This is a genomic window from Sphaerospermopsis kisseleviana CS-549 (assembly GCF_028329225.1).
Lineage (GTDB): Bacteria > Cyanobacteriota > Cyanobacteriia > Cyanobacteriales > Nostocaceae > Sphaerospermopsis > Sphaerospermopsis kisseleviana.
In genome coordinates, this window is record NZ_JAQMTI010000043.1 from 1 (window position 1) to 41,568 (window position 41,568).

Genomic DNA, 41,568 nt, shown 5'->3' on the forward strand with positions numbered 1-41,568 from the left:
TGGTGACTGGTGACTGGTGACTGGTGACTGGGAAAAATATTAATTCTTCTTCCTGAACTCCCAAACTACTGAACTACTGAACTACTGAACTCCTTATGTACCTCACGCGATCGCCAATACAGAAACAAAAACCTCCTGCTTTCTCTCTCAAGTTGCCTTTTGTCAGGGAAAATCAGGGTAGTTATCATGTTCAGTCATCTTTACCAGGATGTCCAAAAATGCCTGTATCTTTGCAAATGCGGGGATATCAGCGTCAAGCTATTACTAGCTGGTTTGCTAATAATGGCAGAGGGACTTTAAAAATGGCTACTGGTAGTGGGAAAACGATTACTGCTTTGGCGATCGCCTGTGAATTATACCAACAAATAGGTTTACAAGTCTTGTTGGTGGTGTGTCCTTACCGTCATTTGGTTAGTCAATGGGGTAGAGAATGTGAGAAATTTAACTTACAACCAATTTTGGCTTTCGAGAATTTACGCACTTGGCAAAGTCAACTTTCAACGCAATTATATAATCTGCGTTCCGGTTCTCAAAATTTCGTCACTGTCATCACCACTAACTCGACTTTAATTAGTGAGGGGTTGCAATCTCAACTTAAATATTTTACACCTAAAACTTTAATTATTGGTGATGAAGCGCATAATTTAGGCGCACCCAGGTTAGAAGAAAGTTTACCTCGGAATATCGGTTTACGTCTCGCTTTGTCTGCTACCCCAGAAAGATATTTTGATGATGGAGGTACGGAGTCTTTATTTGATTATTTTGGTTCTGTTTTACAACCGGAGTTTAGTTTGCAGAATGCCATAAATCAAGGTGCTTTAGTTCATTATCTATATTATCCTCTTCTAGTGGAATTAACGGAAATTGAAAGTATTAATTATTTGAAGTTGACTAAAAGAATAGGGCGATCGCTACAATATAGAGAACGAGAAGAAGGGGGTATCGACGATTTTGAAAATATTGAAGATATTAAATCCTTATTAATAAAACGTTCTAGGTTAGTAGGTGCAGCAGAAAATAAATTAGTAACTTTGAAAGAATTAATGTTAAATCGTCTGGATACCAGCCATACTTTATTTTATTGTAGCGATGGTTCACAGGAAAGCGGACACCGTTCATCTTTGCGTCAGTTGAAGGAAGTAGCGAGAATTTTAGGAGGAGAGTTAGGTTACAAAGTCAGCACCTACACCGCACATACTTCTTTACAAGAACGGGAAATTTTAAGAGAACAATTTGAAAGCGGAGAATTACAAGGTTTAGTTGCTATTCGTTGTTTAGATGAAGGTGTGGATATTCCCGCTATTCAAACTGCGGTGATTTTATCAAGTTCTGGGAATCCCCGTCAATTTATCCAGCGTCGTGGTAGGGTTTTACGTCCCCATCCTGGTAAGGATAGAGCGACGATTTTTGATATGATTGTTTTACCTCCTGATTTGGATCGAGAAGCAATAGAGGTGGAACGCAATTTGTTAAGAAAAGAGTTAAGAAGGTTTGTGGAATTTGCGGATTTAGCGGATAATGCAGGAGAAGCAAGGATGAAATTATTAGATTTGCAAAAGCGTTACGGATTATTGGATATTTAGGTGAATTGAGTTAATCCCAAATAAAGCCAAAAACCTGATAAATAAAGAGTTTCAGGGTAAGAAAAAAGGAACAAGGTGCATTTAGTCTGGGTAGAGTCATGACTAAATTGCCTCATACTTCTTTAACTTCTATTGCTATTTCCTTTTTGGTTATGAATCTTTCTACCCTGTTATCATGGCTTTTTTGGGGATTTTTTTGTCAATTTTTCAGAATTACGTCTTTTTTCCGTTGTCGGAAACGCTATAGAATTTATGATATTTTAATGATATTGATGTTTAGGCGAAAACTATTTGCCATTAATGAAAACAGACTCAATTTTTTATCAAATATTTCAAACTTTACCCACTGTTCTATTTGAATTATTAGGAGAATCTCCAGCAAAGGCCAGTGGTTATAAGTTTGATTCAGTGGAGATTAAGGAGTTAGCATTTCGTTTTGATGGTTTATTTCTCCCACCTGTTGATGAAGATAAACTGATTTATTTTGTAGAGGTGCAATTTCAGCAACGTGATAATTTTTACTGGGACTTGTTTGGGGAGATATTTCTGTATTTGAAGTTGTATCGTCCTCAACAAAATTGGTGTGCAGTGGCGATATTTCCCAATCGTAGCACTGATACAGCAGAACCGATTCAGTATCAAGAGTTATTTCATCGGGGTAGAATATCACGGATATACTTAGATGAGTTAGGGGAAAAAACTGGTGATTCTGTGGGTTTAGGAATGCTAGAATTGATAGTAGCACAACAAGAACAAATCAGGGATAAAGTAGTTCAACTGAAAGAACAAGTACGGGTATCTTTAGCAGAACCAATGATCCAGGAAAAGGTTTTAGAATTGGTAGATAAGATACTGGTGTACAAGTTTCCCTATTTAAGTAGTCAGGAGTTAGAAGCTATGTTTGGACTGGATGAATTGAAGCAAACACGGTATTTTCAAGATGTGAAGGAAGAGGGTAAAGCGGAAGGTAAGTTAGAAGGTAAGTTAGAAGGTAAGTTAGAAGGTAAGTTAGAGATGATACCTTTGTTGTTACGTTTGGGTTTAAGTGTGGAGGCGATCGCTTCTGAGTTGAATTTAGATATAGAGTTAATTAGATCAAGGATATCGGATAATAAGCAATCAATGGATGTTAAAGAAGTAAAAGATTCATGAGATATTTGATTTTTAGTTTAGGGTATTTAACATAAAATTATATGTGGATAAATACCCGATCTTTTCAAGAAGTCGTGTATCTGGATGTCAAGTTGTTTTATTCAGAAATTGCTTGAGTTGCTATTCAGATCATGGAGCTATAATTTCTAAAGTTGGGAAATATGTACGGTAACGATTGACATCTCTAGTTAAAAGTATCATATTTGCAATTGCAGCATGAGCGCCTATATAAAAGTCGGGTAAAGGTGATCTTTTAGTTCCTCCTTGTTGACGATATTTGGCAAAGCATTTTCCAGCTAAAAATGCTGCTTCCCAAGGTAATTCTAAACGATGAAAAACATTGAGAGGTAATACAGCTTCTAATTCTTCAATTTTTTGAAAACCAATGGAAATTTCTGCATAAATAATGGGGTTAATATTTAGTTGAGTTTGTTCAGCATATTCAGTTAATTTATTAGATGACCACTCAAAACAATTTGGATCTTCTGTGACAATATCGAGAATTATGTTGCTATCAACCAGTATTTCTTTCATTAATCTTGTCTCGTTAGTGCCATAATTTCATCGGTGGTCATTTGGACTGTAGCTTTACCTCGCATTATTTCTATCAGATTTTTACCGGGAGTGGGTTTAATTTTGGATTTTTTTATGTAAACTGCATCTCCGATGATTTCAAATTCTACTTCTGTGTTGGGTGTTAATCCCAATCTTTCTCGTATTTCTACGGGAATAGTTACTTGTCCTTTGGATGTGATTTTCATATTTTTATTGTCAGGTAAGAATTTTCTTACTTTTAGTATTACATATTTCCGAATCATCGGCAATAAATTATGCTTTGAGTATTTTCTGGAAATTTTTAAACTCATCCTAAATATATTGCTTTAATATTTCAACTGTAGCCATTCCTGTTTTTTCCCAACTAAATTGATCTGCTCTTTTTATCCCTTGTTCTGAAAGTTTTTTTCTAGTTTCTGCATCATTAATAATAGTTTGCATTGCTGCTGTAATTTCTTGTATGTTATAGGGATTAATTAAAATTGCCGCATCTCCTGTAACTTCTGGAAGGGAGGAAATATTAGAAGTGATAACTGGAGTACCACAGGCCATTGCTTCTAATACTGGTAAACCAAAACCTTCCCACAAACTGGGGAAAACTAAAGCAAGTGCTTGATTTATAATGGTTGGTAATTCGTTGTAAGGTACGTAGTTAAGGAATTTGACTAAATGATTTATTTCTAATTCTTGAACTTGTTTTTCTAATAATGGGGTGTAACGTTTATCTGTTGGTCCAACTAACCATAGTTCATAGTCATTTCTGTTAGAAAGTATGGAAAATGCAGTTATTAAACGTTGTAAATTTTTATAAGGATGTTGACGGCCGATGTATAAGAAATAGTTTTTAGTGGGGAGGTTGAGAAATTGGAAATGAGAGTGATCGCACGCTAGGGGAATTGGTGTTATTTTATTACTTGAGATTTGGTAAAATTTGGTGATATCGTTAGCTGTTGCTTCAGAGTTACAAATAATATGTTGTGCTTGGTTGAGGACTTGGGGGGTATAGTAACGGTGATATGGTGTTAGAGGTGAAAAGGGTTTGGGAAAGCGTAATGGGATCATGTCGTGTGACATGACGATAAAGCGACAGTTTTTGTATAGTGGTGCTTCAGGGATGGGGGAGAATAGCAGGGTAGATTTAAGGTTTGTGTATATTTTGGGTAGTTGGAATTGTGTCCAGATGAGACGGTTTAAATGTCCCTTAATACCGTCAGCGGGTGTAAGATTGTTGGGGATGGTGTAGCAGTTGAATTCAGGGTAATTTTGCGCTGTTAATAGGGTAGGTTGGAGATGTTTTAAATATGGTAACAGATTTAAAGCATAGTTGCTGATGCCGGTTGGTTGGGAGAAGATAATGGCTAAATTTAGGATTAATTGATGACAGGATGAATTATTTAGTGTGTTCATTAACCAATCCTTCTATTTATCAAGATTATTATTTATATCTCAATACTAACTTAACAATCTCCCAAGAATAAGAATTTGATGTAATCACAAATTCATATAAAAATTTTGTGAAAAGGTAAACTCGTAAAATCAATCTTTCCCACAGAGGACGATGCTTTTTATAGTAATATATTTGGCTGAGTCTATATTCTACAACCATTTTATTGGCAATCTTGTTTACAGAATGTCCTCGAATATGAATTAAAGATACTTGGGGTGTATATAAAATTTTATAACCTTTATTTTTGACTCTTTGACATAAATCAGACTCTTCAAAATACATGAAAAAATTTTCATCAAAACCACCCAGTGAATGAAATAAATCTGCACGAATAAAAAGTGCTGCACCTACAACAATATCGACTTCTTTAATTTGTTTAAAATCCTTTTCTAAACGATTTAATTTATTTGTCGATTGAGCATAATTGTGTAATTTTTTAGCTTCTATTTCACCTTTAATACTGATTTTTGGTGAAAACGAGATTTGAAAACTGCCATCTGGAAATAAAAGTTTAGGTCCTATAATTCCTACTTCTGGATTTTCTTCCATTAAATTAATCAGATGTGGCAATATGTTACTGGTAATTATGGTATCGGTATTTAATAAAAATAAAAATTCTCCTTTAGCTACTTTTGCACCAGCATTATTTCCTGCTCCAAATCCGCGATTTACTGGTAATCTAACTAGGTGAATATCAGGAAAATTTTTAGCTACAAAATCTGGACTAAAATCTTCAGAAGCATTGTCAACTACAATTACTTCTGAATTATCCTTGGTGAAAAATTTAGATATAGAATTTAAACAATCTGGCAAAACCTCAGCACCATTATAGTTAACTAAAATAATTGATACTTTTTTCGTCATTTTCTCTTGTTGTAATGTTTGTTAATTTTTAATGAATATGATTTGATGATTTTTTTCAAATCAAATATGATTTTTAATACCCAAATTTTTAATGCTATACCTTCAGAATTATAACCCATTAATAAACTTTTACCAAATAATTTTAATATATTCACACCAAAATCCAGTTTCTTATCATCAAAAGGATTAGACCAATTTTCATCATCTAGCTCTTGCTGAAAACGCTCATAAAAAGCTTGACTAAAGTTGCGATGAACTAAATAGCTATTACCAGTAATTTTAAAATTTTTACTTATCCATGCTGATAACTCAGGATAAATTTTACCTGCATCGCGCGTAACTCCGACATTATTTAAACCATGAATTCTATAGCTAACTAAAGGTTGGTGAATATGAACAATTTTGCCTTTCTGCGCTGCAACTAAAGCAATCCACCAATCATGATACCAGCTAATCTTTTCCTGTTCTGGAAATGGAAGTATTTCTTTAAGTAGAGAACTACAAAATAAGACAGAACATCCTGTTACTACATTACGAAGTAACAATAAATCTGTAGAGAATTTCTCAGGGTTTCTTCCTTCAAAATTCCAGGTAGAATCATGAATAATTTCATCATTACTATCTATCATTTGTAAATCTGAATGTACTAAAATTGCTTGTTCAGAACGCAATGTTTTTATTAAAATATTCAATTTTTCTGGATACCATATATCATCCTGATCTGCAAGTGCAATTGCTGTAATATTTCCATCTTCAAAACAATAATTTAAGCCTCTTTCAAAGTTGTAATAATGATGAAGGTTATGCTTGTGAAAATGACAAACAAAGCGCGAGTCTTTAGCAATTATTTCTTGAATAGCTATTTGGTATTCTGTTTGAGAACAATCATCAACAATATAACACACCCAGTTTTTATAATCTTGATTTTTAATTGATTGTATCTGTTTTTGTAAATATTCTAAATTTGGGTTGAAGGTTGCTAAAACAATAGCGATTTTTTCTGGGGACTGCATTTTAATAAGTTATTACTTTTTATGTTAAATATTGCGATTAGTGCATCATACAAACAAATACCGTAGATACTATGCCGTATTTTTCAAATAACTACCAAGTTTTTCCAAGTCTGCCAATAAAACCCTCAGCAGTACCAAGCAAACAAGCCCAAGCTTTTAATAGCTTCAAATCAGGCTCATAATTTATTATATGTTTAAAATGTTGTTTGACAACATTTAATCTATAAATTATTGTTTTATACAACATTTTTTTTGTAGCCAAGCGAGTTTCAAAAAAAGTATTATTCCTGCAACTATAATAGTAACGTAATGGTGAACAAGTGTATGTTAAAACCTCTTGTTTGCTTTTGGCTGACTTTAGTTTGCGAGTTGTACCCAAATTATGACTGAGAATTACTTCTTTTGCAATCACTATCTTATATCCTTTATTTCTAAAATTCATGCAATAAAAATAATCAACAGCATCTAAAAATAAATCTTCTCTTGGTAGTTCCACAGCTTTAGCTGCATTCATATATATTAAACTACCTGAAGTTATCAGAACATCACATTCATAAAAATCATCAGTCCCTTCAATATTTGATACTGGTTCAAATTTATATTCTTTAAATATTAAGCCGTGAATTTTACTTTGAGAATTTATATCTATCGGTAACGGAGCAATAATACCTATTGGAAATTCTTTATAAGATAACAAACTATATTTTATTAAAAGCTTTTCCAATAAAAATTCTTCTGGTTCGCTATCTTGATCAAATGTCCAAAGGAAATCATATCCTTTTTCTTTTGCCCAAATAACTCCGGCTTTTAAACCTCCTGCTACTCCTATATTCTCAGGGAAATGCTTGACTAATAAACCATGTTCAGGAAAGATAATTTGCTCAGGAGAATTATCAACTACAAATATCTCTTCAATTCGGTATGATTGGTTTTGTAACATATCCAAACATTTTTGTAGTGCCTTTATATCCTTATAGGCAGTTACATAAACACCAACTTTGTAGGTCATACATTTACCTTTTATTTATATAAACAACACTAATAAAATTAAATATCCACTTCATTACCTTTTGCTAAACCTAATAGTTGTTTTAATTTGAACCACTTATTTCTTATTTTCCAAAACTTACTTAAACGCATAGCTTCAATAGTTTTGTAAGCCTCATCTAACTCCTGTGATTGAAATAAATTCAATCTTGGTTTTATTTTTTGAGGTCTTCCAGCATAAACTTCATTACGCCAAGAACCAAATAGCCTATCTGATTGTGTATTCCTCTGTGCTATGTCAGAAAACTTATCATTAAAGTATCTAGACATATTTACTATAAACTTACCAGTTGTATTAATCATAGAAGATGAGTGTAGCCTATAAGAACTTAGGATTTCTGGAACTAACTTACAGGAATAACCATGATGGGCTAATTTCAACCATAAATCGTAATCTTCCCATCCAAACCAACCATACTCAACTAACTCAGTAGAATAACCTCCTATCTTAAGTAATATTTCCCTATTAAACATTGCCATAGCATCAATATAGGGGTCTTGAATTAAATTATCAACATTCCAATCTTTAGCAGAAACAACATCAAAATCCTGTTGAGTTATATTATCAAATCTTCTGATTTTTCCATATACACCAGCATAATTAAATGCGTTTATCTTTTGATAAAGAACAGATAAGCAATTGGGATAAATCCAATTATCTGCATCTAATATAAATACATAACTTGATCGTGCAACTTTCAAACCTACATTTCTTGCATCAGCTAGACCTGTATTTAAATATTTTTTAATTAAACAGATAGGTGTATTGGAATTGCTGAGATATTCTTCTACAATTTTTGCAGAATTGTCTGTTGAAGAGTCATCAACTACTAATACTTCAATATTGCCTGGTAAATTTTTTAAATTTGAATTAGAGACACTTTCTAAGCATTCATGTATATAGTCAGAATAATTATATAAAGTAATTATTACAGATACACAGGGACTTTCACAAAATTCATATTCAGAATTGTAGATAAGTTTCCAAGGTTGATGTCCCATATCTTCAAATACTTTGGCAGACTGTAATCGAGATATAGCCAATAATCTTTTTTCATCTAGCAATGAATCTCTTTCAGTTGGTTCATTTGTAACTTTTGATTGGAAAAATTCTGTGTTTATTCCGTTGCAACTGTTTTCCAAAAATGTAGCACTATTAGATGTGATAACATTAATACTTGCTGCATCTTTTGGCTTCCTTGCTTTAAGCTCAAATCCTGCACTAAACTTTTCTTGAAAAGATTGCTCTAAATTTAGCATTGACTCCCATAGCAGACCATTTCTTTTACTAGGATCAGCCCAAATTTCGCTCCAATTTTTAATTGTAGTTTTGGCTAACTTATTATAAATATCTGCACCATACTGTTGTTTTACTGAATAGAGTAATTCAGATGTCAACCATCCCAATGTGAAAGCAGGATTAAAATTTTCTGAAACTTGGCATATTTCTATGTCAAAATCAGAGAACCAATTAATTATGCCATATTTTGTGGCGTTATAGAAATGTATAGGTCCTTCATGTAAAGGCTGTAGAAAAGCTGTATGCAGGATTAATTTTCCACCAGGCTTTAAAACTCGAAAAATTTCTCTAGATGCTAATACTGGATTATGTAAATGTTCAAAAACATTAAAACAAACTACTGCATCAAATACTTCATCATTAAATGGTAAATTGTGTGCGTCTCCTACAACATCAGTATTTTTCCATATAGCATACTCTATTTCTATACATTTAGTAATTTCAGCTTTTGTTGCACCTGCTCCTATATTTAAGCTATAGCCATCTAACTTTTCTAACCAGTTAGTAATTTCTAATGGTAGCTGATTACTAACATGATTTACAGGCATTACTCTAACAGACTCAGGTTGTTCTAAAAAAATGGGTACTTCATTCAAGATAGAATATTTTGCCGAGCAATTGGTACACTCTAGATATTCTGGTTTAATTACTAAGTGAGGATTATTGCATTTTGTACATCTTAGTAATTCAACTATACTATTTAATTTTGTCTTGTTAAGCTGCATATTTGATTTAAAATTTTCCATCTCTAGAGTTTATTGAAATAGTTAAATGTCAGTTTTTCAATTAATTTCATTTAGTTGTATTTAATAATTATTAAATGGATTAAAACTCATAAATTTTTTAAAGGCAATCCAAGATTGCCTGATTTTCCAAAATTTACTGGATTCCATTGCTTTAATCATATTTTGATAGTAAATGTTTTGCTCTTCATGATTCTGTAAATTAATTTTTAAATCTTTTAATTCCGATTGAGTTTTTTGCACATATAGTGTAGTTTCAATTAATTCGTTTTGTTTTTCTTTTAAAGCATTTTGTAAGCTATTGATTTCTGATTGCAATTGATATTGCATACTTTCTGAGGATTCTTTTAATTCTTGTAATTTAAGTTGTGATTGTTGCAATTCTCCTTGAGTAATATCTAATTGAATTTTTAAAGTTTCCAAATCTATTACCAATTCAGAGTAATATTTAGTTAATTTAGAATATTTTTCTTTTAATAGAATGTATTTATTTTCTATGGATGAAGGTACTGCCTTAATAATAAATTGGAATGTATCTGCTTCTTCATCCTGCTCAACTTGTTCAATTACTTGATTATTAAATTTATTCTTGTCTATTAAAGGAATCCAGTTTGAACCAGAAAAAATGGGTAATTTAGTTCTTTCTAAAGTATGTACACAATATCCAGTTTCTTCAAACATATTTTCAGCTGTTTCGCGGGTGAAAAATCTTAGATGCGTATTGTCTAAAATACCTAATTCTGTGTAATCAAATTTACCCTGAAGTAGTGCTAAACGTATGGATCCATGAGCAATATTGGGAATTGAGGCTACGACATATCCCTGTGGCTTTAGAAAGCTATGAACTTCTTTCAAAACTCTCCAAGGATCACGCAGATGCTCTAACACATCTCCAAAAACAGCAATATCAAATTTTACATTTGGCAGTATTTCTGATAAAGAAACATAGTCCAAATCAGCTATAATAACACTTTCACAGTATTGATCAGCAACTTTAGCGGCTTGTGAATTAATTTCTACTCCTACTACTTGACATTCCCTCTTTGTAAGTAACCTGGCAAAATAACCAGTGGCACAACCAAAGTCAATAACATACTGTTTTTTTCCTATCAAAGTCAACATCTTTTTTAGGCTACTGTTAGGATCTAAATCTTCCTCATTTATATCATCAACCAAAGGATACTTTTTCTGTAAACTACTAATATTCATAAAATCAATTTCTCAATTATTATAGTAATATCTTGATCAGGTTTGAAATTCTCATAGTATCACTATCTGGTTAATTACATAAATTACAGTATTACGTTTTAATTAAACTGGGGTTAAATATTGTTCTACTGCTTGTGCGGATCTTCCTGTAAATTTAATAGTTCCTTTCCCTAGCCAAACTACTTTATCACAAGAGTGTTTTACAAACTCCAAATCATGGGACACAACTAAAACCGTCGTTTCCCCATTCCAAAAACTATCCATTCTTTGCTTACACTTATTCTTAAAACTCTCATCTCCTACAGATAACACCTCATCCAAAATTAAAACATCTGGCTGCACATCCGTAGCAATAGCAAACCCCAACCTTGCCACCATACCAGAAGATAAACCCTTAACCGGAACTAAAGCATAATCCTGCAACTCCGCAAACTCCAAAATTGACCGCGATCTTGCTTTCATTTCAGACCTAGAGAATCCTAACAATACACCATAAAGAAGTATATTGTCCATCACTGAAATTTCCGGATCAAAACCTGCTCCTAGTTCAATCAAAGGTGCCACTTGACCACGTACTCTAACTGTTCCGCTAGTGGGTTGCAAAATTCCAGATATTACCTTTAAAAGCGTAGATTTACCTGAGCCATTAGCACCTATTATACCTATTTTTTCACCTTTGTCAACTACTAAATCAATATTATCTAAAACTAATTTTTTAGCGGGCTGGCGATACTTGCCTTCTACTATGGATAGTATGGTTTTCTTTAAATCATAAGAAAACTCTTCTTGAGTACGCCTCCATAAACAAACCTGATCTAGTCTAATGACTTCCATTTACAATAAATCCATAAACTGATGTCGCTATAAATTAAAACAAGTCTATCCCACGATAGAAAATAATTATACCACTCAATAATACCTCCATTTACAAACTATCAGGTTCAATCCCTAATTCTCTCAATTTTTGAGCTAAAATAGATGCTTTCTCCTCTGCTGCATCAGCACGTTGGCGTTCAGCTTCAGCCTTTTGGCGTTCAGATTCAGCTTTTTGGCGTTCAGATTCAGCTTTTCGTTCTTCAATTTCTGCTCTTTGGAGGGCAATTTCAGCTTTTCTAATTTCTTCTAAATTAGCTTCTTCTAGTGTAGGTACTAACTTTCCTTCAACCGTAAAATATCTTAACTTCTCTTCCCACACCCCTAAGTATAAACCTATCTCCTGACTCCAATACCAGTCATTTTCTGATGGTGTAATAGCTTTATATTCACTGTCTGTTAGTCGCCATCCCATTAATTCTAAGGTATTTGGGGAAAACCAAAAATACTCAGGAGTGCGGAATTGATTTTGATACAACTGTTTTTTCAATCCCTTATCTACTTTCGCTGTAGAATCAGAAAGTAGTTCAATGATTACATTGGGATATTTACCATCCTCTTCCCATATTACCCAAGACAGGCGCGGACGTTTTTCCGTGTCTTTGACTAAAAAAAAGTCTGGACCTCTGAAGTCTCGGTTTTTTAATTGTTGACGACTATAGTAAATACTAAGATTTGCACCAATAAAAAAATCTTCTCTATCACGCCATAACCATTCTAAACAAGTTACTAATATTAATAATTGTGTATAATGTAATGAGCTTTCCATTTCTGGCTCGTCGCTTAGTAGTTGAGTGCAATCTGGCATTAATGCTTCTATTTCTTGTGCGGTTAAAGCCATAGATTTTCTTAGGATAAATTACTATCTTTAAGTTAATTATAAACTATCCGTATATAATGGTCTGCAATTACAGCATATTCCATCTACACGATGTACATTATGAACAGGCAAGACTTGTAATGAGCGGTTAGTGAGCTTGTACTGAGCGAAGTCGAAGTGCACAGTCGAACTATGTCGAAGTATGCCTGTGCTACAAGGGTTTTATCATTAATATCTGTACCTGATAATAATGGAAACTGCTGTATTAAATAATAGTTATATCAACAAAACAAGTCTATTTACAATAAATCCATAAACTGATGTCGCCACAGATGAAAACAAGTCCATCCTAAGGACAAAATAATTATGCCACTCAGTAACGCCCCCCATATTAAACCTAAATCTGGTGCAGAACCTGATAATGTAATCTGCCGCAGACTCTCAATTATAGGCGATAGGGGATTTAAACTCAGAAAAGGCTTGACTTGGGGTGGTACGATCGCTGCTGGATAAAAGATAGGGCTACTGATCCAAATCACAAACACAACTAACTCATAAAAGTAGGGTAAATCTCTAAAGAAGACGTACAAGGCACTTACCAAAAATCCAATACCAGTGGAAACTAACACTAATGCCAGAAACGGAAAGACTAATGCTAATACATTTACCAAACTCTTGGCATTAAATAAAGTCATCAATGCCAGTAGTGGAAATGCCCCTACGGAAAATTGAAATATGTTCGCCGCTACCATAGAAACAGGGAAAACACTAACTGGCAACCGAATCTTATTCAATAATGCTCCATTACCGACTACACTTGCTAAAGCTTGGGATGTGGAAGCTGAGAAAAAATTAATTACCACCAGTCCTGTAAACGCTGCTAATACGTAGTTAATGATGGAGTTACCATAGTAAGATGAAAAGGTAGCACCAAAAATAGCTGTGTATAAACCAGTCATGATCAATGGGTTCAGCAGTGACCAATAAACACCCAGGATTGAACCCCGATAACGCACTTTTAAAGTCCGCACTACCAAGACGTGCAATAGTTCCCAGTAGCGCTGTACCTGTAACCAAGTTAAATTGTTTTTGATGAAATTTTCTTTGATAGATAGGGTCATTCTCCAGAACCACCACAGGCTATAGCCAACTTACCAGAGCATTGTATACTATTTTCAGTATTAATTTAACCTAAAATATAACCATCCTCTTGAACGTTAAAATAGATCCCTAACTTCTCTCAAAAGAAAAAGTCGGGATCTATTGAATGACAAATTATTTACAAACTATCAGGATTAATACCTAAATCTCTTAACCTCTGAGTTAAAATAGCTGCTTTAGCTTCTGCGTCTTCAGCCCTTTGTTTTTCAGCTTCAGCCCTTTGTTTTTCAGCTTCGGCTCTTTGTTTTTCAGCTTCGGCTCTTTGTTTTTCAGCTTCGGCTCTTTGTTTTTCTGATTCAGCCCTTTGTTTTTCTGATTCTGCTTTTCTGTAAGCAATTTCAGCTTTTCTGATTTCTTCTAAATTTGCTTCTTCAGGTGTGGGTATTAATCGCCCCTCAACGCTAAAATACCTTAATCTACTTTCAAACACTCCTAAATACAACCCTAATTCCTGACTCCAATACCAGCCATTTTCCGAAGGAGTAATACTTTTATATTCACTGTCTGTTAATCGCCACCCTACCAATTCTAAGGTATTAGGCGAAAACCAAAAATATTCAGGAGTTCTAAATCGGTTTTGGTACAACTCTTTTTTTAATCCCCGATCTACTTTAGCAGTAGAATCGGAAAGTAATTCAATAATTAAATTGGGATATCTACCGTCTTCTTCCCATACTACCCAAGAAGCACGAGGGCGTTTTTCTGTGTCTTTGACTAGAAAAAAGTCAGGTCCTCTAAAGTCTCGATTTTTTAACTGTTGCCGGCTATAGTAGATGCTAAGATTTGCGCCGATAAAGAAATCTTCTCTATCTCTCCACAACCATTCCAAACAAGTTACTAATATTAATAGTTGTGTATAATGTAAAGAGCTTTCCATTTCTGGCTCGTCGCTAAGTAGTTCGGTGCAATCTGGCATTAATGCTTCTATTTCTTGTGCGGTTAAAGCCATAGATTTTACTTGGATAAGTTACAATCTTTGATCCATTATAAACTAATATGATTCTTGTTAAGAATTTTCTCATTATTTCCGTAATGCCAAGCAATACCAGCACTCCAACCAACACGCACACCTTTAAAAGCTTGTTGGATATATTGCCATAAAATCCCATTATTGAGACGATGGGTAAATTTAAGCCTAATAATCCGCAGTAAACAACGATAAATTAACAGTGAGGCTAAACTTATAATTAAAATCGGCAAAGGAATTTTTTTACAAGCGTGTTTTAAGGCAAAATAAGTCGTGTTTTTAGCCAAAGAATACCAACAAGTTAGATGTTTTTGATCATAACGGTTATGACTAGGTTGAGGATAATGATCTACAACCGTATCACAATAATGTATTTCATAACCAGCTTGAATTAAACGCAAACAAACATCTGTTTCATCTAAAAAATATTCAAAAAATTCATCATACCCATTAATTTTTTCCAGTAATTCTTTACGGTAAGATGAATTAGTTCCCATTAAACCATTAAACCAAAAACCCTGTTTTTGATTATAGTTAATCACATTTTCTGAACGAATAGGAATTGTATTACTAATAAGATTGGTAATACCTTGATGATATTGTAAAGGATAACCAGCTTTTGTCATATCTCTGACAGTACCACCAACCCCGGCACATTTATCACCATATAAAGCATAGGTTGATATTAATTTATCTAACCAGTCAGTCGGGGGAATAGCATCATCATCTATAAAAGCAATAATCTTTCCTGATGATTTTTGGATTCCTATATTTCTAGAAATACTAATATTTTTAGGTTGTGATGTTAAGATTTTGATGCTAAAAGTTAAATTATTTTTGAGTAAATTTATCATTTTTAATGTACTGTCATCATCGGAAGAATCTACCACAATAACTTCAAAAGAATTATAATTGATGTGATTTAAAGATGCCAGAGTTTTTTGGAGTGAAGCAGAACGATCTGCGGTACAAATAACTATAGATATCAATAAATTTGTGTTTGACATAGTTGCAATTATTTCCAAGGATTTCCAAGTATTTCCAATATTTTGAAGAGAGATGTTATTTTGCACCGACTGATTTATTTACCAAAATGCTCATCTGCAAATATATTTTTAATACCCGATAAAATACTTGCAGACTGTTAAACAGCACATTCATTAAATGCAAATTTACCTGAATGTAACCAGTACCACTAAAGAAATAAACTTTTTTAGCTAAATTGAAATACAAAATTTCTGGTTTATAGCAGCTAACTATTACCAAATCTACAGGTTTAACAAAACAATATCCTAAGCAAATGTAAATTCTCAATAATAAACTTTTGGGTGGATACCAAATAGTAACTTGAGGGAATTGACAGATATTTTGATATATAGAAGATTGCACCAAGATTTTGCTATTATTGTGAATAATTGCTGCTAAATCATATTCCTGATATGGCAATATATCAGGCATTTTACCTTTAATTTTCTGAAGGAAATCTGTCAAACCTTGTAAATAAATTTCTGCCCAAAAATAACGCCCAGTTAATGAGTAATAAATTAATTTTGGCAATAATAATTTCAGACGTTTTAATAATAGTTCTGGTTTGTGTTTTTGCCAACAGTAACAAAGATTACGTTCATCATAATAACTAATCCAAGGACGTTGTTTAAAATCAGGTGAAGAATGCCAAATAATAGACGCTGGATGAGCAGCAACCACCCAACCAGCTTGTTTTGCTCTTAAACACCATTCCACATCATCAAAATGCAGAAAGTAATTTTCAAATACTCCGATTTCTTCAATTATTTCCCGTCTGAATAATAATGAAGCTGCTGCACAAATATCTACTGTGAGATAAGGTTTACCTGCTAAAATTTCCGCTGTTGATTTAATAGGTGAGTTACCAAAATAAGTTTTTAAATGTGCTTTTGGTTCATGAATATAACCGCCTATTTCTTGAATAATCTCCGGTTGTTCTAATTTTCTAATTTGAGAACCTACTAACCCTATCTCTGGATACTTTTCTAAGGTTTCTACTAAAGGAAGTAAAGCTTGATGATGTAAACGTACATCATTATCTAGTAACCAAATATAATCATAATCAAGGTTACTAACAAACTTCATTCCATAAGAAAAACCACCAGAACCTCCGAGATTTTCCCCTGTTTGTAAAACTTTAATTTCGGGATAATGTTCTTCCAGATAAGCTTGTGTACCGTCATTAGAAGCATTATCAACAACAAAAATATCCAGACTTATCCCATGCAAATCTAGTTTTTGTGTGTCTTCAATAACCAAACAAACATCTTTAATTTTGTTCCAAGTAACAATGATAGCTGCGACTTTGGTAATGTTCATAATTTATTTCAGATTATTGCATAAATCATTTATTAAAATCAATAATTCCAATACCCATCCATTCTTCAGCAATATGACTAATTTCCCAAATTGAATATGACTGAGAGTATGATAATTTCATTTCATTCCAACATCTTCTAGTACCACCATCTAAGTGATCATATTCCGAGGCGTTAATATCATGAAAAGCACAAATTTTTGCATAACGACCTACATTAAAAAAGTCTCTTTTCATGCCATGATAGGAATGATCTGCATCAATATAAACAACATCAAATTCTTTACCGATAAAATCAGCAGATGTAGCAGGAATGGCTTTTTCTAATGGTAAAATAGATGAAAAATAATCCCAGTCTCTAAAGTTGTCTTCTATATCTACACAGGTATACTTAAAGCTTTTGTTGAACTTAGATAAAACCGCACAACAAAAAACAGAAAATCCTCCATACATTACCCCAATTTCTAAAAAAGAACTTGGTTGTTTTTGAATGCAATAAATTAAAAAATCTGCAAATTCAGTAGGGATTTGTAATGGTCCATAATCAGAAGCATTCAGATATTGTTGATAAGGAGAATAAAGATTCCATCCTTGATATGCACAACCATAATCTTTGATTTTTTCTAACAAAAAATTTCTATTTTTTAATTGTTCTTTGTCTGCTGCTAAAATTGATTGAATGACAACTCTACCCTTATTGAAATCATGTTCAATGGCTTTTTGATTCATGATATCTGGTAGATTTTCAGGTTTATTTCCCGCAGCTATATTTTGATATTGTGTCTTGATAATTTTATAGATTTTTTTGATCTTTTTGGATTCGACTTTTAGCTGTTCATAGGAACTAATTAACTTTTTTAAACCTATATTTCGATCACGAATAAATACACGAATAGATTTAGGTACTATTTGTGTAAATGCTGTATATATCACGATATTTTACCTCTGATTATTGTTAATTAAATGTAAGTTAAGGTCAGTGAAGTGTGGATGCAACCTAGTAATAATCTCTAATAGATATCTAATAGATATCTAATAAGATATCTAATAAATTTGACTAATTTTATTTTCAAAAACTGTGAGAGCAGCAGCAATAACTTGATCCATGTTGTAATATTGATATTGTGCTAATCTGCCAACAAATGTTACTGTTTCCAGCTTATCTGCTGCATTTTTATACTGTTGAAATAATTCCCGATTTTTAGGACGGGGAACAGGATAATATGGATCTCCTTCTGCTTGTGGATATTCATAATAAATAGTGGTTTTTGGATGTTTTTGTCCAGTAATATGTTTAGATTCTACTATCCTTGTAAAATCATAATCATTGGGATAGTTGACAACAGCAACAGGTTGGAAATATTCAATATCATGAGTTTCAAATTCAAAACGCAATGAGCGATAGGGAAGTTTACCAAATTTATAATCAAAAAATTGATCGATGGGTCCAGTATAAATTAAATGGTCAAACTTCAACCATTTTTCTACATCTTGAAAACTGGTATTAAGCATAATTTTAATGTTGGGATGTTCCAACATTTTTTCAAACATTTTTGTAAAACCATATAGTGGCATAAGTTGATACTTATCACCGAAATATCGGTTATCTTTATTAGTTCTCACAGGAATACGAGCGCACACTGAACCATCTAATTCATGAGGCCACAAATTCCACTGTTTATAAGTGTAATTTTTAAAGAATTTCTCATATAAATCAGTTCCTACTTTGCCAACTACAGCTTGTTCTGAGTTTTCGATTCTGTCATATTTTTCTTTAACTTGCTCATAAAATTCTGCAATTTCTTGACTATTGAGATTTAAGCCATACAGTTTGTTAATAGTATTAAGGTTGATAGGAATTGGGTATAAATCACCATCCACTTTAGCTAAAACTTCATGCTGATAAACTCGCCATTGGGTAAATTGTGAAAGGTAATCAATAATTTTTTTACTATTTGTATGGAAAATGTGCGCTCCATATTTATGAATCAATACTCCCGCATTGTCGTAAAAATCAAACGCATTACCTCCAATATGATTGCGGGTATCAATCACTAAAACTTTGCGATCTAAGCGCGTAGCTATACAATTCGCTAGGGTACAACCTGCAAACCCAGCACCAACAATCAAAAAATCAAACATTGTAGGGTACATAATCTTGTGATAGTTAATTTGATTATTTTGTTTCTATTTCTAAATACTTTTCCCAGAAAGCTTGACTGGTAAATTCAAGGAATGAGTCGATATATAAAGTTTTCAATTTTGGTAATTTGATGAACATTAACAAGGATACCCATAGTGCATTTATTAGCACTTTAAAAAACTTAGTTCTGGAAAATTTGACTACAAATCCTTCCTGCATTTGCAAATTATAATACAAAACCTTTTTAGTTCTAAAAGCATTTAAAGGTCTACTATTACTAGCGGGGACAATACAATATCCTTTATCGTTTAATGTGTCATCTGCAAAGAAAAACCAATTTGGTAAAAGATGACCATTAAGAGTTAAAAGTCTGAAAAATCTATGTAACTTGTTTTCACTCTTTTCTCTACTTTCTAGATATTTTTTGTACACAAATGGTAAATCTGGATTTTTAGTTGTTTTTTCTGTAGACTGACAAACCTCTTGATGATTTTCTTCTGGGTTTTTAGCAACTAGAACATCAGGACCTTGGAGAAAGTCAACAGTAGCTTTAATAATGCTTTCAGCAGTTTCATATCTATAACAGAATAATTCTTTTAATAATGGTTTCAAAAACCATTTAATTGCCTTGATACTGCTGAACTCTTTGTGAAAGTACAAACTATGATAAATCAGACTATTTCTGAAAAAATAGTATTCAATGGATGGATTTTTCTTATTTTCAAATGGTTCATGCCAAACACATATACCATTCAAAATTATAATTTTTTTACCGATTCTGCGGCAAAATTCCACATCATCTATTTTAATAAAGAAAGGATATGGTAAACCATAATCTTTGATAGCATCGACTGGAAAGCAGAAAAACCACCACCCAGCATAATCAATATATTCATCTACCTCATTAAATAAAGTTTCTTTTAATTTTCTCAAATCCATATTAGGTTTAACAGGAATAAAACCTTGATTTCTATTCCAATAAGCTCCTTTTTCATGCTGTATATATTTTTTATCTAATCTCAACATACTGCTACCAAGACAGACATCTTTCTGATTAGAAAATGTCAAAAAGTTCCAGACTCTCTCTAATATTTCTGGATCAAAGAGAATATCATCATCCATCAGGATAATATGTGAAAATTCATTCTCCTGATTATGTTGCTGTTTTAAAACTTCCAGCATTCCTCTAGCAAAACCACCGCTTCCTCCGGCATTTTTATTGGGTATAACATGAATTAAATCATTATCAAATTTCTCTAAAGTCTTGCCGTTGTCAATAATAAATACTTCTAATTTGTTTTCAAAAATACTTGGTTTTAATAAGTATTTTTCCAATAATTTTATGTTTTTATAAACATAGTTTTCCCTTTTGTAAGTACAAATGACAACTGCAATTTTTACGTCGGTAACAGGTTCTGTCAAAGTTGAAAAATACCCACCGCTAATTTGACACAAATTTTCTAATGCTTCTATTTTCAGGTAGATCATTCCTGTAGATGTGGATATATCGAAGTTTTCTAAAACTTTGATTTCTTCAATTTCGTTATTTTTGATAATCTTCTGTGATAATACAGTTTTAGTCTCACCTAATCTGTCAATATTGTAAACACTAATTTTAAAAGTTCCTTTTAATTTGACACTAGCACTTATATTTCTAACCTGGGTATATTCTTTCCAGCTATCCACATAAAAAGCATTAAAATAGGTGTCAAAACTAACAATACCACCTTGATTTAGCTCTAGTATCTGATTTTCATAGTTAAATACAACTTGGTTAAATAAAACTTGAGAATTACTTCTAAAAAATAATTCTTCAACAGTACAAATATCAGTTCTAGGAAAAATTATATTTTGCAGATGATTATTACATATATCTTTTATATCTTTTGGAGTACGGTGAAGGATAGCTGGTGATTCTAGTTGGTTAACCATAGTTTATTTTTACTCGACCTTTGTTTTATGTTGCTTAATAAAAAATCTTCAGTAACTGTTATGCCAAACCATAAGTTGAAATGCCAACAGAATAATCACTTAATTCCCAACTCTGGTTTCTGTATTCATATCTCTTGTTAATGGTGCATTTTTGGTTAATATTTTATACGATGTTAATGTATAGTTGAGTTGTTGTGGATTTTGAAAAATAGCTTTTTCCCTTGAGTAAATAAATTTATTTCACATTATTTCACCAGATTATGCTATTTTTTATACCTAAGTCTTCAATTATTTATGTCTGGCAATACTGGATAGTTATTTAACACTAAATTTTGTTGCTTCTTATGTTATTTTTGATTCTAGGTTTTATTTATTTCACTATCAAAAAATTTATACATTACACCTCCTAGTAATGATGTAATATTATTTGGTAGCGATGGTCAAAAATGAGTTCATATTGCAAAATTTAATTGCATAAATCTTGTTTTTCCTTGTGCTTCAAAATATCTAATATCTCCTAAAATCCTTATTGATATGATATCTGCTCTATATTACAAATACAAATCTACTTACTCACCCTGATAAATAACTCTGATCAGTAGACTTAAATTTATTCTGGAATAACTTTACCAGCAAGATAAGACTCTACTGCACGTTCCGCACTACCTATAAAATTGATTTTTCCTTTGTCTAACCAAATTATTCTTTGACAAGACTGTTTCATAAAACCTAAATCATGGGATACTACTAAAACCGTTGCATCTGCATCCCAAAATTTTTCAATTCTTTGCTGACATTTATGCTTAAATCTTTCATCACCTACTGATAAAACTTCATCCAAAATTAAAATATCCGGTTGCACATCTGTAGCAATAGCAAAACCTAATCTTGCTACCATACCGGAAGATAAACCTTTCACTGGAACTAAAGCATAATCTTGTAATTCTGCAAATTCTAAAATTGAATGCGCTCTTTTTTTCATTTCCATCCTAGAAAATCCCAGTAACACACCATAAAGTAAAATATTGTCCATAACTGAAATTTCTGGATCAAAACCTGCTCCTAATTCAATTAAAGGGGCAATTTTTCCTTTACCTCTCACTTTTCCCTCTGTGGGTTTAAGAATACCCGAAATTATTTTTAAAAGTGTGGATTTTCCAGAACCATTCGCACCAATAATTCCTAGTTTTTCTCCTTTATTAACTACTAAATCAATATTATTTAAAACTAATTTTTTGGCAGGTTGGCGATATTTACCTTCTACGATAGAAAGCAACGTTTTTTTCAAATCGTAAGAAAATTCTTCTTGTGTTCGTCTCCACAGTGACACTTGATCTAGGCGAATTACTTCCATTACAATAAATCCATTACAATAAATCCATAAACTGATGTCGCCAAATATGAAAACAAGTCAATCCCAAGGATAAAATAATTATACCACTCAATAAAGCACCCCAAATTAAACCTAAATCTGGCAATGTTCCTGATAATGTAATTTGACGCAAACTTTCAATTATTGGTGATAAGGGATTCAAGCTTAAAAATGGTTTTACTTGATTTGGTACAATAGCTGCTGGATAAAACACAGGGCTACTTATCCACAGAACAAATACAATTAATTCGTAAAAGTAAGGTAAATCTCTAAAAAATACGTATAAAGCACTTACTAAAAATCCGATTCCTGTAGAAACTAAAATTAATGCTATAAATGGAAATACTAACGCTAGACAATTTACCAAATTTTTGGCATTAACTAAAGTCATTAATGCTAGTAAAGGAAATGCTCCAACACAAAACTGAAATATATTAGACGCAATCATTGATACAGGAAAAACACTAACTGGTAACTGAATTTTATTCAATAATGCGCCATTATTAACTACACTCACCAACGCTTGAGATGTGGAAGCTGAGAAAAAATTAATTACTACTAAACCTGTAAATGCTGCTAAGACATAGTTGATGATCGAGTTACCATAATATGATGCAAAAGTAACGCCAAAAATTGCCGTGTATAAACCTGTCATTATTAATGGGTTCAAAAGTGACCAATAAACACCAAGGAATGAACCCCGATAACGCACTTTTAAAGTTCGGGATACTAAAACTTGCAGCAGTTCCCAATAACGCTGGACTTGCAATTTTGTGAAATTGTCTTTGATAGATAGGATCATCCTCAAATACCACTACACACCACAGCCAAGATATTCGGGCATTTTATAGGATTGTCAGCATTAATTTTAGCCAATTTGTCAGAATTAGCTTTTCATGAACCATAGGAATAGTATTTATACCAAATATCCCCAACTCCTTGGAAAAGTCAGGGATATACAGCAGAAGTCAGGAGTCAGGAGTGAAACAGGCTTTGTGTATAGGTTTCAATTTTGATTCTGTACCTCATTGATCTGCAATCTGCTGTATTTACTGAGAAAGATTACTTTCATTACAAACTATCAGGTTCTATACCTAATTCTCTGAGCTTTTGAGCTAAAATAGCAGCTTTATTCTCAGCTTTATCTGCTCTTTGACGCTCAATTTCAACTTTTCTAATTTCTTCTAAATTCGCCTCTTCAGGTGTGGGTATTAATTTTCCTTCAACGCTAAAATACCTCAATTTATTTTCCCAAATTCCTAAATACAATCCTAATTCTTGACTCCAATACCAGCCATTTTCAGAAGGGTTGATTTTTTCATATTCACTTCCTGCTAATCGCCAACCCACTAATTCTAATGTCGTAGGTGAAAACCAAAAATATTCAGGTGTGTGAAATTGATTTGCATATAACTGTTTTTTCAAACCCTTGTCTACTTTGGCTGTAGAATCAGAAAGTAATTCAATGATTAAATTGGGATATTTGCCGTTTTCTTCCCATATTACCCAGGAAGCACGAGGACGTTTTTCAGTATTTTTTACAAGAAAAAAGTCGGGTCCTCTAAAGTCTCGATTTTTTAACTGTTGTCGGCTATAGTAAATGGTGAGATTTGCACCAATGAAAAAATCTTCTCTATCTCTCCACAACCATTCTAAACAAGTTACTAATATTAATAGTTGTGTATAGTGTAAGGAGCTTTCCATTTCTGGTTCATCGCTAAGTAGTTCAGTGCAATCTGGCATTAATGCTTCTATTTCTTGTGCGGTTAAGGCCATAGATTTTAGGTTGATAATTTGGTATTGTTCGTTGATTATAAGGTATCAGGATCTATTCCCAAAGAGCGCAATTTTTCTGCTAATTTATCTGCCCGTTGGCGTTCACTTTCTGCTTTTTCTGCTAATGTTGGCAACCAACCATTATTGTTATACCAACGTAACCATAAACCCTCTGTATTTTGATAATTTCCTTGCCATAAACCTAAACCCATTTTTATTTCTTCTAACCAAAAATGGTTATCTGATAAATTGACAGGTTCATATCAAGTACCATTGAGTTTAAAACTACGGAAATTATTTTCATACCTATCATAAATCACATAGTAAGGGATACGCAAAATTTGTTGATATACTTCCCATTTTGTGGGCGGTTTATTCACTTCTCTGAGAGTTTGTCCTAAGTCTTCTTGTTCTGTTCCTGGTGAGAGTAATTCTACTACCAAAAACGGATCAATTCCTTCTTGCCAAACTACATAACTTAAACGTAAATCTTCCTGTTGTTTAGTATTGGTAACTCCCAGTACCATATACCAATCAGGGCGTTTATACCAACTAGGATGACGTGGATCATAATATAGATTTAAGTCACTAGCTAGTAAAATTTCTGAGGTTTGATAATTGGTCGGTTGACAAGTTTCTGTCAGTAAATCCGCTTGTATACAATGAAATTCGTCCGGCAACCCTGATTCTCCTATTAATTCACTAGGTAAATCATACATTGTGGGCATGGTTTCTTTGGGTGAAGGTGGATGATTTTGATACATTTTTTATTACCTCATCAGGGCGTATTCATTGAATACACCCTCAGAAAATTAATTATTTAGTAAGCAGTAAAACTCTTAAAGTTCTCGTTCTAAATCTTGAACTTGTGCCAAAGATAATTCTGTAACTTCAGCAATTTGCTCTAAACTCATGCCAATTCTTAATAACTTTAAAGCTAATTTTTTGGTTGCTTCCGTTATCCCTTCTTGTTTACCTTCCTGTCTTCCCTCTGCTAATGCTTCTTGATAAACTCTGGTTTGTTTTAAATCACTTAACCCTAACATGGCTTCTATCTCCTCGCGGCTTTTTTGGGGTAATTTATAGACGATAATTGTCTCAATTAGTTTGATCAGATCCCGTTTACTGGTGGTATCATTAATTTGTTGGTTGGCTTGGGCAATTAACTGTTTTGCTAATTCTGGTGCTGTCTGTTCTGTTTCTATTACTAGTTTAACAACTCCTACCCCTAAAGAAGTTTCTCCTAACTCATCTAAGTAAATGCGTTTGACTCGCTCCAATAGCAAGATTTCACCAAATTGTACAGGCTGTTCTCTTTCTATGGTACGACTAGGATAGATTAGGATAGATAATGACAACCTGCCAAGGATGGGGCGGTTTGTATTGTTTTAAGTAGAGGCAAAGTTCTGCAAATAGCCGATAATATAAATCATCGTCTGGTTGAAATTGTACTTCCACTACATAAAATGGTTTTTTGGCATCTTTGGTAGTTGGTAAAAATAATCCATCCAACCGAAAAGCTAGTTGTTTGACTTCACGGGATGTAAATTCATAAGCAACTGCTTCTGTGGGAGATTTGTTAATTAATTCAAAGAAAATGCTCGGAAATTCTTGAAATAAGCTATAGAAAATGGTATCTGTTTTCACGGTAATTGGGTAATTTTATTGTCACTCATTTTAGGATTTATCTAGAATTTATAACATGATTATATATATATGGTTGAAGTATAAAATAAATAAATATATTTAAACATACACAAATGTTAAATCAGATAACTATCAAAGTAACATTTCTGAAAGCTTAACTGCCAACTAAGTCGCAGATTCCGGTACACTGAGATTTGGATTATTGGATTCTAACTAGACATGGAAATCGGACAAAAGGTTAAAGTAGTTCGTTTGCGCGATCGCGTATCTGCTCCTATCGCTCAAAAACTAGGTAAAGTAGGTGTGATAGAAGGTTACAAAGTTACAGATGGTGCTGGTATTGGTGTTGTAGTCAAATTTGATGACAATACCTCCACTTGGTTCTTTGAGGATGAAATTAAAGCCATATAGGTAGATTAGCTGTTTTATTTAAGTGCTAAGTTGGAGTTGAACAAATAGGCGGTAATTGGAAATCACGTAATGGCCTTGATACTGACATTTTTAGGCAAAAACGGCATCGCTCGCAGTAAAATTGCGATCGCCGCAGCCAAGCTATTGGCAAGCCAAGGCAAACGGGTACTTTTAGCAGGATTAGCAGAACCAACGTTGCCAATTTTACTGGAAACTACTCTCTCTCCTGACCCCCAAGAAATCGCTCCCAACTTGCAAGCAGTACAGTTTCAAGCATCTGTACTGCTAGAACGCAACTGGGAAGAAGTAAAAAAACTAGAAGCGCAATATCTCCGTACACCAATTTTAAAAGAGGTCTATGGACAAGAACTGGTAGTGTTACCAGGCATGGATAACGCCCTTGCTCTCAATGCGATTCGTGAATATGATGCCAGTGGCAAATATGACGCGATTATCTATGATGGTGCTGGAGACGCTGCCACCTTGCGGATGTTGGGAATGCCCGAATCTCTTAGCTGGTACGTGCGAAGATTTAGACAATTGTTTGCCAACTCCGATCTAGGTAAAGCAATTTCTGAATCACCCCTCATTCAACCCCTGATTACCAGTTTATTTAATGTTAACTGGACGGCTGATAACTTCTCCCTACCCACTAACCAAGTTAATAATTTTCTTGATCAAGGTAAAGCAGCTTTAGGTGATCCTCAGCGAGTTGCCGCATTTTTAGTCACAACCCCAGATCCCATAGATGTGGTCAGTTCCCGTTATCTTTGGGGTACTGCCCAACAAGTTGGTTTAACTATTGGTGGCGCAATTTTAGTATCTGCTGATCAAAGCACCAATCTATCAGCAGAATTTTCACCCCTACCTATCAGCATAGTTCCTGATGTATCCAACAGTGAATGGCAACCTTTGATAGATGCTTTACCTAACTTTGTCGAGCAAGCATTAAAAGCACCCAAACCAATTGAAATAGACGTACATAATCGCCAAGTACGGCTATTTTTACCAGGTTTTGACAAAAAACAAGTCAAACTCACTCAATCGGGTCCAGAAGTCACAATAGAAGCCGGAGATCATCGCCGTAATATCTTCTTACCCCCTGCCCTCAGTGGTAAACCTGTTACCGGGGCAAAGTTTCAAAATAGTTATTTGATTATTTCTTTTTAGGGACTGGTGACTGGGGACTGGTGACTAGGGACTGGGTAATAACTCTTCTTCTTCCCAATCACCAATCACCAATCACCAATCACCAATCACCAATCACCAATCACCCATTACATCTTATGTCTGAATCAACTCCGATAAATCAAAATTCTCAACCAACTGAGGTTGTAGAAACAACAATTCAGGAAGCTACAAATAAAGAAGATCGTAATGCGAAAACTCGTCAACTTTTGGGAATGAAAGGTGCAGCACCAGGAGAAACATCAATCTGGAAAATCCGTTTACAGTTGATGAAACCTATTACCTGGATTCCCTTAATTTGGGGTGTTGTTTGTGGTGCAGCGTCTTCCGGTAACTATACTTGGACTTTGGAAAATGTCCTAAAAGCAGCCCTTTGTATGTTGCTTTCTGGTCCATTATTAACTGGTTATACCCAAACCATTAATGATTATTATGATCGGGAAATAGACGCTATTAATGAACCTTACCGCCCTATTCCATCGGGGGCAATTTCCGAAAAACAAGTAGTTACCCAATTTGTGCTTTTACTATTATTAGGATATGGTGTAGCCTACACTTTAGATTTATGGGCAGGTCATCCATTTCCTAATATTTTAGGATTGTCGGTTTTTGGTTCTTTTATTGCCTACATTTATTCTGCACCACCATTAAAATTAAAACAAAATGGTTGGTTAGGAAATTATGCTTTAGGTGCAAGTTATATTGCATTACCTTGGTGGGCGGGTCATGCTTTATTTGGTGAGTTAAATTGGAAAATTGTAGTTCTCACCTTATTTTATAGTTTGGCAGGTTTGGGAATTGCGGTTGTTAATGATTTCAAAAGTGTAGAAGGCGATCGCCAACTTGGTTTAAAATCCCTACCAGTTATGTTTGGTGTCCAAACTGCGGCCTTAATTTGTGTAGTCATGATTGACTTATTCCAAGGTTTAGTTGCAGGTTATCTCGTCAGCATCCATGAGAACTTGTACGCCGCAATTTTGGTATTATTAATCATTCCCCAAATCACTTTTCAGGATATGTATTTCTTACGTGATCCTATAGCAAATGATGTCAAATACCAAGCCAGCGCCCAACCTTTCCTAGTATTCGGAATGCTAGTTACAGGTTTAGCATTAGGACACGCAGGAATTTAACAGTTAGCAGGGAACAGGGAACAGGGAACAGAAGGCAAAAGGCAAGAGTTAATATTATCCCCAGTCCCCAGTCCCCAGTCCCCAGTCCCCAGTCACTTTAATATATCTTTAGCAAGAAGTGATCAATGAGGAGTTAGGAGTTATATTAGTTCCTAACTCCTCACTTGTATTGACTATTGCCATGTTAAATTTTGTATCTTTTCTCATTCATGGGATACAGCCATTTTTAATTCCCATTTGTTTTGTCGTCGCTTGGACTACCATAATTATGATGTTGTTGAATTTATGGACAGCGACAAAAGAAACTGTAAAAACAGCCAAAAAAATGCACCAAATTCCCTGTCATAATTGCCAATTTTTTACTAATAATTATCGTCTTAAATGTACTGTAAATCCTTATATTGCGAATACAGAAGAAGCAATAGGTTGTAAAGATCATCAACCCCATAAAAATTTTGATTCTGAAAAATATTAGACAATCAGCAGGTTATTTTTCCCAGATACACTAAAAATATTTGTAACAATTTTTGCCATTTTCACAACTTCCTCAACTTTGTCAGTTAAATTACAACCAGATAAATTACAACCAGACAGTAAAGGCTACTTAAAAACCTATCTGTTTGTAAAGTACGTATTTGTACGTATTTATTGGATAACTTGATAAAGTTTAAAGGATGGAAAAAAACTCAAAGCACAAGAAAAATCCGAGGAATTAAAAGATGCTTTAGGTAAAATTTGCATGATTGACCTAGCATTTATTGAACAATCATATATAGATGTTGCAACAACTGCTGTATTAAGAGAAACTGGTTCGTCAGCAGCTTTATTTAAACGTTTAGTTACCAAAGGTGCAGAATCAATGTGAGATTTTCCTTCAACAATAGACATCTCCAGAAATTAAATATGCGGTTTCCAGAACCCTTGTAGAGAATTTGTATGCAACGTCTCTACATTCTTTTTCGGAGAGGTCTAATAGAAAATTAACATTGGATAATTGACGATTTAAAACTTGAACAACATAATTATCAATTGTCAATTATCAATTATCAATTATCAACTAATTCATCTCTAACAACACCTTTAAAACTCCCTTAGTTTGTGCTTTTGCAAAAGCAGCTAAACCTTCACTCAATGGATAATTTGCTTGAATCAAATATGTAACATCTATCTGATTTGTTGCTAATAATTCCAATGCTGGAGAAAAGGGACCACAACGAGAACCGATCAGGGTGATTTCATCTACCACTAATGAAGACATATCCACACTTAAATCACCAGCGTAGGTACTTTTTAAAACTAGCGTACCTCTAGGACGTAAAGCGCGACGTGCAGTAGCAAAACCTTCAGGATTTCCTGTACAATCTACAGAAATATCAAAACTTCTATCTTTTATATCATCAACTAAACCTGTTTTGATTCCCCTATTTTCTAAATTTTGTAATTTATCTTTGTGTCTTCCAACTACGAATAAATCACAACCAATTAACGCTAAAGTTTGCGCTATTAATTGTCCTAATTTTCCATCTCCTACAACTAAAACTCTATCATCTGGAGTGATTTTTACCTGTTCTTGAATTTCTAAAGCTGCTGCAATAGGTTCAGTAAAAGTTGCTGCATCTGTAGAAACATTTTCTGGCACAAGATGCAGGTTTTTCTCAGGTAAACACAGATATTCAGCAAACGCACCATTTCTATTCACAATACCTAAAACCGTGCGATTTTCACAGTGGGTAGGTTCTCCCCGCAGACAAAACCGACAATAACCACAAGCAGCGTTTATTTCACCAACAACTCTTTTATTTATTAAATGTTCTGAACCTTTTTCTACAATTCCTACAAATTCATGACCTAAAATACCTGCATAGGGATAATAACCTTTGAGTAATTCTAAGTCAGTGTTACAAATACCTGCACGTACAACCTTTACTAAAGCTTCTCCCTTTGGGGGTTGGGGAATGGGAATATCCGTTTTTAATTGTAATTCTTGATTTTCTAACCAAAGTGCTTTCATAATTTGGTAATAGGTAATTGGTAATTGGTAATTGGTAATTGGTAATTAGTTATTTATTCATTGTAAAATACCGATAATTGAACTAACCAAAATATCTACATCTCCAGGAACTTTAAACAAATTAATATCTTGGGTTATTTGTTGTTGACTACTATCGATTTTACCAAATTGCCAAACATTACCAATAGTCACAGCACCATACAAAATACTCTTTTCCTGAATTTGAGATAATGCAATTAATTCCACAGCTAATTGCGTAAAACCTCTAGTCAAATCATCATTTTTAGCTTCTATAACCAAGAAATTATTATTTAACCGTAAAAGATAATCAAAATTCCCGTTTAATTTATTATTAACAGCAAGAGGGTATTCAATTCGCATTTGACAATGACAATAACGAATTACCTCTAATAAAATTGGAGATACTAAAGTTTCCCTTCTTGCAGTTTCATTACTCAAACTAACAAAAGGTAAAATATCCTCTATTCTTTGTTTGAGTGCTGGTAATTCTTGAAATTCCTGCTTGGTTTGTGGTAAAGATAGGTGCGCTTTAATTAGAGTAAAATTAAATTCAGCTAAAATATCATCGGCTTCATAAGGTAACTCAAAATAAGACCGAAAAGTATAAGATTGATCTTCTTGCAAAATCTTCATTTTAGCCATAGCACCCACCTTTTTTATTTTATTATTTCAAATCTTCATTTCTCTGTTTTCTCTGTGTCTCTGTGGTTCGTTATTTCTGATTAGAACTTAGGTAAAATTTAACTAAAAATCTGATTCTTATGTAGGGGTAATTCATGAATTACCCCTACTTTCGTTTTGTGTTGCGTAAGTCCTGCTAATACTACAATTTAACACCTTTAAGAAATGGTGTAAACACAGATTCCACCCTTGGATCACTGACAACCATTGTCGGAAAAGAAATATTACTATAATCAACACCTGCTATTAATGGAAAAGGTTGATCTTTCAAAGATATCCAACAACCACCAGCAGCTTGTAAAATTACCCAAGCACCTGCAATATCCCAAACTTTGGGAGTCGCTTCCACACCTCCCAAAACCGCACCAGTCGCAACAGTTAAAAAGTTATAACTTGCAACTCCTAACATCCGCAACTTACAAGGAAAACCCGGTTGAATAATTCCCGTACTGCGAGAACAAAGATTAAAAAAATGATTTCCACTCGGATCATCCTTACTGGTGTGGATAGGATGGTTATTTAAAAATGCTCCTGTTGGCGTTTGCAAGCCTGATGAACCAGCCCAAAAACCATGAAAGGTTTGATTTAATGGTGGTACATGAACATAACCGAAAATGGGCGTACCTTGATAAAGTAAACCTAAAGAAATTGCCCAGATAGGAATACCCCTGGTAAAATTTGTTGTCCCATCCAAAGGATCAATTACCCAACACCATTCTGTATCAGGAAAAGTTTTATCACTTTCTTCACTTAAAATTCCATAACCTGAAAAAGTAGAAGCTATAGCATCTCTAATTTCTTGATCCGCCCATTTATCAGCTTGAGTAACTAAAGTTCCATCAGCTTTTTGAGATGCTTGAACTTTACCAAAATCCTGCATTAATTGTTTTCCCACTCTGCTTGTAATAGTTTGGGAAAAATCTAAAATCGTATTCCAAAAATCATTCATGTTTAATTCGTAATTCGTAATTCGTAATTATTTATTGGTCATTAGTCATTGGCTAATTATACCTCATCACCAGTCACTAGTCACCAGTCACCGGGAGCATCCCAATTTTGACAAAATAAACGCAGCAACACTAAAAAATCTCTGACAATCTCTTACCTTTGTGTCATTTGCGTCCTTTGCGGTTCAATCATATCAAGTCTTGGAGCATTTTATTTCCCTAGATAAAAATAAATTTACACATTTGGGATGCTCCCCAGTCACCAATCACCTAATCTAAATCACTTTCTAAAACCGAAGCTAAAGCTTGTTTGGTGTTTGTTTGAAATTCTGTCACATTTACCCGGTTTAAAAACGACAGAGAAATGATCATTCCCAAAGCTTCTAAAACAAAAACCATACCATAAGCTAATACTAAATTATTAGTAAACAAATTGCGACCAATATCTAAAACAGTACCACCAATGACTACAGCTATTCCTCTAGATATAGATTGTGCTAATCCCCATGCACCGATAAAAGTACCTGCGGCTTCTGCTACTGTTAAATCTAACATTAAACTGACTGCGCCAGTGGTGACAAAACCGGTAGATAAACCAAATATTACTAAACCAAATTTTAAAAAGTTGGCATTACCAGAAAACCCGGAAAATCCTAATAATAAAGCGGAAAAAGCTACTAAAATACAGCCTAGTTTAATTGTTTTGCGTTTACCTATACGTGGCACAATGAAAAAGCCAGTTACACCATAAGCTATTAAAATTCCCGTACCATAAAAAACATTAAGTTTGGTACTTTCAGCCAAAGGCATTTTAAACACTTCACCCGCATAAGGTTCTAAAATTGGATCTTGCATAAATAAACTAATTGTCATTACCAATAAAAAGGTAAAAAACAAACCTGTTTGCGGACTAGCTGTTAATATTGACCAAGCTGCACCTAAACTAATGCTATCTTCTCGGTTTCCTGGTGTGGAACGTTGATAAAAGCGAGAATATTTTTTTTCTACACCTACAGTAGAAATAATAGAGAAAAGAAATACTACACTAGGAACAATTAGAAATAATCTATTAATGGCAGATTGTAAAGTCTCTAAAGGTGCATTTCCATCCAATTGTTTTAATAAACTAGAACTAACAATTGCTCCTACAACAATACCAACCATTAGCATTGACCAGACAATACCAACAACTTGGGAACGGTTATCTTCTTCGGAAATATCTACTAATAATGCGGCAAATGCAGTACCACTAACACAAATTGCTAAACCATAAATAGCAAAAACTAAACCTAAAACTCCTGTCCAAGCGATCGCTTGAGTTGTCCACACCCAACTATCACCACTGATAGCGTTTAACTGCCAAATTACTTGTACTGCTAAAAAAGCAGCGATCGCAAATATTGCCGCCCCGATCCACACATAAGCTGTACGATGATAACCCAACAACGGTTTAGCATCAGATATCTGTCCAAATAAAATTCGCGTCGGAGAGACAAAAGCAGGTATAGCTAACACTATAGCTACTATTGTCGCCGGAATGGCGATTTCTTGAATCATGACTCGGTTGAGTACCCCCAGAGTCAAAATAGACATCATACTCAACCCCATCTGAAAAAACCCTAACCTAAACATAGTCGGTATGTTGACCTTGGGTACAGCTAAAGAGTCTTGAGAAGTATCGAACATATCACCTGCCATAACTATTTGCTTCTATTGTTCACAGAATTTAATCATCTATATTGTAGGGTGCGTCAGACAGCATAAATGATGCAAACGAGCAAATTTTTCAGGACTTACCCAAAATATCTCTTAAACCCTCTTAACTTCGCGTCCTTTGCGTCCTTTGCGGTTCATTCTCTTATGACCTATGCGTCACCGCTTCACTTCCCAGGTTAAAAGAAAACGTTAAACTAAAACTGTAAAGAAATGTAAATATAATCTATTTTAGCAAAATGGAAGCGATCGCATTAGGTAAAACTGGCTTAACCGTTCCCCCTTTATGTTTAGGAACTTGGGCTTGGGGTGATAAACTTTTTTGGAACTATGGGGATAATTACGGAGAAGAACAACTGCAAGCAGCTTTTACTACTGCTGTAGATGCAGGTGTCACTTTCTTTGATACTGCGGAAGTTTACGGTTTAGGACTTTCAGAACAGTTTTTAGGCAAGTTCATCAAACAAACATCCCAAAAAGTACAAATTGCTACTAAATTCGGTCCTTTACCTTGGCGTTGGGACGGAAAATCTGTTTCTGAAGCGTTAACAGAAAGTCTAAAACGTCTCCAATTAGAAAGAATAGAATTATACCAAGTTCACTGGCCATTTACATTCTTTCTCTCTCAAGAAACTTTGATGAACACTTTAGCAGATGAGGTACAGAAGGGAAGAATTGGGGCAATAGGTGTCAGTAATTATTCTGCCTCAGAAATGAGAAATGTACACAAAATATTATCCGCAAGGGGAATACCCCTAGCAGTTAACCAGGTGCGTTATTCTCTGTTAACAAGGCAAATTGAAAGCAACGAGATTTTACAGACAGCCCGTGAATTAGGTGTAACAATATTAGCTTATAGTCCCTTAGCTCAGGGATTATTAACAGGTAAATACACCACCTCTTATAAACCCACAGGTGCTAGAAGCATAGACCCGCGATTTAGTCAAGATGGTTTAAATAAAATTGCCCCAGTTTTATCTTTATTGCAAAAAATCGGTAATAAATATGATCGTACCCCTGCCCAAGTAGCCCTTAACTGGTTAATTGCCCAGGGGAACGTGATACCCATTGCGGGAGTCAAAAACCCCGAACAAGTAAAACAGAACGTTGGCGCTTTAGGTTGGAACATGACCAAGGATGAGTTTGACGAAATAGATCAAATTACTCAACCCTGGAAAAATTGAACTTTATTAACTGTGATGGGGAGGTGGGCAGATGGGGAGCAGGGAGAAATTATTTGTATTTTCCCAGTCACCAATCACCAATCACCAATCACCAGTCCCCAATCACCAATCACCAATCACCTACACCTGTTTTTGATTACCTGGTAAAACAGGAGACTCATGACGGTCATAGCGTTCTTGGCGTTCCTTCCGTAATTTGGGTTTGGGTGTAGGCCTTCCTTCATCGCCATTTCTGTCAGACTTAGACCAGGAACGTCCACGATTACCTCCAGAACGCTCGTTGTAGTCACCGCCAAAATTGCGTTCTGAGCGATCGCCATCACGACGTTTGTTGAGTTTGGGTTTGGGAGTAGGTTCTTCATCAGGAACATCTACACCATTTTGCAACCAAGCGGGACGGGTTTGATCGTAAGCCAGTTGTAAAGCTGCTGCTGCGATCGCCTGAGCATCATATTTTTCAGTCAATTCGCTAATAATGGGCAAGAATGAAGCCAACCGTTCACCTGCTAAAGCTTCAGAAACCTGATCTTTCAATTTCTGAATGTGTCGAGCTTCAATTTGCGCTCTGGTAGGAATTGTTAACACCTGCCAGCTTTGACGGTTATGGCGTTCAAATGCCTGTTGCTTACGACGTTCAAATGGTTGTACCAAAGAAATCGCAGTACCTTCTTTACCAGCGCGACCAGTTCTGCCGATCCGGTGCAGGTAGGTTTCTACACTATCAGGCAAGTCAAAGTTAATCACGTGGGAAAGCAGATCCACATCTAAACCCCGTGCCGCAATATCAGTAGCTACCACCCAGCGTACTTGGGCATTACGGAAACGAGTTAATAATCTTTCCCGTGCTTGTTGGGATAAATCACCATGATATTCATCTACACTGTGACCAGCAGCTTGCAATTGATTGGTCAATTCTGCGGCTGTGCGTCTGGTGCGGACAAAGATTAAAGCTGTGTCTGGATCTTCCATTTCCAAAATAGGTTGCAAAGCTTTAGCCTTTGTCCAGTGTCGAGGAATTAGGTAAGCTACTTGGTTGATTTTATTGGGTGCAGCTTTTGGTTGCTCAACGGTGACAGTCACCGGAGAGTTTAAAAACTTATTCACCAACTGGCGAATAGATGGGGGCATAGTTGCCGAGAATAAAGCCGTTTGCCGATCTTCGGGAGCTTGGGACAATATTTTGATGACATCATCAATAAAACCCATGCTCAACATTTCATCGGCTTCATCTAAAACAAACCATTTCACTTGGTCGAGCTTTAAACTACCACGTTCCAACAAGTCTATTACCCGTCCTGGTGTACCGACAACTACATGAACACCACGTTTTAGCTGCATCATTTGTCGGTCAATAGACTGACCACCATAGATAGCCAAAACACGCAAACCATCATCACCCATAAACTGGGAAATGGCATCATGAACCTGCATCGCCAATTCACGAGTCGGTGTTAAAACTAAGGCTTGTACTGCTCTTTTACTTACATCCAATTTTTCCAACATGGGCAAAGAAAAAGCAGCCGTTTTCCCTGTACCTGTTTGGGATTGACCCACTACATCACGACCCGCCAAAAGTTGGGGAATCGCTTGCATTTGAATGTTGGTAGGTGCGGTGAAGCCGATTTTTTCTAATTGTTCAACACGCTCTTGGGAAATGCCTAGTTCTTGAAAGGTAAGATTCATTAATTCTCCTAGATTTTCTTTATTGTGAATTTTGGACTTGTAAGCCGAATACTTAATACCAATTCGTAATATTTCCTTCGGTCCGGTTAGGGATACGTAATTCATAATTTATAATTATGGCAGTCCGACCGAATCTGGGTTTGAGGACTTTAATCAGTCGCCGAATTTTAGAGAATTGGTATATTTTGTAAGTTAGGTAATGGGTAATTCAATTTTGGATTTTGGATTTTGGATTTTGGATTATCCTAAATTGACTGCAATCTAAAATCTAAAATCTAAAATCTAAAATCTAAAATTTTTCACCATTCACCACCTCACCATAGAGGTCGTAGGCATCAGCACTGGTGATTTTGACTGGTACGATTGTTCCTAGTCTGGCTTCGCCTGTAACATAGACTTGACCATCAACTTCTGGGGAAAATCTGGCGGAACGGCCAATTAACTCTCCACTTCCGGGGTTTTCTTGCTCAATCAGGACATCAACTATTTTCCCGACTTCCTCCTGATTTTTACGGAGAGAAATAGGTTGTTGTAATGCCATGATTTGATCGCGTCGTTCTACCATCAATTCTTGTGGTAATTGATTGGGTAGGTTATAAGCTGGTGTTCCTTCTTCTGGAGAAAAGGTGAACACACCAACATGATCAAATTCATGTCGTTCTGTAAACTCTAGTAAATGCTGAAAATGTTCCTCTGTCTCTCCAGGAAAACCAACTATCAATGTCGTTCGCAGCACTGCTGATGGTAAGGCGGTTTTGATGCGCTCAATAATTCCGTCATTGACTCTACCCTGCCAAGGACGATTCATGGCGCGAAGTATCTCTGGATGAGAATGCTGTAACGGCAAATCTAGATAAGGTAGGAAATTAGATGTTTCTTGAATTGCCGCAATTACATCTGGGCTTAGTCCCGTAGGATAAGCATAGTGCATTCTCACCCAGGGTATATCTACTTTCCCCAAGGCACGAATGAGTTCCGCTAACTTTGGTTTACCGTAAATATCTAATCCATAGTTAGTGGTGATTTGGGAAATGAGAATTATCTCTTGTACCCCTTGCGCTGCCAGCTGCTCTGCTTCGGCTACTATTGATTCAATTGTACGCGATCGCTGGTTTCCTCTCAAATGAGGAATTATACAAAATGCACAACGATAATCACATCCTTCGGCAACTCTCAGGTATGCTACTCCTTCGGTTGTTGTCCTGTAGCGTGGTGTGGTTTCATCAGCTATGTAGGTGGGTTCGGAGCTAATTTGTTTAACTCGCTCTCCCTGTTCTACTCGCTCAATCACATTGACTATTTTGTGATAATCTCCTGTGCCAACTACCGCTACTGCTTCTGGCAACTCTTCCAATAATTGTTCTTGAAAATGTTGCGCCATGCAACCAGTAATCACTACTTTTTTATTGGCTTCTGCCAGTTCTACTAATGTTCTTACTGATTCTTCCCTGGCAGCTTCGATAAAACTACAGGTATTTACTATTACATAATCTGCTAACTCTTCATTTGAATCTACACCATAACCTGCTTCTACCAACAGCCCTAACATATGTTCTGTATCTATTCGGTTTTTCTCGCAGCCCAGGTGTGAAATCGCAATCGTTGGCTTGTCACCCATATTTTGAAAAAATCTTCAATTTTTTTCTCTTTTCTTCAAACATTACAAACATTAAACTAGGTGCTTTTTCCCGCACCATAACTAGGATTTTACAGTGACTATTCGCCACTGTCAGCAAATGCCCATTGAAATATAACCCTATTCATGGTTCATGATAGTGGTTATGCTATGATGTCTTTGTTATTTTGTTTCCCAGGGTAAATTTAGGTGTCTTTGGGTAGTTTAGACACTGTTAATATTTTTTAACGATTCGCTTAATGGTATTTTACATTACCCCAGCGTGTGCGTTGTTAATTTACCCATCGGGAAGCCGCCCAAAGGGCTGTTGGTGAGAAGTCGCTACCCTCCGGGAAATCGCTAACGCGACTAAGCCCATAAAGCAGTATTGCTGCCCTACCTTCAGGCTAGTGCTGTAATGTGCTGACAGCTATCAACCTAAACAACGGGAAGCGGCCTTGCGTCTTGTGAGTGGCAAACTCCTCTTGTAGCCATATTTTATCTTAACATATCTTATGAAAGGTTTAACGACAATTTACATCTTCAGCATGAGGAGATTTATTAAATCCTGAATAACACGCCAAAGCATATCAGTATAGCAATCAGCTATCAGCCTTCAGCTATCAGCTTTCAGCTTTCAGTCTGGAGATGAAATACAGAGAATGACAGGACTTGAGCAATAGTTGGCTTTTTTGTATTGGCGTAATTTGTAGCCAATTCAAAATTTTGAATCTTTGTTATTGGTATCATTTAGCTGATTACTGATTACTGATAGCTAAATACTAATTTTTCAACTCTGAACAATGCCATCTTCAAATTAAAGACGTGGACTTATATCAACTATTCAAAACTTGCAAACCGATTATTGGCGTAGTTCATCTGCTACCCTTACCTACCTCAGCCCGTTGGGGAGGTAGCCTGAAAGCGGTAATTGACCGTGCTGAACAAGAAGCTACAGCCCTTGCCAGTGGAGGGGTAGACGGCTTAATTGTAGAAAATTTTTTTGATGCTCCTTTTACTAAAAATCAAGTTGATCCCGCTGTTGTCAGTGCTATGACGGTGGTAGTACAGCGGATACAGAATTTAGTAACTTTACCTGTGGGTTTAAATGTTTTAAGAAATGATGGCAAAAGTGCAATGGCGATCGCCAGTTGTGTAAAAGCCCAATTTATCCGGGTTAATGTCCTCACAGGGGTAATGGCCACTGACCAAGGATTAATTGAAGGGGAGGCACATGAATTACTACGCTATCGTAGAGAATTAGGTTCTGATGTCAAAATTTTGGCTGATGTGCTAGTTAAACACGCCCGTCCTTTAAGTTCTCCTAACCTGACTGTGGCTGTGAAAGACACAATAGAAAGAGGTTTAGCAGATGGGGTAATTTTATCAGGTTGGGCAACTGGTAGCCCTCCCAATTTAGAGGATCTAGAATTAGCTAGTGGTGCGGCTGCTGGTACACCAGTTTTTATCGGTAGCGGTGCTGATTGGGAAAATGTGGGTACGCTAATGCAAGCTGCTGATGGTGTGATTGTTTCCAGTTCTTTAAAACGTCACGGGCAAATTTCCCAACCCATTGATCCAATTCGCGTCAGTCAATTTGTGGAAGCTGCTCATCGCACTTGGAATTCTAAAGGTGAAACTAAATCAAGTTCCTCAGTCAAGTTACATTCTTAGGGACTGGGGACTGGGAAGAAGCAGGTGAGCAGGGAGCAGGGAGCAGGGGGAAATTATTTGTATTTTCCCAATCACCAATCACCAATCACCAATCACCAATCACCAATCACCAATCACCAATCACCAATCACCAATCACCAATCACCAATTACCAATCACCAATCACCAATTATGATTCGTCGTCGTTCTACTCCTTGGATTCATAAATGGTCGCGTCCGTTAATTGGGGCGATCGCCGGATTTGGTATTCTGAATACAGGTTATCTCACCTTTGAAAAGCTCACCGGAGGTAGTCCTCTTTGTACTACTCCTGAAGCTGTAAAAGGTTGTGCTGATGTACTTTCTAGCCCTTGGGGGACTGTTTTTGGTCAACCTTTAGCTTTGTTTGGCTTGCTGGTATACGTGGGTATGTTCGTATTGGCTTTAGCTCCCTTAGCATTAAAATCAGGGGAAAAAGACAAGATCAAAAACGCTAAACAAATAGAATTGCTGACTTGGTGGTTGCTGTTGGTGGGAGCGATCGCCATGACTGTATTTAGTGCATATTTAATGTATGTCCTGGCATTTGAACTCAAAGCTTTATGTTGGTACTGCATCGCTTCGGCTTTGTTTGCTTTGAGTATGCTTACCCTCACGATTTTAGGACGTGATTGGGAAGATATCGGACAAATCTTCTTTACCGCTATTATTGTCGGGATGGTGACGCTAATTGCCACCTTGGGAGTTTATTCTGGTATTAATGCCGATGGCACTGTAGGAGATGCGGATGGTCCTCAGCGAATTTCGGCCTTTGCTCCCAAGGAAAATCCTAACCCTGCATTTGGTTGGGAAATTACTACAACTTCGGGAGAGTCAGAAATTGCTTTAGCAGAACATTTAGTCAAAGTAGGCGCTAAGGAATATGTAGCTTATTGGTGTCCTCATTGCCACGAACAAAAGCTGCTCTTTGGTAAAGAAGCTTATAAGATTATCGACGATAATATAACTGTGGAGTGTGCAGCAGACAGTCCTAAAGGTAAGCCAGCATTGTGTCAAGCTGCAAAAATTCAAGGTTTCCCTTCTTGGGTGATTAATGGTCAAATCTATAGTGGTGTACAAAATTTAAACGAACTTGCCAAAATTACTGGTTATACAGGACCGCAAAACTTCAAGTATTTTCGGTAAACTAGCGCAATAATTCATCTAAAATTTTTCCCTAACTAAGCTTAACGCTAAAGTTAGGGTTAGTAGCTAGTTACTGTTTTCTTAACCAATACTAACAAATACTCACATTTACTGAAAATTTCCTGTCATCTTTTGCTTTGTGACAGAATTACAGTAAAATCACTGTATGCTACTAGGATTCAAAACCCAACTCAA

At 35.2% G+C, this 41,568-nt stretch carries 36 protein-coding genes and 4 pseudogenes; 12 read left to right on the top strand and 28 right to left on the bottom strand.

The features are described from left to right. Positions 1–95 precede the first annotated feature (95 nt). From PN497_RS03125 to PN497_RS03135, 3 genes and pseudogenes are all read left to right on the top strand, one after another. On the top strand, positions 96–1,583 hold the full coding sequence (locus tag PN497_RS03125; protein ID WP_096567939.1) for a DNA phosphorothioation system restriction enzyme: 1,488 nt from the start codon (positions 96–98) through the stop codon (positions 1,581–1,583). A 71-nt stretch (positions 1,584–1,654) separates the two neighbouring features. Beyond that, positions 1,655–1,942 (top strand): annotated as a pseudogene (locus PN497_RS03130) (hypothetical protein); the annotation flags it as partial. Continuing rightward, on the top strand, positions 1,884–2,735 hold the full coding sequence (locus tag PN497_RS03135) for an Rpn family recombination-promoting nuclease/putative transposase (RefSeq protein ID WP_096567935.1): 852 nt from the start codon (positions 1,884–1,886) through the stop codon (positions 2,733–2,735). The pseudogene PN497_RS03130 and the gene PN497_RS03135, both read left to right, overlap by 59 nt. Before the next feature lie 129 nt (positions 2,736–2,864). Here PN497_RS03135 and PN497_RS03140 read toward each other — a convergent pair whose 3' ends face one another. The 22 genes and pseudogenes from PN497_RS03140 to PN497_RS03245 form a co-directional block, all read right to left on the bottom strand. Next, complete coding sequence (locus tag PN497_RS03140) at positions 2,865–3,269, bottom strand: type II toxin-antitoxin system VapC family toxin (RefSeq protein WP_096567934.1); 405 nt, start codon at positions 3,267–3,269, stop codon at positions 2,865–2,867. Next, positions 3,269–3,496 (bottom strand): AbrB/MazE/SpoVT family DNA-binding domain-containing protein, encoded by a 228-nt coding sequence (locus PN497_RS03145; protein WP_096572674.1) that lies wholly within the window; start codon positions 3,494–3,496, stop codon positions 3,269–3,271. The genes PN497_RS03140 and PN497_RS03145 overlap by 1 nt, the downstream gene beginning before the upstream one ends. A gap of 106 nt (positions 3,497–3,602) precedes the next feature. Next, positions 3,603–4,697 carry a glycosyltransferase family 4 protein gene (locus tag PN497_RS03150; protein WP_096567933.1) on the bottom strand — a complete coding sequence of 365 codons (1,095 nt, stop codon included), beginning with the start codon at positions 4,695–4,697 and terminating at the stop codon, positions 3,603–3,605. A gap of 28 nt (positions 4,698–4,725) precedes the next feature. Beyond that, entirely contained in the window at positions 4,726–5,601 is an 876-nt protein-coding gene (locus tag PN497_RS03155; RefSeq protein ID WP_096567931.1) for a glycosyltransferase family 2 protein, read from the bottom strand. Next, a complete protein-coding gene (locus tag PN497_RS03160; RefSeq protein WP_096567929.1) occupies positions 5,598–6,614 on the bottom strand; it encodes a glycosyltransferase family 2 protein in 1,017 nt (338 codons plus the stop codon). Before PN497_RS03160 ends, PN497_RS03155 begins: the two co-directional genes overlap by 4 nt. 91 nt (positions 6,615–6,705) lie before the next feature. After that, a complete protein-coding gene (locus tag PN497_RS03165; RefSeq protein WP_096567928.1) occupies positions 6,706–7,623 on the bottom strand; it encodes a glycosyltransferase family 2 protein in 918 nt (305 codons plus the stop codon). A 38-nt stretch (positions 7,624–7,661) separates the two neighbouring features. Further along, a complete protein-coding gene (locus PN497_RS03170) occupies positions 7,662–9,707 on the bottom strand; it encodes a glycosyltransferase (RefSeq protein WP_272109583.1) in 2,046 nt (681 codons plus the stop codon). 60 nt (positions 9,708–9,767) lie between these two features. Further along, a complete protein-coding gene (locus tag PN497_RS03175) occupies positions 9,768–10,913 on the bottom strand; it encodes a class I SAM-dependent methyltransferase (RefSeq protein WP_272109585.1) in 1,146 nt (381 codons plus the stop codon). Positions 10,914–11,015: 102 nt separating this feature from the next. Next, on the bottom strand, positions 11,016–11,747 hold the full coding sequence (locus tag PN497_RS03180; RefSeq protein ID WP_096567926.1) for an ABC transporter ATP-binding protein: 732 nt from the start codon (positions 11,745–11,747) through the stop codon (positions 11,016–11,018). 91 nt (positions 11,748–11,838) lie between these two features. Beyond that, the gene (locus PN497_RS03185; protein WP_096567924.1) at positions 11,839–12,627 is read right to left on the bottom strand and encodes a Uma2 family endonuclease; all 789 of its coding nucleotides are present in this window, start codon (positions 12,625–12,627) and stop codon (positions 11,839–11,841) included. Between the two features lie 278 nt (positions 12,628–12,905). Further along, positions 12,906–13,727, bottom strand: a complete 822-nt coding sequence (locus tag PN497_RS03190) for an ABC transporter permease (protein WP_096567922.1) — start codon at positions 13,725–13,727, stop codon at positions 12,906–12,908. 158 nt (positions 13,728–13,885) lie between these two features. Then, entirely contained in the window at positions 13,886–14,716 is an 831-nt protein-coding gene (locus PN497_RS03195; protein WP_096567920.1) for a Uma2 family endonuclease, read from the bottom strand. A 35-nt stretch (positions 14,717–14,751) separates the two neighbouring features. Further along, a complete protein-coding gene (locus PN497_RS03200) occupies positions 14,752–15,741 on the bottom strand; it encodes a glycosyltransferase family 2 protein (RefSeq protein ID WP_096572671.1) in 990 nt (329 codons plus the stop codon). Between the two features lie 55 nt (positions 15,742–15,796). Next, positions 15,797–17,080, bottom strand: a complete 1,284-nt coding sequence (locus PN497_RS03205; protein WP_096567918.1) for a glycosyltransferase family 2 protein — start codon at positions 17,078–17,080, stop codon at positions 15,797–15,799. 25 nt (positions 17,081–17,105) lie between these two features. After that, positions 17,106–18,011 (bottom strand): class I SAM-dependent methyltransferase, encoded by a 906-nt coding sequence (locus tag PN497_RS03210; protein WP_096567916.1) that lies wholly within the window; start codon positions 18,009–18,011, stop codon positions 17,106–17,108. A 111-nt stretch (positions 18,012–18,122) separates the two neighbouring features. Then, positions 18,123–19,232, bottom strand: coding sequence for a UDP-galactopyranose mutase (gene glf / locus PN497_RS03215; protein ID WP_096567914.1), 1,110 nt, complete (start codon positions 19,230–19,232; stop codon positions 18,123–18,125). 22 nt (positions 19,233–19,254) lie between these two features. Then, positions 19,255–21,153, bottom strand: a complete 1,899-nt coding sequence (locus PN497_RS03220) for a glycosyltransferase (protein WP_096567912.1) — start codon at positions 21,151–21,153, stop codon at positions 19,255–19,257. A gap of 610 nt (positions 21,154–21,763) precedes the next feature. Then, positions 21,764–22,507 carry an ABC transporter ATP-binding protein gene (locus PN497_RS03225; protein WP_096567910.1) on the bottom strand — a complete coding sequence of 248 codons (744 nt, stop codon included), beginning with the start codon at positions 22,505–22,507 and terminating at the stop codon, positions 21,764–21,766. A 13-nt stretch (positions 22,508–22,520) separates the two neighbouring features. Beyond that, the gene (locus PN497_RS03230) at positions 22,521–23,327 is read right to left on the bottom strand and encodes an ABC transporter permease (RefSeq protein WP_096567908.1); all 807 of its coding nucleotides are present in this window, start codon (positions 23,325–23,327) and stop codon (positions 22,521–22,523) included. A gap of 269 nt (positions 23,328–23,596) precedes the next feature. Continuing rightward, complete coding sequence (locus PN497_RS03235; RefSeq protein WP_096567906.1) at positions 23,597–24,301, bottom strand: Uma2 family endonuclease; 705 nt, start codon at positions 24,299–24,301, stop codon at positions 23,597–23,599. A 35-nt stretch (positions 24,302–24,336) separates the two neighbouring features. Next, positions 24,337–25,065 (bottom strand): annotated as a pseudogene (locus PN497_RS03240) (Uma2 family endonuclease). 75 nt (positions 25,066–25,140) lie between these two features. Beyond that, positions 25,141–25,948 (bottom strand): annotated as a pseudogene (locus PN497_RS03245) (Rpn family recombination-promoting nuclease/putative transposase). Between the two features lie 219 nt (positions 25,949–26,167). Here PN497_RS03245 and petP point away from each other — a divergent pair. The 5 genes and pseudogenes from petP to PN497_RS03270 form a co-directional block, all read left to right on the top strand. After that, on the top strand, positions 26,168–26,359 hold the full coding sequence (petP, locus tag PN497_RS03250) for a cytochrome b6f subunit PetP (protein WP_096567904.1): 192 nt from the start codon (positions 26,168–26,170) through the stop codon (positions 26,357–26,359). Positions 26,360–26,428: 69 nt separating this feature from the next. Next, positions 26,429–27,529 (top strand): Get3/ArsA fold putative tail anchor-mediating ATPase NosAFP, encoded by a 1,101-nt coding sequence (locus tag PN497_RS03255; protein ID WP_096567902.1) that lies wholly within the window; start codon positions 26,429–26,431, stop codon positions 27,527–27,529. 116 nt (positions 27,530–27,645) lie between these two features. Beyond that, positions 27,646–28,680: a chlorophyll synthase ChlG gene (chlG, locus tag PN497_RS03260; protein ID WP_096567900.1), complete on the top strand. Its 1,035-nt coding sequence runs from the start codon at positions 27,646–27,648 to the stop codon at positions 28,678–28,680. A gap of 181 nt (positions 28,681–28,861) precedes the next feature. Continuing rightward, entirely contained in the window at positions 28,862–29,155 is a 294-nt protein-coding gene (locus tag PN497_RS03265) for a hypothetical protein (RefSeq protein WP_096567898.1), read from the top strand. A gap of 201 nt (positions 29,156–29,356) precedes the next feature. Continuing rightward, positions 29,357–29,545: pseudogene (locus PN497_RS03270) on the top strand (protoglobin domain-containing protein); the annotation flags it as partial. A 192-nt stretch (positions 29,546–29,737) separates the two neighbouring features. Here PN497_RS03270 and PN497_RS03275 read toward each other — a convergent pair. The 4 genes from PN497_RS03275 to PN497_RS03290 form a co-directional block, all read right to left on the bottom strand. Continuing rightward, positions 29,738–30,691 carry an MDR/zinc-dependent alcohol dehydrogenase-like family protein gene (locus PN497_RS03275; protein ID WP_096567896.1) on the bottom strand — a complete coding sequence of 318 codons (954 nt, stop codon included), beginning with the start codon at positions 30,689–30,691 and terminating at the stop codon, positions 29,738–29,740. Positions 30,692–30,748: 57 nt separating this feature from the next. Further along, complete coding sequence (locus tag PN497_RS03280) at positions 30,749–31,354, bottom strand: hypothetical protein (RefSeq protein WP_096572670.1); 606 nt, start codon at positions 31,352–31,354, stop codon at positions 30,749–30,751. Positions 31,355–31,535: 181 nt separating this feature from the next. Beyond that, complete coding sequence (locus PN497_RS03285; RefSeq protein ID WP_096567894.1) at positions 31,536–32,342, bottom strand: inositol monophosphatase family protein; 807 nt, start codon at positions 32,340–32,342, stop codon at positions 31,536–31,538. A gap of 268 nt (positions 32,343–32,610) precedes the next feature. Further along, entirely contained in the window at positions 32,611–34,038 is a 1,428-nt protein-coding gene (locus tag PN497_RS03290) for a BCD family MFS transporter (protein ID WP_096567892.1), read from the bottom strand. 254 nt (positions 34,039–34,292) lie between these two features. On the opposite strand from PN497_RS03290, the gene PN497_RS03295 reads away from it, so the two are divergent. Together PN497_RS03295 and PN497_RS03300 are read left to right on the top strand one after the other, a co-directional pair. Continuing rightward, on the top strand, positions 34,293–35,237 hold the full coding sequence (locus tag PN497_RS03295; protein ID WP_096567890.1) for an aldo/keto reductase: 945 nt from the start codon (positions 34,293–34,295) through the stop codon (positions 35,235–35,237). Positions 35,238–35,249: 12 nt separating this feature from the next. Then, positions 35,250–35,384, top strand: a complete 135-nt coding sequence (locus PN497_RS03300; protein WP_272109595.1) for a hypothetical protein — start codon at positions 35,250–35,252, stop codon at positions 35,382–35,384. Here the strand turns inward: PN497_RS03300 and PN497_RS03305 are convergent. Beyond that, complete coding sequence (locus PN497_RS03305) at positions 35,358–36,920, bottom strand: DEAD/DEAH box helicase (protein ID WP_096572669.1); 1,563 nt, start codon at positions 36,918–36,920, stop codon at positions 35,358–35,360. The two genes, PN497_RS03300 and PN497_RS03305, sit on opposite strands and share 27 nt — an antisense overlap. A gap of 289 nt (positions 36,921–37,209) precedes the next feature. Further along, complete coding sequence (rimO, locus tag PN497_RS03310) at positions 37,210–38,538, bottom strand: 30S ribosomal protein S12 methylthiotransferase RimO (RefSeq protein ID WP_096567888.1); 1,329 nt, start codon at positions 38,536–38,538, stop codon at positions 37,210–37,212. Between the two features lie 822 nt (positions 38,539–39,360). Between rimO and btpA the strand changes: the two genes are divergently transcribed. Continuing rightward, positions 39,361–40,209 carry a photosystem I biogenesis protein BtpA gene (gene btpA / locus PN497_RS03315; RefSeq protein ID WP_096567886.1) on the top strand — a complete coding sequence of 283 codons (849 nt, stop codon included), beginning with the start codon at positions 39,361–39,363 and terminating at the stop codon, positions 40,207–40,209. Between the two features lie 171 nt (positions 40,210–40,380). Continuing rightward, the gene (locus tag PN497_RS03320; protein WP_096567882.1) at positions 40,381–41,373 is read left to right on the top strand and encodes a vitamin K epoxide reductase family protein; all 993 of its coding nucleotides are present in this window, start codon (positions 40,381–40,383) and stop codon (positions 41,371–41,373) included. Positions 41,374–41,568 lie beyond the last annotated feature (195 nt).

Bases quoted from the DNA above. Each gene is read 5' to 3' on its own strand.
- PN497_RS03125 (WP_096567939.1), top strand. From the start codon at position 96: ATGTACCTCACGCGATCGCCAATACAGAAACAAAAACCTCCTGCTTTC.
- PN497_RS03135 (WP_096567935.1), top strand. From the start codon at position 1,884: ATGAAAACAGACTCAATTTTTTATCAAATATTTCAAACTTTACCCACT.
- PN497_RS03140 (WP_096567934.1), bottom strand. From the start codon at position 3,269: ATGAAAGAAATACTGGTTGATAGCAACATAATTCTCGATATTGTCACA.
- PN497_RS03145 (WP_096572674.1), bottom strand. From the start codon at position 3,496: ATGAAAATCACATCCAAAGGACAAGTAACTATTCCCGTAGAAATACGA.
- PN497_RS03150 (WP_096567933.1), bottom strand. From the start codon at position 4,697: ATGAACACACTAAATAATTCATCCTGTCATCAATTAATCCTAAATTTA.
- PN497_RS03155 (WP_096567931.1), bottom strand. From the start codon at position 5,601: ATGACGAAAAAAGTATCAATTATTTTAGTTAACTATAATGGTGCTGAG.
- PN497_RS03160 (WP_096567929.1), bottom strand. From the start codon at position 6,614: ATGCAGTCCCCAGAAAAAATCGCTATTGTTTTAGCAACCTTCAACCCA.
- PN497_RS03165 (WP_096567928.1), bottom strand. From the start codon at position 7,623: ATGACCTACAAAGTTGGTGTTTATGTAACTGCCTATAAGGATATAAAG.
- PN497_RS03170 (WP_272109583.1), bottom strand. From the start codon at position 9,707: ATGGAAAATTTTAAATCAAATATGCAGCTTAACAAGACAAAATTAAAT.
- PN497_RS03175 (WP_272109585.1), bottom strand. From the start codon at position 10,913: ATGAATATTAGTAGTTTACAGAAAAAGTATCCTTTGGTTGATGATATA.
- PN497_RS03180 (WP_096567926.1), bottom strand. From the start codon at position 11,747: ATGGAAGTCATTAGACTAGATCAGGTTTGTTTATGGAGGCGTACTCAA.
- PN497_RS03185 (WP_096567924.1), bottom strand. From the start codon at position 12,627: ATGGCTTTAACCGCACAAGAAATAGAAGCATTAATGCCAGATTGCACT.
- PN497_RS03190 (WP_096567922.1), bottom strand. From the start codon at position 13,727: ATGACCCTATCTATCAAAGAAAATTTCATCAAAAACAATTTAACTTGG.
- PN497_RS03195 (WP_096567920.1), bottom strand. From the start codon at position 14,716: ATGGCTTTAACCGCACAAGAAATAGAAGCATTAATGCCAGATTGCACC.
- PN497_RS03200 (WP_096572671.1), bottom strand. From the start codon at position 15,741: ATGTCAAACACAAATTTATTGATATCTATAGTTATTTGTACCGCAGAT.
- PN497_RS03205 (WP_096567918.1), bottom strand. From the start codon at position 17,080: ATGAACATTACCAAAGTCGCAGCTATCATTGTTACTTGGAACAAAATT.
- glf (WP_096567914.1), bottom strand. From the start codon at position 19,232: ATGTACCCTACAATGTTTGATTTTTTGATTGTTGGTGCTGGGTTTGCA.
- PN497_RS03220 (WP_096567912.1), bottom strand. From the start codon at position 21,153: ATGGTTAACCAACTAGAATCACCAGCTATCCTTCACCGTACTCCAAAA.
- PN497_RS03225 (WP_096567910.1), bottom strand. From the start codon at position 22,507: ATGGAAGTAATTCGCCTAGATCAAGTGTCACTGTGGAGACGAACACAA.
- PN497_RS03230 (WP_096567908.1), bottom strand. From the start codon at position 23,327: ATGATCCTATCTATCAAAGACAATTTCACAAAATTGCAAGTCCAGCGT.
- PN497_RS03235 (WP_096567906.1), bottom strand. From the start codon at position 24,301: ATGGCCTTAACCGCACAAGAAATAGAAGCATTAATGCCAGATTGCACT.
- petP (WP_096567904.1), top strand. From the start codon at position 26,168: ATGGAAATCGGACAAAAGGTTAAAGTAGTTCGTTTGCGCGATCGCGTA.
- PN497_RS03255 (WP_096567902.1), top strand. From the start codon at position 26,429: ATGGCCTTGATACTGACATTTTTAGGCAAAAACGGCATCGCTCGCAGT.
- chlG (WP_096567900.1), top strand. From the start codon at position 27,646: ATGTCTGAATCAACTCCGATAAATCAAAATTCTCAACCAACTGAGGTT.
- PN497_RS03265 (WP_096567898.1), top strand. From the start codon at position 28,862: ATGTTAAATTTTGTATCTTTTCTCATTCATGGGATACAGCCATTTTTA.
- PN497_RS03275 (WP_096567896.1), bottom strand. From the start codon at position 30,691: ATGAAAGCACTTTGGTTAGAAAATCAAGAATTACAATTAAAAACGGAT.
- PN497_RS03280 (WP_096572670.1), bottom strand. From the start codon at position 31,354: ATGGCTAAAATGAAGATTTTGCAAGAAGATCAATCTTATACTTTTCGG.
- PN497_RS03285 (WP_096567894.1), bottom strand. From the start codon at position 32,342: ATGAATGATTTTTGGAATACGATTTTAGATTTTTCCCAAACTATTACA.
- PN497_RS03290 (WP_096567892.1), bottom strand. From the start codon at position 34,038: ATGGCAGGTGATATGTTCGATACTTCTCAAGACTCTTTAGCTGTACCC.
- PN497_RS03295 (WP_096567890.1), top strand. From the start codon at position 34,293: ATGGAAGCGATCGCATTAGGTAAAACTGGCTTAACCGTTCCCCCTTTA.
- PN497_RS03305 (WP_096572669.1), bottom strand. From the start codon at position 36,920: ATGAATCTTACCTTTCAAGAACTAGGCATTTCCCAAGAGCGTGTTGAA.
- rimO (WP_096567888.1), bottom strand. From the start codon at position 38,538: ATGGGTGACAAGCCAACGATTGCGATTTCACACCTGGGCTGCGAGAAA.
- PN497_RS03320 (WP_096567882.1), top strand. From the start codon at position 40,381: ATGATTCGTCGTCGTTCTACTCCTTGGATTCATAAATGGTCGCGTCCG.